Source organism: Paenibacillus sabinae T27 (assembly GCF_000612505.1).
GTDB classification, from domain to species: domain Bacteria; phylum Bacillota; class Bacilli; order Paenibacillales; family Paenibacillaceae; genus Paenibacillus_AQ; species Paenibacillus_AQ sabinae.
Genome location: NZ_CP004078.1, coordinates 4,850,344 through 4,908,014, shown reverse-complemented (window position 1 = coordinate 4,908,014; position 57,671 = coordinate 4,850,344). Strand labels below are relative to the sequence as shown.

General features: G+C 51.2%; 56 protein-coding genes (2 of these 56 only partly in view). All 56 read left to right on the top strand.

Translation table 11 applies throughout. The annotated features are described in order from the left end of the window. Positions 1-116, top strand: the final stretch of a protein-coding gene (locus tag PSAB_RS22665; RefSeq protein WP_025336842.1) for a serine hydroxymethyltransferase. Its footprint begins 1,132 nt before the window's first position; the window shows 116 of its 1,248 coding nt (coding positions 1,133-1,248); its start codon lies off the left edge, out of view; its stop codon occupies positions 114-116. A 417-nt stretch (positions 117-533) separates the two neighbouring features. Then, entirely contained in the window at positions 534-1,163 is a 630-nt protein-coding gene (gene upp, locus PSAB_RS22660; protein WP_025336841.1) for a uracil phosphoribosyltransferase, read from the top strand. Between the two features lie 33 nt (positions 1,164-1,196). Then, positions 1,197-2,378: a non-hydrolyzing UDP-N-acetylglucosamine 2-epimerase gene (wecB, locus tag PSAB_RS22655; protein WP_025336840.1), complete on the top strand. Its 1,182-nt coding sequence runs from the start codon at positions 1,197-1,199 to the stop codon at positions 2,376-2,378. Between the two features lie 204 nt (positions 2,379-2,582). Continuing rightward, positions 2,583-2,798, top strand: coding sequence for an AtpZ/AtpI family protein (locus PSAB_RS22650; protein WP_226991737.1), 216 nt, complete (start codon positions 2,583-2,585; stop codon positions 2,796-2,798). Continuing rightward, the gene (locus tag PSAB_RS22645; RefSeq protein ID WP_025336838.1) at positions 2,791-3,165 is read left to right on the top strand and encodes an ATP synthase subunit I; all 375 of its coding nucleotides are present in this window, start codon (positions 2,791-2,793) and stop codon (positions 3,163-3,165) included. The genes PSAB_RS22650 and PSAB_RS22645 overlap by 8 nt, the downstream gene beginning before the upstream one ends. A gap of 31 nt (positions 3,166-3,196) precedes the next feature. After that, positions 3,197-4,015 carry a F0F1 ATP synthase subunit A gene (atpB, locus tag PSAB_RS22640; RefSeq protein WP_025336837.1) on the top strand — a complete coding sequence of 273 codons (819 nt, stop codon included), beginning with the start codon at positions 3,197-3,199 and terminating at the stop codon, positions 4,013-4,015. An 86-nt stretch (positions 4,016-4,101) separates the two neighbouring features. Further along, positions 4,102-4,326, top strand: a complete 225-nt coding sequence (gene atpE / locus PSAB_RS22635; protein WP_025336836.1) for a F0F1 ATP synthase subunit C — start codon at positions 4,102-4,104, stop codon at positions 4,324-4,326. 116 nt (positions 4,327-4,442) lie between these two features. Then, complete coding sequence (gene atpF, locus PSAB_RS22630) at positions 4,443-4,931, top strand: F0F1 ATP synthase subunit B (protein ID WP_025336835.1); 489 nt, start codon at positions 4,443-4,445, stop codon at positions 4,929-4,931. Beyond that, positions 4,928-5,479, top strand: coding sequence for a F0F1 ATP synthase subunit delta (locus tag PSAB_RS22625; protein ID WP_025336834.1), 552 nt, complete (start codon positions 4,928-4,930; stop codon positions 5,477-5,479). The genes atpF and PSAB_RS22625 overlap by 4 nt, the downstream gene beginning before the upstream one ends. 12 nt (positions 5,480-5,491) lie before the next feature. Beyond that, positions 5,492-7,003 (top strand): F0F1 ATP synthase subunit alpha, encoded by a 1,512-nt coding sequence (gene atpA / locus PSAB_RS22620; RefSeq protein WP_025336833.1) that lies wholly within the window; start codon positions 5,492-5,494, stop codon positions 7,001-7,003. Positions 7,004-7,128: 125 nt separating this feature from the next. Beyond that, positions 7,129-8,007 (top strand): ATP synthase F1 subunit gamma, encoded by an 879-nt coding sequence (gene atpG, locus PSAB_RS22615; protein WP_025336832.1) that lies wholly within the window; start codon positions 7,129-7,131, stop codon positions 8,005-8,007. Between the two features lie 247 nt (positions 8,008-8,254). After that, positions 8,255-9,655, top strand: coding sequence for a F0F1 ATP synthase subunit beta (gene atpD, locus PSAB_RS22610; protein WP_025336831.1), 1,401 nt, complete (start codon positions 8,255-8,257; stop codon positions 9,653-9,655). A gap of 26 nt (positions 9,656-9,681) precedes the next feature. Continuing rightward, positions 9,682-10,098: a F0F1 ATP synthase subunit epsilon gene (locus tag PSAB_RS22605; protein ID WP_025336830.1), complete on the top strand. Its 417-nt coding sequence runs from the start codon at positions 9,682-9,684 to the stop codon at positions 10,096-10,098. 285 nt (positions 10,099-10,383) lie between these two features. Continuing rightward, positions 10,384-10,629 (top strand): DUF1146 family protein, encoded by a 246-nt coding sequence (locus PSAB_RS22600; RefSeq protein ID WP_144240572.1) that lies wholly within the window; start codon positions 10,384-10,386, stop codon positions 10,627-10,629. A gap of 235 nt (positions 10,630-10,864) precedes the next feature. After that, on the top strand, positions 10,865-12,238 hold the full coding sequence (murA, locus tag PSAB_RS22595; protein ID WP_025336828.1) for a UDP-N-acetylglucosamine 1-carboxyvinyltransferase: 1,374 nt from the start codon (positions 10,865-10,867) through the stop codon (positions 12,236-12,238). A gap of 219 nt (positions 12,239-12,457) precedes the next feature. Beyond that, positions 12,458-13,642 carry a stage II sporulation protein D gene (gene spoIID, locus PSAB_RS22590; RefSeq protein ID WP_025336827.1) on the top strand — a complete coding sequence of 395 codons (1,185 nt, stop codon included), beginning with the start codon at positions 12,458-12,460 and terminating at the stop codon, positions 13,640-13,642. A 60-nt stretch (positions 13,643-13,702) separates the two neighbouring features. Continuing rightward, a complete protein-coding gene (locus tag PSAB_RS22585; protein WP_025336826.1) occupies positions 13,703-14,443 on the top strand; it encodes a M23 family metallopeptidase in 741 nt (246 codons plus the stop codon). Between the two features lie 224 nt (positions 14,444-14,667). Beyond that, entirely contained in the window at positions 14,668-14,955 is a 288-nt protein-coding gene (gene spoIIID / locus PSAB_RS22580) for a sporulation transcriptional regulator SpoIIID (protein WP_025336825.1), read from the top strand. 129 nt (positions 14,956-15,084) lie between these two features. Further along, complete coding sequence (mreB, locus tag PSAB_RS22575) at positions 15,085-16,083, top strand: rod shape-determining protein MreB (RefSeq protein ID WP_025336824.1); 999 nt, start codon at positions 15,085-15,087, stop codon at positions 16,081-16,083. Positions 16,084-16,188: 105 nt separating this feature from the next. Then, positions 16,189-17,064 (top strand): flagellar hook-basal body protein, encoded by an 876-nt coding sequence (locus tag PSAB_RS22570; protein ID WP_025336823.1) that lies wholly within the window; start codon positions 16,189-16,191, stop codon positions 17,062-17,064. A gap of 14 nt (positions 17,065-17,078) precedes the next feature. Continuing rightward, the gene (locus tag PSAB_RS22565) at positions 17,079-17,900 is read left to right on the top strand and encodes a flagellar hook-basal body protein (protein WP_025336822.1); all 822 of its coding nucleotides are present in this window, start codon (positions 17,079-17,081) and stop codon (positions 17,898-17,900) included. A gap of 8 nt (positions 17,901-17,908) precedes the next feature. Next, positions 17,909-18,148: a DNA-directed RNA polymerase subunit beta gene (locus PSAB_RS22560; protein WP_051529808.1), complete on the top strand. Its 240-nt coding sequence runs from the start codon at positions 17,909-17,911 to the stop codon at positions 18,146-18,148. Positions 18,149-18,433: 285 nt separating this feature from the next. After that, positions 18,434-18,856: a 3-hydroxyacyl-ACP dehydratase FabZ gene (gene fabZ, locus PSAB_RS22555; protein WP_025336820.1), complete on the top strand. Its 423-nt coding sequence runs from the start codon at positions 18,434-18,436 to the stop codon at positions 18,854-18,856. A gap of 28 nt (positions 18,857-18,884) precedes the next feature. Continuing rightward, positions 18,885-20,609: a phospho-sugar mutase gene (locus PSAB_RS22550; RefSeq protein ID WP_025336819.1), complete on the top strand. Its 1,725-nt coding sequence runs from the start codon at positions 18,885-18,887 to the stop codon at positions 20,607-20,609. Between the two features lie 180 nt (positions 20,610-20,789). Further along, entirely contained in the window at positions 20,790-22,856 is a 2,067-nt protein-coding gene (locus PSAB_RS22545) for a DUF5693 family protein (protein ID WP_025336818.1), read from the top strand. Further along, a complete protein-coding gene (gene csaB, locus PSAB_RS22540; protein WP_025336817.1) occupies positions 22,832-24,001 on the top strand; it encodes a polysaccharide pyruvyl transferase CsaB in 1,170 nt (389 codons plus the stop codon). The genes PSAB_RS22545 and csaB overlap by 25 nt, the downstream gene beginning before the upstream one ends. Before the next feature lie 63 nt (positions 24,002-24,064). Next, positions 24,065-24,757 (top strand): WecB/TagA/CpsF family glycosyltransferase, encoded by a 693-nt coding sequence (locus PSAB_RS22535; RefSeq protein ID WP_084266675.1) that lies wholly within the window; start codon positions 24,065-24,067, stop codon positions 24,755-24,757. Positions 24,758-24,879: 122 nt separating this feature from the next. Then, positions 24,880-26,007 (top strand): glycosyltransferase family 4 protein, encoded by a 1,128-nt coding sequence (locus tag PSAB_RS22530; RefSeq protein ID WP_025336815.1) that lies wholly within the window; start codon positions 24,880-24,882, stop codon positions 26,005-26,007. Positions 26,008-26,202: 195 nt separating this feature from the next. Next, positions 26,203-29,901 carry an S-layer homology domain-containing protein gene (locus PSAB_RS22525; protein WP_025336814.1) on the top strand — a complete coding sequence of 1,233 codons (3,699 nt, stop codon included), beginning with the start codon at positions 26,203-26,205 and terminating at the stop codon, positions 29,899-29,901. A gap of 172 nt (positions 29,902-30,073) precedes the next feature. Further along, on the top strand, positions 30,074-30,415 hold the full coding sequence (locus tag PSAB_RS22520) for a hypothetical protein (RefSeq protein ID WP_025336813.1): 342 nt from the start codon (positions 30,074-30,076) through the stop codon (positions 30,413-30,415). Positions 30,416-30,843: 428 nt separating this feature from the next. Beyond that, positions 30,844-33,705: an Ig-like domain-containing domain gene (locus PSAB_RS24795; protein ID WP_025336812.1), complete on the top strand. Its 2,862-nt coding sequence runs from the start codon at positions 30,844-30,846 to the stop codon at positions 33,703-33,705. A 77-nt stretch (positions 33,706-33,782) separates the two neighbouring features. After that, positions 33,783-34,349, top strand: coding sequence for a hypothetical protein (locus tag PSAB_RS22510; RefSeq protein ID WP_025336811.1), 567 nt, complete (start codon positions 33,783-33,785; stop codon positions 34,347-34,349). Positions 34,350-34,561: 212 nt separating this feature from the next. Then, positions 34,562-34,834 carry an alpha/beta-type small acid-soluble spore protein gene (locus PSAB_RS22505; protein ID WP_025336810.1) on the top strand — a complete coding sequence of 91 codons (273 nt, stop codon included), beginning with the start codon at positions 34,562-34,564 and terminating at the stop codon, positions 34,832-34,834. Between the two features lie 220 nt (positions 34,835-35,054). Continuing rightward, the gene (gene metK, locus PSAB_RS22500) at positions 35,055-36,257 is read left to right on the top strand and encodes a methionine adenosyltransferase (protein ID WP_025336809.1); all 1,203 of its coding nucleotides are present in this window, start codon (positions 35,055-35,057) and stop codon (positions 36,255-36,257) included. Positions 36,258-36,483: 226 nt separating this feature from the next. Next, complete coding sequence (locus tag PSAB_RS22495; protein ID WP_038596232.1) at positions 36,484-39,216, top strand: stalk domain-containing protein; 2,733 nt, start codon at positions 36,484-36,486, stop codon at positions 39,214-39,216. 56 nt (positions 39,217-39,272) lie between these two features. After that, entirely contained in the window at positions 39,273-40,433 is a 1,161-nt protein-coding gene (locus tag PSAB_RS22490; protein WP_025336807.1) for a sensor histidine kinase, read from the top strand. A 4-nt stretch (positions 40,434-40,437) separates the two neighbouring features. After that, positions 40,438-41,160 (top strand): response regulator transcription factor, encoded by a 723-nt coding sequence (locus tag PSAB_RS22485; protein ID WP_025336806.1) that lies wholly within the window; start codon positions 40,438-40,440, stop codon positions 41,158-41,160. A gap of 96 nt (positions 41,161-41,256) precedes the next feature. Continuing rightward, positions 41,257-41,721 (top strand): hypothetical protein, encoded by a 465-nt coding sequence (locus PSAB_RS24790; RefSeq protein WP_025336805.1) that lies wholly within the window; start codon positions 41,257-41,259, stop codon positions 41,719-41,721. Positions 41,722-41,837: 116 nt separating this feature from the next. Beyond that, positions 41,838-43,868: a helicase-related protein gene (locus tag PSAB_RS22475; RefSeq protein WP_025336804.1), complete on the top strand. Its 2,031-nt coding sequence runs from the start codon at positions 41,838-41,840 to the stop codon at positions 43,866-43,868. Then, positions 43,865-44,875 (top strand): ComF family protein, encoded by a 1,011-nt coding sequence (locus PSAB_RS24785; RefSeq protein WP_025336803.1) that lies wholly within the window; start codon positions 43,865-43,867, stop codon positions 44,873-44,875. Before PSAB_RS22475 ends, PSAB_RS24785 begins: the two co-directional genes overlap by 4 nt. A 116-nt stretch (positions 44,876-44,991) precedes the next feature. Further along, a complete protein-coding gene (locus tag PSAB_RS22460) occupies positions 44,992-45,402 on the top strand; it encodes a TIGR03826 family flagellar region protein (protein WP_025336802.1) in 411 nt (136 codons plus the stop codon). 104 nt (positions 45,403-45,506) lie between these two features. Next, the gene (gene flgM, locus PSAB_RS22455) at positions 45,507-45,794 is read left to right on the top strand and encodes a flagellar biosynthesis anti-sigma factor FlgM (RefSeq protein WP_025336801.1); all 288 of its coding nucleotides are present in this window, start codon (positions 45,507-45,509) and stop codon (positions 45,792-45,794) included. Between the two features lie 12 nt (positions 45,795-45,806). Continuing rightward, positions 45,807-46,307: a flagellar protein FlgN gene (locus PSAB_RS22450; RefSeq protein ID WP_025336800.1), complete on the top strand. Its 501-nt coding sequence runs from the start codon at positions 45,807-45,809 to the stop codon at positions 46,305-46,307. Positions 46,308-46,394: 87 nt separating this feature from the next. Continuing rightward, positions 46,395-47,999: a flagellar hook-associated protein FlgK gene (gene flgK / locus PSAB_RS22445; protein ID WP_025336799.1), complete on the top strand. Its 1,605-nt coding sequence runs from the start codon at positions 46,395-46,397 to the stop codon at positions 47,997-47,999. An 18-nt stretch (positions 48,000-48,017) separates the two neighbouring features. After that, entirely contained in the window at positions 48,018-48,938 is a 921-nt protein-coding gene (gene flgL, locus PSAB_RS22440; protein WP_025336798.1) for a flagellar hook-associated protein FlgL, read from the top strand. Between the two features lie 17 nt (positions 48,939-48,955). Next, positions 48,956-49,519, top strand: coding sequence for a DUF6470 family protein (locus PSAB_RS22435; RefSeq protein ID WP_025336797.1), 564 nt, complete (start codon positions 48,956-48,958; stop codon positions 49,517-49,519). Positions 49,520-49,601: 82 nt separating this feature from the next. Continuing rightward, entirely contained in the window at positions 49,602-50,048 is a 447-nt protein-coding gene (gene fliW / locus PSAB_RS22430; protein ID WP_025336796.1) for a flagellar assembly protein FliW, read from the top strand. Beyond that, a complete protein-coding gene (gene csrA, locus PSAB_RS22425; protein WP_025336795.1) occupies positions 50,042-50,272 on the top strand; it encodes a carbon storage regulator CsrA in 231 nt (76 codons plus the stop codon). The genes fliW and csrA overlap by 7 nt, the downstream gene beginning before the upstream one ends. Positions 50,273-50,415: 143 nt before the next feature. Continuing rightward, entirely contained in the window at positions 50,416-51,882 is a 1,467-nt protein-coding gene (locus PSAB_RS22420; protein ID WP_025336794.1) for a flagellin N-terminal helical domain-containing protein, read from the top strand. A 458-nt stretch (positions 51,883-52,340) separates the two neighbouring features. Beyond that, positions 52,341-52,730 (top strand): flagellar protein FlaG, encoded by a 390-nt coding sequence (locus PSAB_RS22415; RefSeq protein WP_025336793.1) that lies wholly within the window; start codon positions 52,341-52,343, stop codon positions 52,728-52,730. Between the two features lie 17 nt (positions 52,731-52,747). Next, positions 52,748-54,250, top strand: coding sequence for a flagellar filament capping protein FliD (fliD, locus tag PSAB_RS22410; protein WP_025336792.1), 1,503 nt, complete (start codon positions 52,748-52,750; stop codon positions 54,248-54,250). Positions 54,251-54,281: 31 nt separating this feature from the next. Continuing rightward, positions 54,282-54,671, top strand: a complete 390-nt coding sequence (gene fliS / locus PSAB_RS22405; RefSeq protein ID WP_025336791.1) for a flagellar export chaperone FliS — start codon at positions 54,282-54,284, stop codon at positions 54,669-54,671. Then, positions 54,664-55,005, top strand: a complete 342-nt coding sequence (gene fliT / locus PSAB_RS22400) for a flagellar protein FliT (RefSeq protein WP_025336790.1) — start codon at positions 54,664-54,666, stop codon at positions 55,003-55,005. Before fliS ends, fliT begins: the two co-directional genes overlap by 8 nt. A gap of 222 nt (positions 55,006-55,227) precedes the next feature. Further along, positions 55,228-55,425, top strand: coding sequence for a cold shock domain-containing protein (locus PSAB_RS22395; RefSeq protein WP_025336789.1), 198 nt, complete (start codon positions 55,228-55,230; stop codon positions 55,423-55,425). A gap of 282 nt (positions 55,426-55,707) precedes the next feature. Next, a complete protein-coding gene (gene hpf, locus PSAB_RS22390; RefSeq protein WP_025336788.1) occupies positions 55,708-56,259 on the top strand; it encodes a ribosome hibernation-promoting factor, HPF/YfiA family in 552 nt (183 codons plus the stop codon). Between the two features lie 292 nt (positions 56,260-56,551). Further along, positions 56,552-57,671, top strand: partial view of a preprotein translocase subunit SecA gene (secA, locus tag PSAB_RS22385; RefSeq protein WP_025336787.1) — the beginning only. It continues 1,388 nt past the right edge of the window; 1,120 of the gene's 2,508 nt are visible here — the first part of the coding sequence; the start codon lies at positions 56,552-56,554; its stop codon lies off the right edge, out of view.

Here is a 57,671-nt window from a genome sequence, read left to right as displayed (position 1 = left end):
GGCTTATCGCCGCCGTTCTCAAGAATCCGAAGGACGAAGCGACACTGAAAGACGCCGCCAGCCGGGTTGCCGCGCTGACTGAGCGCTTCCCTATCTACCCTGAACTGAAATATTAATCGCTGCTAAATGGGGCATGCCCTATCGCCCCTAGCGTTACATTTAAAGCCTCTGCATGTCCGTCTGATCGGCTGCGGGGGCTTTTTGATACTACCATAATTATGTCTGTAAACGGATGCAGAACCAAAAAGGATGACGTATCCAAGTCTTCTTAACAGAACGTTCACAGGAATGCGCTGTTAAAGGAATGAAAATTGCAGAAAAGTGTGCAGAAAGTTCATGCAACTTTCAAGAAAAATCATGAAAAAAGTGTGAAAAGTAGGACGATCAGCGAACCCGGCTTCTTCATCCCGGCCTGCCGCCCTCCCTAGGTGAAATGCGCATCCAGTGATGATATAATATACAGGATTTAGCCGCGAAAGGGGCAGCCCCGCCTCGGCTTGCACAAGACTTACAACTACCGGAGGGACAAGCGAATGGGAAAATTGGTGATTTGCGATCATCCATTGATCCAGCACAAACTGACTTTTATACGCGATGTGCGGACTAATACGAAGGAATTTAGAGAACATGTAGACGAAGTGGCTACTCTGATGGCCTATGAAATTACGCGGGACATCCCATTAGAAACGATTACGGTGCAGACCCCGGTCGCCGAAACGCAGGGCAAGGTCATTTCCGGCAGAATGCTGGGACTTATTCCGATCCTGCGGGCGGGTCTGGGAATGCTGGAAGGCGTCCTGAAGCTGCTCCCTGCAGCGAAGGTGGGCCATGTTGGCCTGTTCCGCGACCCGGAGACGCTCCAGCCCGTCGAATATTATATCAAGCTGCCTACCGATGTGCAGCAGCGTGAGCTGATTGTCATCGATCCGATGCTGGCTACCGGCGGCTCCGCGATCGCAGCTATTACTTCGCTCAAGAACCGCGGGTGCACCCAGATCAAAATGATGAATCTGATCGCCGCTCCCGAAGGCGTTGCTGCTGTCCAGGAAGCCCATCCGGATGTTGACATTTATGTTGCCGCGCTTGACGACCATCTGAACGATCACGGCTACATCGTGCCGGGCCTTGGCGACGCCGGCGATCGGCTGTACGGAACGAAGTGAATACCCGAAGCGGGAGAAGAAAGGAAATGGATCATGTCCAAGATTAAAGTAATGACGATTTTCGGCGTCCGTCCCGAGGCGATTAAGATGGCTCCGCTGGTGCTTGAGCTTCAAAAGCATCCCGAGCATATCGAGTCGCTCGTTTGTGTGACGGCCCAGCACCGTCAGCTGCTCGATCAGGTGCTTGAAGTATTTAACATTGTCCCCGACTACGATTTGGATGTCATGAAGGACCGGCAGACGCTGAACGAAATTACGATCCGGGTTCTTCAAGGACTGGAGCCTGTGCTGCGGGAGGCGAAGCCTGATCTTGTACTGGTGCACGGCGACACGCTGACCACGTTTTTGGCAAGCTACGCATCCTTTTTACAGCAAATTCAGGTTGGGCATGTGGAAGCGGGCCTGCGCACCTGGAACAAGCTGTCCCCTTATCCGGAGGAGATGAACCGTCAGCTGACCGGTGTGCTCGCCGATCTGCACTTCGCTCCAACCGACTGGTCGGCAGGGAATTTGAGACATGAAAACAAAAAAGAATCAAGTGTTTATATCACAGGCAATACGGTAACCGATGTGTTTCAATATACCGTACAGCCGGGCTACCGGCATCCGGTACTGGACTGGGCTTCAGGAAAAAGACTTATTTTGATGACGGCGCACCGCAGGGAATCCCAAGGCGAACCGCACCGTCATATTTTCCGTGCCGTCAAAAGAATTGCTGATGAATTCGAAGATGTCGCCATCTGCTATCCCGTGCATCCGAGTCCCGCGGTTAAGGAACCGGCGTACGAGATTTTGGGCGATCATCCCCGAATCAAGCTGATCGATCCGCTGGATGTCGTGGACTTGCATAATTTTTATCCGCATACCCACTTGATTTTGACCGATTCCGGCGGCTTGCAGGAAGAAGCTCCGTCTTTTGGAGTCCCTGTTCTCGTGCTGCGCGACACTACGGAGCGCCCGGAAGGCATCGAGGCGGGAACGCTCGAATTGGTGGGTACGGACGAGGAGAAGGTGTATCAACGGACACATGCTTTGTTGACTGATCAGGATCTCTATCAGTCCATGAGCCGGGCCGCCAACCCGTATGGAGATGGTAAAGCATCCGGACGAATTGTCAGTGCGATTTTGCACCATTTTGGAATAAATGAAGAGCGTCCGGAACAGTTTCACAGAATGTTCACAAATGATTCGGGAGTCTCCGAAGTCAAACCGTGAAAGAGTTTTAAATAGCATACAGTAAAACTGTACGGTTTATATGGTTTTGGAATGTTTTGCTGTGATTATTTTCATATTTTCAGCGATTTTTAGCGCTGTCGCGTTAGTTTGACAAACTCTTGTAACATTCAGTAAAATGAATTGGAATTCCAAGGGTGGGGTACTATGAAACAGCCTGAACAACCGAATAATGGAGAACGAAACTTGGGCAAATCGCTACAGGCCATGGGTCTTGTCAGTGCGATAGGAATTGATCTCGCCGGCTGTACCTTGGGAGGTTATTTTCTGGGCAACTGGCTGGGAGGCAAATGGGGGAATCCGGGACTTTGGATCGGTGTAGGCGTTCTCTTCGGCATGTTATCAGGTGCGGCAAGTATAATCGCTGTTATTAAGAGGGTGATGAAGGAGAGCGATGAATGACACACTCAGGCTGAACAGGCTGCTGTTTGCCGTAATTATGGCGATAATAGCGGTTTGTCTTGTCATCGCGGAGCTGATGCCTCTTCACCGTGCGGTTTATTATGGAGTAATACTCGGCGCCGCCGTCAGCTGTTTGAACGTGATGCATGCAGGTTACAGGGTGCTCCGCGTTACCCGGAATGTGACGGAAGGACGCAAGGGCTCGGGTTTTGGATTTGGCGTGAGAATTGCAAGCTCCATCTTGGCGATCATGCTTGCTTTGAAGTTTCCTGATACTTTCAACGAAATCGCGGTCTGCGCAAGTTTGGTGATTGGCCAATTCCTGCTTTTTATCATAAGCTTCGTTCTTGTGTTAAAGAATGAATGAACCTTGCTGCTGAGAAAGGGGTGATTAAAACATGCATGAATCGCCGATTATTCATTTGGCGGGACTAGATATCGACCTGTCCATTGTACTGATGCTGGTTGTGACCTGTGCGATTGTATTCCTTATCGCCCGTCTGGCTACCCGCAATTTGTCGGTAGAAAACCCCGGCAAAATGCAAAATTTTCTGGAATGGGTGGTCGAGTTCGTTCAGGGCCTGATCTCAAGTACCATGGATCTTAAGAAGGGCAAGCCTTTCCTGTCCCTTGGTATGACGCTGATTATGTTTATCTTCGTCGGCAATATGCTCGGACTTCCGTTTGGTATTGTGACGGAGTATCACGATGCGAGCAAGGCCCATATTTTCGGCCATGAGCTTGTGACCGTAACGGAGAAGCTACATACAGAAGAGGCTGCACACCCTGGAGAAGAAGCGGAAGTTGGAGTGGCTTGGTGGAAATCTCCGACGGCCGACCCGGCGGTTGCTTTGGGACTGGCCGGTTTGATTTTCGTAATGGTTCACTTCCTGGGGCTTACCCGGAATACGAAGGGCTACCTGAAACACTATTTTCAACCGTTCTGGTTCTTCTTCCCCATCAACCTTATTGAGCAGTTCTCCAAGCTGCTCACGCACGGCATGCGTCTATTCGGTAATATTTTTGCCGGTGAAGTGCTGATTTCGGTGCTGGTACAGCTCGGATCTTCGGGGCCAATCGGAACCGTCGCTTCTATTCCGTTCCTTGTGATCTGGCAGGGCTTCAGTATATTTGTCGGCTCTATCCAGGCTTTCGTCTTTACGATTTTGACATTCGTGTACATTTCTCAAGCAATCGACACCCACGAAGAGCATTAATTCCGGGCTGGGCGCACTATTTGCACCCGGTTCTGAAATAAATCAAAAACTACAACAATTACAGATCTCTAAGGAGGATTTTTCAAATGGGAGTTTTGGCATTTGTGGCTGCTGCAATTGCAGTGGGTCTTGGCGCGCTGGGCGCTGGTATCGGTAACGGTCTGATTTTCAGTAAAACAATTGAAGGGATCGCCCGTCAACCCGAAGCGAAATCCACTCTGCAAACAACTGCTTTTATCGGGGTAGGTCTGGTAGAGGCCCTGCCGATCATCGGCGTTGTCTTGGCGTTCATTTTCTTCGGCCGAGCATAATTTAGATTGCACATTAATTGGCGGGGAAGGCCATGGCCCTCCGCGCTTTCTTTTTGGGCAAGAGCCTTGTCTATAGTATTTCGATTAACGAAGTTACCGGAAAGGAGTGACCCTAATTGAGTTTTTCAATTCCATCCCTCGTCCTGGCGCTGATCGCTTTTCTAATCTTGTATTTTCTGCTTAACAAATACGCTTTCGGCCCCTTGTTCTCCGTAATGGAGAAACGGCGCGAGCTTGTATTGCAGCAAATTAATGAAGCTTCGCAGACGCGCGAGCAGGCGGTCGCTTACGTAGAGGAACAGAAGCAGGCTCTCCAGGATGCCCGCAAGGAAGCTTACGATATTATCGAGCAGTCCAGACAGACGAGCAGCAAGCAAACCGAACAACTGCTTGAACAAGCCAAGGCGGAAGCTACCCGAATCAAGGATGAAGCTCTCCGTGACATTCAAAGCGAGAAGAACAAGGCCGTCGAGGCGCTGCGCAGCGAGCTCGGTTCGGCTTCCGTAAAAATCGCATCCAAGCTGCTTGAGAAGGAAGTCAGCTCGGACGCCGCGCAGGAGGAACTCGTTGATCAATACCTCAAAGAGGTTGGGGGCAGATCATGAGTCAGGATACGGTAGTCGCCAAAAGATACGCGAAGGCATTGTTCGAGGTGGCCTTTGAAGAGAAGAAGACGCTGGAAGTGGAAGAAGAGCTGAAAGCTCTGGTTTCCGCGCTGGCTTCCGATACGGATCTTCAAAGATTCATCAGCACTCCGAAGATTTCGGGGGAAGACAAGCTCGCGGTGCTCAAAAACACGCTGAGTGGCAAGCTCTCAACGCTTGTAATCAACACGCTTGAACTTCTCGTGGAGCGCGGCAGAATGAGCATTCTTTCGGACCTTCTGGACAGCTACATCAAGATCGAAGGCGAGAGCCTTGGATTGGCCGACGCTACCGTCTACTCCACTTACAAGCTGGACGAACGGGAAATGAAGACTGTCGCCGAAGAGTTCGGAACCTTATCCGGCCGGAAAATCCGGGCTACCAATGTAGTCGACAAAAGCTTGCTTGGCGGACTTAAAGTGGTCATCGGCGATACGCTGTACGACGGCAGTCTGGCCGGTAAGCTTGAACGTCTGGAAAAATCCTTTAACGATAAGCATAGAAGATAGGGGTGAGCTAGTTTGAGCATCAGACCTGAAGAAATCAGCACTTTGATTAAAAGTCAAATCGAACAATATAAATCCGATATTGAAGTAGCCGAAATCGGAACCGTCATTCAAGTCGGCGACGGGATCGCCCGCGTGTACGGTCTGGAAAATGCGATGGCAGGCGAGCTGCTCGAATTCTCCAACGGCGTCGTAGGTATGGCGCTCAATCTGGAGGAAAGCAACGTCGGTGTCGTTATCCTCGGTGAATATACGGAAATCCGCGAAGGCGATCAAGTCAAACGCACGGGCCGCATCATGCAGGTTCCCGTCGGCGAAGCGCTGCTCGGCCGTGTCGTTAACCCGCTTGGCCAGCCTCTGGACGGCAAGGGTCCGATCGAAACGACGGAATTCCGTCCGGTTGAGAACAACGCTCCAGGCGTTATCGAGCGTAAATCGGTACACGAACCGATGCAGACAGGTCTCAAGGCGATTGACTCCATGGTACCGATCGGCCGCGGACAGCGCGAGCTGATTATCGGCGACCGTCAAACCGGTAAAACGGCTATCGCCATCGACGCCATCATTAACCAAAAGGGCAACGGTATGAAGTGTATCTACGTTGCCATCGGACAAAAGCAATCCACGGTTGCGCAGGTCGTTGAAACGCTTCGCCGCCACGGCGCGCTGGAGTACACGATCGTCGTTACCGCTTCGGCTTCCGAGCCGTCCCCGCTGCTCTACATCGCTCCGTACGCGGGCTGCGCAATGGGCGAATACTTCATGTACAAGGGCGAGCACGTTCTGGTCATCTATGACGACCTGTCGAAACAGGCGGCCGCTTACCGCGAGCTGTCCCTGCTGCTCCGCCGTCCTCCGGGCCGCGAAGCATTCCCTGGTGACGTATTCTATCTGCATTCCCGTCTGCTGGAACGCGCTGCGAAGCTCAGCGACGAACTTGGCGGCGGTTCGTTGACCGCTCTGCCATTCATCGAGACTCAGGCTTCCGACGTATCGGCATACATCCCGACGAACGTTATTTCGATCACCGACGGCCAGATCTTCCTGGAGTCCGACCTGTTCTACTCCGGACAGCGTCCGGCGATCAACGTCGGTATCTCCGTATCCCGCGTAGGCGGATCGGCGCAGATCAAAGCGATGAAGAAGGTTGCCGGCTCGCTCCGTCTGGATCTTGCCCAATACCGCGAGCTGCAGGCGTTTGCCCAGTTCGGCTCCGACCTGGACAAATCGACTCAGGCCCGTCTGAACCGCGGCGCGCGGATGATGGAAATCCTGAAACAGGGTGTAGGCCAGCCGCTTTCCGTCGAGCATCAGGTTATCAGCTTGTACACAGCGGTCAAAGGATATCTGGATGATATCCCGGTTAAGGATGTCAGACGCTTTGAAAAAGAATTCCTTTCCTATATAGACAGCAACGCGTCTGAAGTTGCCGCATCCATTACGGAAACGAAGGATCTGACGGCTGATAATGAAACGGCGCTGAAGGCTGCTATCGAGAAGTTCAAAAAAGGTTTTGCCGCCAGCTAAGAACTGGACTGGCGCAATCGATAAGGTAACGGGAGTATTGAAGCAAGCTTTGGTCTAGGCCAAAGCTTGCAGATATGCTTACGAAGATAGCTTTGGCTTCGCCAAAGCTTTAAGGTGGTGAAATCATGGCAAGAAGCATGCGTGATATTAAACGTCAAATCAAAAGCGTTCAGAACACCAGACAAATCACCAAAGCGATGGAAATGGTCGCCGCCTCCAAGCTGAGAAAGGCGCAGGAGAAAGCGGAAGCGGCCCGTCCATACTCGCAGAAGCTGAAAGAAGTCGTGTCGAATATCGCTGCCGGTACCACAGGAATCCAGCACCCCATGCTGGTGAGCCGTCCCGTCAAGAGAACCGGATATATCATCATCACTTCGGACCGCGGCCTGGCCGGAGGGTACAATGCCAATATTTTGCGGAAAGTGACAACCCTTATCCAGGAGCGTCATAAGTCCCAGGATGAATACGGCTTGTTTGTCATCGGCCGCAAAGGCCGCGATTTCCTGCGCCGGCGCAATTATCCGATCGTCGAGGAAGTGACCGAGCTTTCCGACACCCCGTCTTTCTCCGACATTAAGTCGATCGCCTATGCCGCGGTAGGACAATTCGAAGAAGGCGTGTTCGATGAGATCTATATCTGCTATAACGTGTTCGTCAATCCGATCAGCCAAATTCCGACGGTGGAGCGTCTTCTTCCGATGGATGGAGTCGGCAAGAAGGAAGAAACTCAAGGTCATGAGCTTAAAGCGGGCTATGAATACGAACCGTCGCCGGAAGGCGTGCTTGAAGTTCTGCTGCCCAAGTATGCGGAGACCTTGATTTACAGCGCTATCCTCGACGGCAAAGCCAGCGAGCTCGGCGCCAAGATGACGGCAATGGGCAGTGCGACCAAGAATGCCTCGAAAATGATCGGTAACCTGACGCTTACGTACAACCGTGCCCGTCAGGCGGCTATTACTCAGGAAATTACCGAGATCGTAGCGGGTGCAAACGCCCAAAGCTAATATATGAGAACAGGTAAGCTTCCTGGCTTGAATGGATTTGCCGGGCGCTTAAACAGGTCTTCTATTTCGAAGAGTAAGGAACGATGCCTTGGAACAAGGCGCGGACGTTTCTTCTTGAAATATCAGAAAGGATAAGCTTCGCGCTTATCCTTAACCTGATATTTTTACGAGAAACGATGCCTTCCTCTTCCAGAGGACGGCGAAGCCGTTTCTTCTTAGGTAACAGTTTTCAAGGAGGGAAACATAGATGAACGTAGGACGCGTAGTTAGCATTATGGGTCCGGTTGTCGATATTGAATTTGAACGCGGCCAACTGCCCGAGATCTTCAATGCCATCAAGATCGCAGCCAGCCCGGAGCAAGGACGTAAGAACGAGCTGACACTGGAAGTATCCAATCATCTGGGCGACAATCTGGTACGCTGTATTGCCATGTCCTCCACGGACGGACTGGTTCGCGGTCTGGATGCTGCCGATCAGGGAGCCCCGATTTCGGTTCCCGTCGGTGATGTTACACTCGGCCGGGTATTCAACGTGCTGGGAAATACGATCGATAACGGCGAGGAGATCGGCGAATCGCAGAAGAACCCGATTCACCGTCTGGCTCCGACATTCGACGAGCTGTCGACACAGGCGGAAATTCTGGAGACCGGAATCAAGGTTATCGACCTGCTTGCACCTTATGCCAAAGGCGGTAAAATCGGCTTGTTCGGCGGTGCGGGCGTAGGTAAAACGGTAACGATCCAGGAATTGATCAACAACATCGCGCAGGAGCACGGCGGTATCTCGGTATTTGCGGGCGTAGGTGAACGTACCCGTGAAGGTAATGACCTTTACCACGAAATGACCGACTCCGGCGTTATCAAGAAGACAGCGATGGTGTTCGGGCAAATGAACGAACCACCGGGCGCGCGTCTGCGCGTTGCGCTGACAGGTCTGACGATGGCGGAATATTTCCGCGATGTGGAAGGCCGCGACACGCTGCTGTTTATCGACAACATTTTCCGCTTCACGCAAGCGGGCTCCGAGGTATCCGCATTGCTGGGCCGCATGCCTTCCGCAGTAGGTTACCAGCCGACGCTGGCAACAGAAATGGGCCAATTGCAGGAACGGATCACTTCCACCAAAAAAGGCTCCGTTACTTCCATCCAGGCAATCTACGTTCCAGCGGACGATTACACCGACCCCGCTCCGGCAACGGCGTTCGCCCACTTGGACGCAACGACGAACCTGGAGCGTAAAATCTCCGAGAAAGGGATCTTCCCGGCGGTGGACCCGCTGGCATCCAGTTCCCGGATTCTGGCTCCTGATGTCGTTGGCGAGGAGCATTACAATGTGGCTCAGGGCGTTAAGCAATTGCTGCAGCGCTATACCGAGCTTCAGGATATTATCGCCATCCTCGGTATGGATGAGCTGAGCGAGGAAGATAAGCTGATCGTGGCCCGTGCCCGTAAGGTAGAGCGCTTCTTGTCGCAGCCTTTCCATGTGGCGGAGCAGTTTACCGGTTTCAAAGGTGCATATGTACCGATCAAGGAAACCGTCCGCAGCTTCAAGGAGATTCTGGAAGGCAAGCATGACGATCTTCCGGAAGCGGCGTTCCTATACGTAGGCACAATTGAGGAAGCTGTAGAAAAGGCGAAGACGTTGTAACCTGAAGCTTTGAGGAGGAATTCGAAGTGAACACCTTTTTGTTGGAAATTGTCACGCCGGATCACCTCGTATTTGCCAAGCAGGTTAACAGCTTGACCGTACGTGGGATAGAAGGCGATCTGGGCATTTTGCCGGGACATGTTCCGCTTGTAACTCCGCTTCAGGTTGCACCGATGACCATCAAATCGGACGCCGGTGTGACAACGGTCGCCGTTCACGGCGGCTTTATTGAAGTGCACAAGGATAAAGTGACCGTGCTGGCGGAAAGCGCCGAGCTGCCGAGCGATATCGATCTTGAACGTGCTGAGGCAGCCAAGGAACGGGCGCAGCGGCGCTTGCAGTCCCGCGGCAAGCAGGACGACATCGATCACCGCCGCGCCGAGCTCGCGCTGCAGCGTGCGGTTACGCGGATTAAAGTGTCCGCCGGAAAAGGACAAAAATAAATGAAAATGCAGTCTGGCCATATGCCGGGCTGCTTTTTTTATGCTCTGAAATTTTTGAGTCTTATAGAGTTTTTGGTGAACAGAATGTAATTTTTAGGCTGCTAAATCTGTAACAAAAGATGTCATTTTGTAACTTCTGAAAGGACATTGGGTCTGATAGCGTTTACCTGGAGGATTTGAGTTAAAAAAATGTAAAAGTACTGGATTCTTTTCCATTACGCAAGTATGATATAAGAGTCGATTTCCGAGCAAGTCTAGGTTTGGGGGGTTAGGATGGGGAACATCATGATAAACGAATTAACCGGCTCTCTGGGGATCAGCGGGCTGATGTCAATGGTTGTATCGCTGCTGTGTGTGGCATTATCCTGGTGGGCCCTGCAGAACCTAAAGCTTGATTTGATCATAAGATATCCCAAGAGCCCGCAAGGGCGGCTGCTTCATTTGCTGCTGGCTATTGTATTGGGACATTTTGTGGCGGGCTTCCTGCTCGATTACCTGGGCTACAGTGTCCAAATACGTCATATGTTTTAATTGCGGACGGTCCGGTTATTAATGTCATAGCCGGTTTCGCCAAAAAACGCCGCATAATTACATTTTTTTTGTAAAAACTTAAATCAAGAAGTGTCCCACGCAAGACCGGGGCCAAGCAGCGGAAATCGAAGCCTTATTAAATTGATTTTTAACTAAATTGATTACTCAAACAAGCAAGGATATGGAGAATGACACGAATGTCAGAGAAAATAATGGACGCGGAGGGAACCGAAAGATGAGTAAATTTATCGTCCGCGGTGGCAAAAGATTGACCGGAAGCGTGAAAGTAAGCGGCGCTAAAAATTCCGTACTACCGATCATAGCCGCCTCTCTATTGGCTGAAGAAGGAGAAAGCGTCATTGTCGACGCGCCTCCTCTAGATGATGTAATTACGATCAGCAAGGTACTGGAATCTCTGGGGGCGGGAGTTACATATCAAAACGATATCATCCAGGTGGATGCCCGAAACCTATCCACTTCTGAAGCGCCCTATGAGTGGGTACGCAAAATGCGGGCTTCTTTTTTGGTGATGGGACCTCTTTTGTCCCGATTGGGCCGTGCGCGCATTTCTCTTCCCGGCGGCTGCGCGATCGGTACGCGTCCAATTGACCAGCATCTGAAAGGGTTTGAAGCCCTTGGAGCCGAGATCAGTCTCGGTCAGGGCTATATCGAAGCGAAGAGCACCGGCCGTCTGCGCGGAGCCAAGATTTATCTCGACGTGGCCAGCGTCGGCGCAACCGAGAATATTATGATGGCCGCCGCTTTGGCGGAAGGCGTGACAACGATCGAGAATGCGGCGAAGGAACCGGAGATTGTCGATTTGGCCAACTACCTGAACAGCATGGGCGCCGTCGTTCGCGGCGCGGGCACCGGCATGATTCGGATTGAAGGCGTAGAACGCCTGCACGGTGTAAGACATCATGTTATTCCCGACCGGGTCGAAGCGGGAACTTATATGGTGGCTGCGGCGATTACCGGCGGCGACGTGTACGTGGAAGGCGCGATTGCCGATCATCTCGGTCCGGTTATCGCCAAGATGGAAGAAATGGGCGTAACCATTATTCCCGGCGACAACGGCGTCCGCGTCATTAGCGACAAGCCGCTGAAGGCTGTCGATGTGAAGACTTTGCCTTATCCGGGCTTTCCGACGGATATGCAGTCGCAGATGATGGCGCTGCTGCTTCGTTCGGAAGGAACGAGCGTCATTACGGAGACGGTATTTGAGAACCGCTTCATGCATGTGGACGAATTCCAGCTGATGAATGCGGAAATCAAGATCGAAGGGCGCTCCGCCATCATTACCGGAGATGCCCGTCTGGTCGGAGCGAAGGTATGCGCAACGGACCTGCGTGCGGGGGCGGCGCTGATTCTGGCCGGTCTGGTCGCAGAGGGAACGACGGAAGTGAGCGGCACGCATCATATCGACCGCGGCTATGTACATCTGGCGGAGAAGCTGTCCGGCCTGGGCGCAGACATTTGGCGCGTCTCACTGGAAGAAAGTCCAGCTGAAGCCGCTGCAGAAGAAAAGCTCAAACCCGAAACTTCCAAGGGTGCTACCGAGGAAGCAAAGCCCCTGTTCAAGGTTCAGGTTCAACCGAGCTGGGTTTAAATCTCAGGGTCCGTTTCATAACCGGGAGGTCTGCCATAACCATATGGCGGGCCTCTTTCTTTTTGAGAAAAGCTGCCGGGTCACTATTGAAGCTAGTTAAGGCCGCAGGGCGGTCCTTACCGGCTCCAACTCTTTCTTCTCTCGAATCCTGTCGTTCTATCAATTGTCTGAGACTCATATGATGTAGTACGAGGCTATTCAGGAAGGGAGAAGAAAGAGATGAAAGATTTCCGCCTCTGGCGCCGCAAGCCGGCGCGGTGGAGACCCGCCCGCCGGAGTCGCAGGCTTCCGGCCGGTGGCTGGTCCAGGCGGCTGTTACCCGCCGCCTGGCTGGCAGCGCCGCTGCTGGCGGCGCTGCTGCTGCCGCTGGTGGTCGTGCAGCTGCGGCACGACCCGCCCGCGCCGCCTCCCGCGCCGCAGCCCTCCGGCGCGCCCGCGGCGCGGGAACCGGCTGCGGCGGAAGCCCCGCAGCCGAAGGTGTCCGTGTATTTGTCGCGTACCCGACAAATCGAGACCCTGCCGCTGGAGGACTACGTCACCGGCGTGATCGCGGCCGAGATGCCGGCCGGCTTTGAGCTCGAAGCGCTCAAAGCGCAGTCCATCGCGGCCCGCACCTTTATCGTCCGCCGCCTGCGGGCGGGCGACCGAAGTGGGGTTCCCGCTGCCGGAGCGGATGTGACCGACACCGTAAGCCATCAGGCTTACGTCTCGTCCGCCGTGCTGCAGCGGGACTGGGCGAAGGCCGGCCGAGGGGCCGACCTGGCCAAGCTCCGCCGCGCGGTTCGCGAGACGCGCGGCATCGTGATGACGTACGGAGGGGAGCCGATTACGGCATCTTTTTTTGCCTCTAGTGGAGGGTATACAGAGAATTCGGAGGATTACTGGAAAGCCGCTGTGCCTTATCTGCGGAGCGTGGCAAGCCCTTGGGACCGGGAAGTGAATCCGCAGCTTCAGTCTACCGCCACCTTCACTTTCTCCGAGCTGAGAGCGAAGCTGGGCTTAGGCGGAATCGCACCCCAGGGTGCGCAGAGAGTATTGGCCTCATCCGCAGGCGCGTCGGGGCGGTTCGAACCGCTCTCCATGGATCGGACTGCCGCAGGGCTGCCGCAGCTGGAGGTGCTGTCGCTTACCGCAGGCCACCGGATTAAAGAGATTTCGATTGACGGACAGGTGTTTACGGGACGCGAGGTGCGGGAGCGGCTTGGGCTTCGTTCCAGCCAGTTCACTTGGACGATCAAGAAGGGGCAGATCGCCATTACGACCTACGGCAACGGTCACGGCGTCGGTATGAGCCAGTGGGGAGCGAACGGGATGGCGAAGGAGGGCGCGACGGCGACGCAAATTCTCAAACACTATTACAGCGGAATATCGTTTACGCAAGTCTCAACTCTTTTGAAAAAATAAAGTGAAAGAAACGTATAAAAGCGAACCGCCCGGTAACAATGGTTACTGAGGTGATAGCAAATGAATGAACAAAACAAAAACAAACCATCCCATGAAGAATCTCTCAAAACCAATCAGGGAGAAACCAGCAGCCAGCCTTCTTCGTGGAACAGATTGTTCTCCAAACGTTGGGTGTTTCCGGCAGTCTACACAGCGGCAGCGGCAATTATACTAACCTTGGTGTGGGTCTATCAGGATGCCGGCCATAAGCCGCTTTCGACAGACACCGCCGCCGTCGTAACCAAAGATGTGGGGGCTTCCGGCGATACAACCGCCGATGCCGGCAAGGATCCGAATGCGCTCGAAGTGACCGCTTCTGCGGAAAGCCTGGCTTGGCCGGTGGCCAACCCGAGCGACGTGGACGTCGTCAAGCCGTATTATGACGAGAACGGCACCGAAGAGAATCATATCGAGGCTATGGTGCAAAACGGCGATACCTTTACGCCCAACACCGGCATCGATCTGGCCCGCGAAGACAACAAGACTTTTGACGTCAAATCCGCTATCAGCGGCGAAGTGACCCGGGTCGAGGATGTGCCTACCCTCGGTACGGTAGTCGAAGTGACTCAAGGCAATCTGAAGACCGTTTACCAAAGTCTCGGAGAAGCCAAAGTGAAGCAGGGCGACCAGGTGAAGCAGGGCGATACGCTAGCCGCAGCCGGACGCAATGAGATCGAGAAGAATCTGGGAAATCACCTGCATTTTGAGGTGTATCAGGACGGCAAGGTCGTCAATCCTTCGGACCTTCTTCCGCAAAAGTAAGCCAGATGAAAACCTGAAAGTCACGGCAGGGGGACACTCGTCCTCCTGCTTTTTCGTGTTTCGTCTCCCGGTATAGGCGCATAGTCCCCGCTTTCTAGGGCTATTTTACGGTTGTCCAGCAAATAAAATGAGCCTGCCCCGGCTTGTCATCCCGTTAAAGCGCGAATATATAGGCCCGCCCCTCATATAATGTACCAAACTATCCACAGTTGGGAGGCGGGAGCGTGCACGATTACATCAAGGAACGCACCATCAAAATCGGACGCTGCATCGTGGAAACCAGGCATACGGTCCGGACCATAGCCAAAGAATTCGGCGTTTCCAAAAGCACGGTGCATAAAGATTTGACCGAGCGGTTGCCGGAAATCAATCCTGATCTGGCCGATCAGGTGAAGAACATTCTTGAATACCACAAATCCATCCGTCATCTCCGGGGGGGCGAGGCCACCAAAATCAAATACAAGAAAAACACGGGGAAAAAACGGGAGGTGGCCGTTGCGGCGCAGCCGTAATATTATCGGATTTTTAAAGTGATTTTCAGACAGAATCCATTGAATTCCCCCCCTAAAGTATGGTAATTTAAAATTTGGCACTAACTCATTTTTCTTAGTCTAAAATAATACTTTGGGGGCTCTTTCATTATGCTTAGCAAGGACATCGGAATCGATCTCGGCACAGCTAATGTGCTTATTCATGTTAAAGGAAAAGGAGTCGTTCTGGATGAGCCTTCCGTGGTCACGCTTGAAAGCGACACGAAGAAGGTCCTTGCGGTGGGAGAGCAGGCGCGCCGTATGGTCGGCCGTACACCAGGCAATATCTCGACGATTCGTCCGCTCCGGGATGGCGTCATCGCCGATTTTGAAATTACGGAAACGATGCTGAAGTATTTCATCGACCGCGTTGGAGGCCGCACCTGGTATTCTCGTCCCCGCATCTTGATCTGCGCCCCTACGAATATTACGTCTGTTGAGCAGAAATCGATCCGGGAAGCGGCCGAGCGCAGCGGGGCGAAGGAAGTCTTCATGGAAGAAGAACCCAAAGCCGCGGCGATCGGAGCGGGCATGGATATTTATCAACCGAGCGGAAATATGGTCGTCGACATCGGCGGCGGAACGACGGATGTAGCCGTATTATCGATGGGCGACGTCGTTACCGCCTCCTCCATTAAAGTTGCGGGGGACAAGTTCGACGAATCCATTTTAAAATATATCAAGCAAAAGTATAAGCTGCTCATCGGTGAGCGGACGGCGGAAGACATCAAGCTTGCGATCGGCAACGTGCGTCCCGGCGGCACGCAGGCGGAAATGGATATCCGCGGCCGCGATATGGTGACCGGGCTTCCCCAGACTTTGACGATTACGTCGGCAGAGGTGCAGGAGGCGCTTTGGGACCCGGTATCGTCCATTGTGGTTGCGGCGAAGACGGTGCTGGAACGGACCCCTCCGGAGCTGTCGGCCGATATCATTGACCGCGGCGTCGTGCTGACTGGCGGAGGTGCGCTGCTGACCGGAATTACCGAGCTGCTCTCCGAAGAGCTGCACGTGCCGGTTTGGGTAGCGGAAGACCCGATGCACTGCGTTGTGAAGGGAACGGGCATTTTGCTGGATCATTTGGATAAGGTTGTTAAGAAAAAGTTTTAATCAGCCGATATATAAGGTATCGGTATACACGGAATAGGGTTCAGGTATAGGTTTATCAATTGGAATTCGGGCTTTTGCGGTTCTTAGGAAGGGGAAACGCCTTTTATGATAAGAGGGTTATATACGGCGGCGGCCGGCATGGTGACACAGCAGCGCAGACACGATACGGCTACGCAAAATATAGCCAATCTGAATACGACGGGGTACAAGCAGGTCGAAAGCGTCAGCCATTCCTTCCCGGAAGTGCTGATCTCCTCTATGGAGCGCGGAACGATGAAGCCGATCGGCAGAATGAACACGGGCGTGTTCGCCGAGCAGTCCATATCCAAGTATCTGCAAGGCGATTTGATTGAGAGCGGCAAGACCACGGATTTTGCGCTGTCTGCCGATCTGCGTCTGACCGATCCGGCCACGGGAGGGAATATCGTTTTTGACGGCTCCGGCAAATATATCAGCAATCAAGGCGAAACGATTTACCAGCCGCAGGCTTTTTTTACGGTTCAAGATAACGATGGAAACACGTTCTTTACGCGAAACGGCAGCTTTAACGTAAGTCCGGCGGGTGAACTGCTGAGTTCCGGTGGGTACAAGGTGCTTGGTACGAATGGTCAACCGGTGATACTGAGTGGTACGGAGGGCGACCTGAAGGTGGACGGGGAAGGCAATCTTCTTGATGCCTCGACCGGCGCTCCATCCGGCGCTCGCCTCGGAATCAGTATCGTTACCAGGCCGCAGGAACTGGTGCGTGACGGAAATGGTGTCTTTCACGTCGACGATGCTGCAGCTGCGGGAGTGCGTTATGCGAATGCGGGAGATAATATGCAGGTCCGCCAAGGATACATTGAAGGCTCCAATGTTGATGCAACACAGGCAGCTGTGGATCTGAACGCGGCTTTCCGGGCATACGAAGCGAACCAGAAGGTTATCCAGTTCTACGACAGCAGCCTGCAAAAGGCCGTCAACGATGTCGGCAGAGTATAGGAGGTTAAGGATCGATGAACAATTCCACGATTGGCGCGGCCGTCTCCATGGGCGCCCTTCAGCAGCGGCTCGATCTTATCGCCGATAATATCGCCAACGTCAATACGGCAGGCTATAAGAGCAAGGAAGGTAATTTTGAAGATGTGCTGACCCGGGTTCAGCAGCAGTCGAAGGAGTACGAGCTGGCGGGACGTACCATGCCGCTCGGCTTTGATCTCGGCTTCGGGATGCGGATACCCCGGATCACCATGAGCTGGGAGCAGGGAGCGCTGAAGGAAACCGGCAATCCCAGCGACTTGGCGCTTCAAGGAAACGGCTTGTTCGCCGTTCAAGTGGACGGCGAAACGACGTATACCCGTCAGGGGGATTTCCATTTTACGCCCGATAATACCAATCCGGCCAATATGATGCTGGTGGACAATACGGGCAATCCGGTGCTGAACACCCAGGGGAATCCGCTAACGGTTCAAGCGGGGACAAGCGTGGCCTTTGACGAGGCAGGCAATGTATGGATGAAGCGTAACGAGAACGATCCGCCGGCTTTAGCAGGTCGTCTGATGCTGGTCGAACCAAAGAATAGCGAGGTATTGCAAGCGGTGGACGGAGGAAGGTTTGTCCTTGCGGGCGGCGTGACGGCGGGACAAGCTTTCGTGCAACGAAGACCCGGTGAGCAGGCTGGAGTGGCCGTTCGGTCGGGCTGGATTGAACAGTCCAATGTGGATCTGAACAAAGAAATGACGGAAATGCTGCAGATTCAGCGCACGTATCAGCTTGCCGCCAAAGCCCTTTCCTCCGGAGACCAAATGCTTGGTCTGGCAAATAATATGCGCGGGTAGGTGAAGGAATGAGCCGTCTGAAAGAAGATCGTTTGAAACAAGAACAGCAGACCGAAGAGAATGCGCCGATCAGGCGCAAACGATCGAAATGGACAATCATTCAATGGTTTCTGATTCCTTTGCTGCTGGTGCTATCCCTGGGCGGCGGTCTGACAGCTGGTTACGTCGTCCTCGGCCATAAGGAATGGAGTGATGTGTTCCAATGGAGCACCTGGAAGCATGTATACGATCTGGTGTTTGCTCCGTAAAGACCAGGATAATGCACTCTCTTGTACACTTGTACAAGGGAGTTTTCTTTTTTATACTGGAAAATGTATAATGATTGGGGGCTTTGGAGATCAAAAAGGGCCCCTCTCCGCTTATCCAGCGGGAGAAGCCCCTTATCTCAACCTCCACTTCTGCAGCTGGTGAAGGATAAGTATAGTTCTTGCCAAAGGGAGCTTTATTTATGCATGCCGGCGGGAATAAGAGGCCTTTACCAAAGAGAGGCTGTTTTCAAAGCCCTTCTCTCGAACCGGAAGGAGCAAGGTTACATGTTGGATGTCAATCAAATTCAGGAAATTATCCCCCATCGTCCCCCTTTTCTGCTGGTGGACAAAATCATCGAAATTGAAATGGGGAAACGGGCTGTAGGCATTAAGAATGTCACGGTGAATGAGCCCTTTTTTACAGGGCACTTTCCAGGCTACCCCGTTATGCCCGGCGTGCTGATTACGGAGGCTCTCGCGCAGGTTGGGGCAGTAGCGATCCTGGGCGTGGAAGCCAACCGCGGCAAAATCGGCTTTTTGGCGGGTCTGGACGGTTTCCGTTTCCGCGGACAGGTAGTGCCGGGGGATACCCTGAAGCTCGAAGTGGAAATTACGCGTCTTAAAGGAAGTATCGGCAAAGGGAAAGCAGTTGCCAAAGTGGAAGACAAAGTTGTGGCCGAAGGCGAAATTATGTTTGCGCTGAATTAAATCATACCTGAAGAAGGAGAGATTTTTTATGACCCAATTGAGTCCAAAAGCTGCAGAAACCCTGGAACGCTGGCTGCAAGATCCATCGATTGACGAGACCACCAAGCAGGAGCTTCGGGCGCTGGAAAATGATCCGCAGGAACTGGAAGAACGTTTCTACCGGGATTTGGAATTCGGAACAGGCGGCTTGCGCGGCGTGATCGGCGCAGGAAGCAACCGGATGAACCGCTATACGATAGCAAGAGCAACTCAAGGTTTCGCCAATTTTATATTGGAGCAGCATAAAGGCGAGGGCCGTCCATCTGTAGTTATTGCTCATGACTCCCGCCGCTTCTCCCCAGAGTTCGCGCTGGAAACCGCGCTGGTTCTGGCAGGCAACGGAATCGAAGCTTATTTGTATCCTTCTCTTCGTTCCACACCGCAGCTGTCCTTCAGCGTGCGCCATCTGGAAGCTACAGGCGGGGTCGTCATTACGGCGAGTCATAATCCTCCGGAATACAACGGGTATAAAGTATATAATGCTCAAGGTGGTCAGCTTGTACCGGATGAAGCCGAGAAGGTGATATCCTACATATTCCAGATCGATTCCTTTAACGCCGTGAAGCGCGCCGTGAAGGAAGAGGCTGAAGCTGCCGGACTTCTTCATTGGCTGGGCGAGAAGGAAGACGAAGCCTACACCGATACCGTTGCGGCGGTCAGTGTTGGCAAGTCGGACATTGCCGGCGGTCTCGGAAGCAAATTCAAAATCGTATATACGCCGCTGCATGGAACGGGCAATCTTCCGGTGCGCAGTGTACTGAAGAAGATTGGCTTTACCGACGTGGTTATAGTGCCGGAGCAGGAACAGCCGGATTCCGAATTCTCCACGGTGAAATCGCCTAACCCGGAGGAGCGGGAAGCCTTTACGCTGGCGATCAAGCTGGGCGAGGAGCTTGGGGCCGACCTGCTTATCGGAACTGACCCGGACGCGGACCGGATGGGCGCCGTCGTGCGCGACCCGGAAGGGAAATTCGTTGTTCTGTCCGGCAACCAGTCCGGCGCGCTGATGATCCACTACTATTTGAGCCGGCTGCAAGAGCTGGGCAAGCTGCCTAGCAATGGCGCGGTAGTCAAGACGATCGTAACGAGCGAAATGGGCGCCGCGGTTGCCAGTCATTATGGGGCAACGGTGTTTAACACGCTGACGGGCTTCAAGTACATCGGTGAAAAAATGACGCAGTTTGAAACGTCGGGCGAATACACATATCTGTTCGGATATGAGGAAAGCTATGGATATCTTGCAGGCAACTATGCCCGCGATAAGGATGCAATTCTGGCCTCCATGCTGATCGCGGAAGCGGGAGCCTACTACAAAGCGCAAGGGAAGACCCTTTACGACGTGCTGCAGGAGCTCTATGAGCAGTTCGGCTATTTTCTCGAAAGCCTGGAATCCCGCACGCTCAAGGGCAAGGACGGGGTCGCCCAAATCCAGGGCATCATGAGCGATTGGCGGCAGAACCCGCCTAGAGAGATCGCGGGTATTGGCGTAAACGAGGTGCAGGATTACTCTCTCGGGCTGAATGGACTTCCGAAGGAGAATGTGCTGAAATATCTGCTTGCCGACGGCTCCTGGTTCTGCCTGCGGCCTTCAGGCACTGAGCCCAAGATTAAAGTATACTTCGCCGTGCGCGGCGAGTCGCTTGAGGATGCCAAATCGAAGGTTGCCGCTCTCACCGGGGAAGTCATGGGACGAGTAGACGGCTTGAGTAAATAATAAGGAATCATTTGAATCTCTTTTACGGGAAACGGGTGCCGCTCTTCGATATGAAGGGCGAAGCCGTTTCTTTTTTCGGGGACCCCGTAAAGTACATGAGCAGGCTTCGAAGCCAAGTCCTTACTTTGTGGGGTTGTCTTCTGTATAGAGATTCGTTTATGGAAAGAGGAGGAGCTTTTGGTGCAGCACAAATGGCAGCGTTGGAACCTGAATTCCCGGAAATGGCTGTGGATCGTGGTTGTAATTGGCCTGATTGGAGCTTTGCCGGTGGTCTATGACCGTTTACAGACTGAGAAATCATCCAAGACGGTGGAAATTGTATTCGATTATCGGGATCTCGTGGACGCCGCGAGCTACCGTGCGAACCCGCAGGACTACATATCCCGGCAGTTGGACCGGCTTAAAGAAGCCGGCGTACAGAGCATGGCTGTATATGAAAGCACACTTGAGGATTACCGCAAAGCCCGTCGTGTCATGTATTGGGGTGCGCAGGATATCGCCAACTTGACGGATGGCGTCATTCCGGAGAACGAGAATTATACGTATGTGCTTTTTACAAGCAAAGACAATGCCGATGCGCTTGCGCCGACGATTCGGGATACGTTTGACAATCTTGGAACTCCGGTGAAGGATTGGAATTTTCGCGGCCAGCCGGGCCTGATTATTGAAACGCCGGTCGAGGATGCGCTGTTAAAACCGATGGCGCCGGACGAGTCAACGCTCATAACTCTGCATGATAAGGGATTCCATATCGTTCCCCGACTTGTGGACTCCCTTCCTTATAATGAAGAAGCGATGAATCGCCTGATTGAACGGTTTAAAAGCCTTGGAGTCAAGAGAATCCTGTTCGAAGGCGATTCGGTCAAAGGGTTTAATGACAATGAGGACAAGCAGAGCATTGCTTCCTTTGCGGAGCTGTTGAAACAGAATGGCATCGGCATAGCGACCATCGAGAATCTTAAAGAGCAGCAAAAAGGGTTCAACAAGCTTGCCTATTTGCTCGATTACAATGTGACCCGGTTGTATTCACTGAGCGAGAACGATTCGACGCTGAAGCCGGATGTTATCGCCGACCGTTTTGCGCTCGCGACCAAGGACCGCAATATCCGCATGCTGTACTTGAACACCGCCCCTACAAGAAATACCGCCAAGGCGCAGATTGAAGATTCGGTGGACAATTTGGTGACCAGTCTGAGCGAGCAGGGTGGAGCGATCGACAAGATCGAGGCCAACGGTTTTACGCTGGGACAAGCTACCGCTTTCGAGGTTGTGGACTCGCCGTTCCAACGTTATTTCAAGCTGGTCGCTGTTATTGGAGCCGTAGCGATGGTGTCGCTGATGATCTCTTATTTCATCCCGTGGCTGACGCTTTTGGCCTGGGCATTCGGATTGGTCGGAAGCGCGGGGCTGCTGCTTGTGAAACCTGTGCTGTTTGAACAAGCGCTCGCTCTTGCGGTTGCCATCAGCGCTCCGACCGTTGCGACGGTGCTGGCCGTTCGCAAAATCAACCGATCCGGTCCCCAGTTGGCCGTTCAGGGATCGACAACGGTGCGGGAAGGACATTCCGGGGCCGTGCACGGAATCATGAATCCGCAGCGGCGCTTGGTTCAAAGCCTTGTATTATACGTAAAGACAGCCGTAATCTCACTCAGTGCGGTTCCTTTCGTTATCGCCCTGCTGAATAATATTACTTACAGCCTGGTGCTGAACCAGTTCAGGGGAGTCAGTCTGCTGCATATCGCTCCGATCGGGCTTGTGGCCATTTATGTGCTCTTGTACCGGGGCGAGTTCGCCCTGAATAAAACGGGCAAGCTGTTAAGAACGCCGGTCACGCTGGCGATGGTTATTGCCGCTGGGGTGCTCGGGATAATAGGCTTGTATTATTTGAGCCGTACCGGGAACAGCGGAACCGCCAGTTCCTACGAGCTGGCCTTCCGGAACTTTATGGAAAATAGCTTCGGCGTGAGACCGCGCAGCAAGGAGTTTTTGCTCGCCCATCCTGTGTTTATTCTTGGCTCTTTTCTGGCCCTTAAATACCGGAACGCCGCTTATCTAATGATTGTTGCCGTAATCGGTCAGCTCTCCATGGTGGATACGTTCGCGCATATTCATTCGCCTGTTCTGATTTCGCTTGTCCGCGGTCTGCTTGGACTAGGCCTGGGGCTTATCATTGGCGTGATCGCGGTAATCGTATGGCAAATTGCGGAAGGATGTTTGAAACGATGGCTGCCCCAGCTCAAAAAATAGTGCTCTCCGGTTACTACGGCTTCCGCAACAGCGGAGATGAAGCGGTGCTTCAATCGATCCTGATCGCTTTGAAGCGTCAATCCGAAGCGGCGGGGATATCGATTGAACCGGTTGTATTGTCCATCGATCCGGAATGGACTTCCGCCACTTACGGCGTCGAGGCGGTGCACCGCATGAAGCTGGCAGAGGTTCGCCGGGCTATAGGTGAAAGCTCGGGTCTGATCAGCGGCGGAGGAAGCCTGCTGCAGGATGTGACCAGCGGTAAATCGATTCCGTATTATCTCGGCGTTATCAAGCTCGCCCAATGGATGGGCAAACCGACCTTCATCTATGCCCAGGGAATCGGGCCGGTCGAGCGGAAGTTGTTCCATCCAATGATCAAATCGGTATTCCGCAAATGCGCCTACGTGTCCGTGCGTGACGAACAATCCAGGAAACTGCTAGTGTCCATGGGCCTTCGGCAGACCGATGTGCAGGTGGTGCCCGATCCCGTCATGGGTCTGACGCTGCCGGAAGAAATGGCTCCCGGACGCGCAATTAAGGGACAGCCTGTGGCGGATTCCGGCGGCGATACCGGCTTGGAGAGACCGGATCTCCCGATCATCGGTGTCTCCGTCCGTTACTGGGAGAAGGACCAGCGGGAGCTGGATGCCATCGCGGAAGGTTTGCGGCAGGTCTGCCGCACCCTTCCGGTGCATCTGCGGTTTCTGCCGTTCCATCTTCCTTCCGATACGGAGGCGTCGAAATACTGTATGGACAAGCTTGGCGATATCGCTGATAACGGCAGCGCCGTCAGCCTAAGCGAAGAAGCCGACCATCCGCAGACCATGCTGCGCGAAGTCGGGGCATGCAGCGTGCTGCTTGGCATGCGGCTGCACAGCCTCATTTATGCCGCCGGACGGCGCGTGCCGCTGGTCGGGATATCGTACGATCCCAAGATCGATCATTTTTTAAGCCGGATCGACAGCCGTCCCGTCGGCACAACGGCTTCCTTGGACAGTGAAATCCTCGCCGGTGAGATTGTTACGCTTCTGAAGGACGGCGCGGCTTGGCGGGAACAGCGGGAGACGCGGATTGACGCTTTAATCCATGAGGCGGAAGCTCCCGCCCGGCGAATTGTTGAATATCTAAGCCATAAAGGGTGATCTATAGTGAAAGACGCAGGCGCAGTGCCTACGGTAACGATTTTTGGTATACCTGTTTCCAAAATGGATATGAAGGAAACCCTCTCCTATTTAATTGAAGCCATTCAGTCCAGGGCGCCGCACCAGGTGATCACGGCGAACCCGATCATGGTTATGGCCGCCTTGGACAATCCGGCTTATAAGGAGATCATGGTATCCGCGGAACTGGTAGTTCCCGACGGCACAGGAGTGGTGTGGGCGGCCGAACGCGGCGGCAATCCCGTCAAGGAAAGGGTGCCCGGTTACGATTTGCTACATGAATTGATGAAAGAGGGAGAACACTATCACTGGAGAGTCTATCTGCTTGGATCGACCCCCGAAGTGATTCGCGAGACGGCAAGCAGGTTACAAATGCAATATCCCGGAGTGACCATCGCCGGTTTTCGCGACGGATTTTTCGGTCCGGCGGAGGATGATGAAGTCGTCGCGACGATCGTAGAGGCGAAACCGGATCTTTTGTTTGTCGCGCGGGGCGCCGATACTCAGGAGCCCTGGATCGCGAAGCATAAATCGCGGCTGGGCATTCCGGTCATGATGGGGGTCGGCGGAAGCTTTGACGTCATTTCCGGCAAAACGAAACGGGCGCCTCTGGCATTCCAAAAACTTCGTCTGGAGTGGTTTTACCGCCTTCTCAAAGAACCGACCCGTTACAAAAGAATGCTTGCGCTGCCGAAATTCGCAGTAAAAGTGATGCGGGAAAAAGATAGCGTCACATAATACGGATAAAACGCGGATTTTTATCGATTATTTATCGAAAATCGCCTGAAAACGGAATTGGAATTTGTTTTTGGAACGGAGTATAATTCAATGCGGTAGAGAAATGGGGGTTGACTAGACCAATGTTAATCATATACATCGCCGGATTTATCGTATGCATGGGACTTGCACTATGCTTGACGCCGCTTGTCAAGAAATTCGCTCTTGCCATTGGCGCCACGGATGTGCCGAATGCCCGCAAAGTGCACACGAGAATTATGCCGCGCCTTGGAGGCCTGGGTATTTTTCTGGCGTTTGTGTTAGGACTGCTTGCCATATCGCCGTTTGTTCCTTACGAGTTCTCCACGCGGGATGTTAATTTCATCAAGGCGCTGCTTAGCGGCGGCGGTCTTATTGTGCTGCTTGGTAGTCTTGACGACAAGTTTGAGTTATCGGCCAAAGTGAAGCTGCTCGGTCAAATTGTCGCAGCCTGCATCGTCGTGTTTGGCTTTAATATTACCGTGGACTTTGTGAATATTCCTTTCAACAATACCTATTCTTCGCTTGAGAGCTGGATCGCTATTCCGCTTACGATCTTCTGGATTGTCGGCGTCACGAACGCCGTTAATTTGATCGACGGATTGGACGGGCTGGCCGCAGGCGTTTCGGGTATCGCTATTGCTACAGTTGCGACGATGGCCTTCTTGATGGGCAATGTGATGGTTGCCATGATCTGTCTGCTGCTTCTCGGCAGCATCGTGGGTTTTCTCTTCTTCAATTTCCATCCGGCCAAAATCTTTATGGGCGACGCAGGTTCTCTGTTCCTCGGTTTCTGCCTGGCCATGCTGGCACTGCTCGGATTCAAACAGATCGCCGTCGTTTCCTTTATTACGCCGCTGCTTATTATTGGTGTGCCGCTGTCGGACACGTTCTTCGCGATCGTACGCCGCAAGCTGCAGAAGAAACCGATCTTTGCACCGGACAAGGGCCATCTGCATCATTGCCTTCGCGAGCTGGGTTTCAGTCACCGTCAGACGGTGCTTATCATTTACGGCATTGCCGGCTTCTTCGGAATCCTGGCTGTTATCCAGTCCTCATCCGCTTTGTATGAAGCGAACTGGGTTACATTCGTAGTCATCTGTGTGATGCTCTTCTTCCTGCAGATCGGCGCCGAGATTATCGGTTTGGTTGGACAAACCAAGAAGCCGCTGCTGAGTTTCCTTTCCCGGGTATTTTTGAAAGTAAGCGCGGAGAAAGGCTCAAAATCCTGATATATATAATGAAGCGTCTTTATCGGACTCATATCTTTCCTGAAACCTCATTCATTCGAATGGGGTTTTTTATTGTTCTGCTAAAATTGCTAATTAATAGATTAAGCTTAGCCGATAAAATAAAAGAGGATGGATTAAGCACGGAAGATGTTGCGTCCTAGACCCAAACCAAAATAGCAGTAGGAGGTTTCATACGTGAAAAACAGATTCAAGTCGATAGGCAGTTTCATTATGGCGGCCGTAATCCTGCTGTCGACTCTTTCGGCATCGGGAGCGGCGTATGCCGCGACAGGGCAATATTTTACCTTTACCAAATTCAGTACGGACCAGAACTCACCGACGACTGTTAATACGAGTACGGTGGATGTTGAGGGTTCGTTCAATGGAGTATCCGCCGACAGCATGTATTATGAAGTGGTTAGCATTGTGGATTCGAAAGAAATTCCCGGTTCCAGCGGCGCGGATGTCAAACCGCTCATCAGCAATGAGAAGTTTTTTAAGTTTCCGAATGTCAAACTGGCTCAGGGTCTTAACAAGGTGACGGTCTACGGAACCAAAAGCGACGGAAGTTTGGCAAGCAGCGAGGCTTTCGTTAATTTCTCGAATGTCCCAGCTATTTACAATATCCAACTGGTGGACGGCACGCCGCTCTCTGAAAGCATCCCCACACTGGTTAATACGGCAGGGCTGACTCTCACCCTTGAAGCTCCAAACGCTTCTGAAGTAATGATTAACAGCACCAGAATGTACAGCGGTGGCAGCGCGACATTTGTCATTGCTGATTTCCCATTGGTCGCCGGATTGAACAAACTTACCTTTGTGGCGACAACAGACGGCGGAACACGCACATATTCCATCTCCCGCGAGGTCGTGTATGCGCCTGTAGGCTCCGGCACGCCCCATAATACCAAAATAGGTTCAACTATCGTAGACAACAGCGGTGTCACGTCCAATACTACAACTGGCGAATTAAAAGGAAAATTGTCGGGCTCCATTACCTTTAAGACATCCGATGATTCCAGTACACCCAAATTAACCACTTTTACTTATCAAGTCAAGAAGACCTTGGACGGATCGGTCGTTGACGGCGGTGACGGGACGGCTACCATAATCTCCACCTCAGTTTCTTCGAACAATGATTACATTACATTTAATTATGCAGCCGATTCGGCCGCACCTATTTCTCTAACCGATAACGGCGTTTATACCATAAGCTTTTACAGCACCGTTACCGGTAATGTATTAAGCTATGACGGAAAGTCTATTACACCGGTGACGTTCACCTTCCATAACGATCAGACCGCTTATATTACGGATGTGGAGCAGGTTTACAGTCCGAGTGTAATCGATACGACCAATAAAATTGTATCGTATTCGTCTTCCGGCGAATTCAGTGGCAATACATCCTTGTTCGAGCTTCCGCTATGGCTGGTGGTTAAGACCAGTGACGCGGCCGCTGCTTCCCGGCTATCCATTACTACCCTACAGAACGGGACAGCCAACATCGCTCAGTTCAGCAAAGAAGAATTCAAAACGATAGACGGCTATAAAGTGTACAAAATCACGGGACTGCCTAATGGAGAGCAAGTGCTAAAGGTTACGCTCTCGAGTCCCGATAGCCCCCCAAAGGAAATTGATTCACGAACTTATACGCTGAATTATATCTCGGCTCCGTATATTGAGCTGACCAACCTATATAACAACAAAATGTTTACAAACGCTGAGGATTTCACTTCAATTACGGGACGCTTGGTTAATTTTACATCTGTAGAAAAGCCTTCCGTATCTATCTCAATTAACGGGACGACAGTCGCTCCGGTGTATGATACAGCATCACCTTTCAATTTCACTTATACGATACAAGCAAACTCTCCAAAGCTTGTCACCGGTCCGAACAGAATTGTCGTAACGGGCAAGGCGAATGGAGTGCCGGTATCTACTAACGTAACGGTCTATCTGTTCCCGGATGATCTACCGGTATTAAGAAATGTCGTTCCATTGCCGATAGGGGAACTGTCCGATCCAAACCATTTATTCGTAGAGACGGACGCTCTCCAGTTCACGACCAATCAGACGGAAGCGGATATCAAGTTCTATGCGGCTAAAGCCAAGGAAATTGTCATTGTGGTCGATGGGGTGCAGAGTGTAACCGCTAAATGGAACGGCTCTGCATGGACGACCGAGGCCGGTTCGGGGGTAGGCTCCAAGGTACTGATTCCTCCTACTAATTCCACCATGGATCCAAGCGGGGAATTTACTCTTCAGAAGCAGGAGCTGCCAAAGACGGGACTGCGTACAATCGTCATTACGGCAAGACTTGATACCTCGACGGTAACGCAGTCGCTGTTGATTACTCGTGAGATTCCGCCTTACTCCATTCTGTCGCCCAAGCTGCCGAATGAGAGCGTCATTAAACAAAATTTCGTAAACGTTAGTATTCTGGCGGAAGGAGCCTCTGGTATCCTTATTGGCAAAACGCCGATGGTTAAGGACCCCAAAGTGGACATTTTCAGACTGGAAGTCAAGGGTCTGAAAAAAGGGAAGAATACGATCAAATTCACGATCACATCGGGCACCACCAAAACAAACGGCTCGTTTGATATCACCTATTCCGATGAAGTGCTGCAGGGCGCGCAGTTGAAGACGACCCTGACTTCTGCCGGCAAGCTGACGGCGTTCCAGAACTCGGTTGTGCTGAATTTCCCGAAAGGAACCATGCTGCGAGATGCCACGCCGACCCCGGGATCGACCAACACTCGTCAAATCAATCTGTTCAACGATCAATATATCCTGCTTGGCATTGCGGACAAACAGGATGGTCGCACCATCAAGCAGTATAATCAGGTTGGGGAATGGGATAATGCGAAGGGCGTTTATCTGGATGGAGACATTAAAGAAATAGATGCGAAGAATTTGGCCACGACTTATCTAACAACCGGAATGCTTCACTACGGTTATGCCTCCAACCTGTATTGGATCGACGCCGGTTATTTTGTCCAAGGTAAGCCGATTAACGATTATTCCACGATTTCCGCATCCGATCCTTACAAGACCAACAATGAATTTTTCTCGGGCCATGTGGGTAAATGGATGGAGCCCACCCAGCAGGGAACGATCACCTTGAAGTATGATCCAAATATCGTAAATGCGGTCAACACGAGCCTGTCAGTTTGGAAGAATGTCGATAGTACGTGGTATAACATGGGCGGCATTGTCAACACCGGCAGCAAAACGATAACCGCGACATTCGACGGATTTGGATATTATACAGTGGTGGCTCTTCGCTACAGCTATGATGACATAGTTTCGCATCCTTACGCACGGAACGAGCTTGAAACCATGCTGGCCAAAGGAATCATGAAGACAAAGGATGCCAATGAATTCGGCGTTTACGAGAACATGACACGCGGCGAATTTGCAACCATGCTCGTAAAGATTATGGGCATATCGCTAGATTACGATCCTAATAATCTGACGTTCTCTGATGTCGTGAAATACAGTGACTATCATTGGGATTACCGTTACATTGAAACAGCTGTACGAAAGGGTTTGGTGAAAGGAACGGCACCTCGCGTCTTCTCGCCGAACCGTGCTCTTTCCAGAGAAGACGCAGCCGTTATGATTGCTAGAGCCATGAACCTTAAGCTGGGAACGATCGAAAAGGATCTCACTACGCTACAGAAGCTGTTTACGGATACAGGCTCAATTGTCTCATCTTATTCAGTGCCTTCCATTCTCGCTGTTTATAAAGCGGGGATTATTTCCGGAATTGAAAACAAGCTTGTCGCTGGACAGAAGAAGATCACCTACCGGTTTGACCCGCAGGCCAAATTCACCCGGGCTGACGCGGCGGTTATGGCTCAGCGCATGATGATTAAGATGAAGAAATTATAAACAGCCATTTTTTGAGTCAGGATGAAGTGAAGGAAGCCTCTGCTCCCCGGCATTGGGAGAGGGGCTTCTGTTATGCAGTTTCCAATTACAATTCTTTGAAATGTGGCGTACTTTACGTTACAATGACGTAAGAAGGTGAAAGTACACATTCAAGCAAGAAGGAGAACGCTAGATGAAACCGATTTTATCCAAAGCCCAGATTGATTACATGAAAGCCAAAAACAAGTTTGAGAATACAGCTAAAGTAATGGAAAAGGAAATTGCGGCAAAACGCGCGCTGCAGGAAATCACCCAGGAAGTTATGGAGGAGCTTGTTCAAGCAACCGGATTTCATGATGCATACAATGATCTGGTGGTTGCGGAAAACGCACTGATTGACTGGTCCCATTCTACGATCAAGCATGAGAAAAGCTACCGCGATAATCGTGAGGCAATCGACGCTTTATATAATAACGTGAACTCCAGCCCTGAGAAGCGGCAGGAACTGATCCAGCTCTCCATGAAAATCAGATAACAATACTAATATAAGGGCGCCGGATTCGGTGCTCTTTTTATTTTGCGGAAATAGCGTGATATACTGTTTTTCGCAGCTCTCCTAGTTAACAATAGTTTGTATTACATACAAGTGATTCATCTAATGGAAAAACAGCACAAAAATATATTTTCAGATTTTTTTTGAGTGAACCGCAACTTTTATGAAACTCCTGCGTTAAAGATGTAGAGTCATTACAACAGCGGATCATTAGTTGAATGGCTGTAAAGCTAGCTGACCACTTGGAAAAATTAGCTTTACGTGACTTAAGGCACATTGTATAATACTAAGGTAGATTTAGGAATCTAGTATTATTTTGCCTTGAATTTATTTACCAGTTTCTGTGATACCCGTCACAGACATCATTTATACTTAACATGCTCAACTCGGGAAAGGGGGTGCATCAGCTAATGAGTGACATGAGCTACCCAACTAAACAAGATTCTCAGTTCATGAATGTTCAAGGAGGAGAAAAAAAGGTTATGAAGAAAATTTTGTCCGTAGCACTGTCTACAGCAATGGCATTCTCGATGTTTGCCTCTGTAGCATTTGGTGAAACAGCAACAACTCCGCAACAAAAATTCGACGCTCTGGCAGCGAAAGGCATCCTGAACGGATACCCGGACGGCCAAGCTCATCTGGAAAAAGATCTGACTCGCGCAGAATTCGCGAAGATCGTAACCAAACTGTTCAACCTGACTGAAGTGAAGAACAAACTGTCTTACAAAGACAAAGGTTACAACGCGAAGAACTGGGCAGTTCCTTACATCGAAGCTGTTACTGCAGCTAACCTGATGCAAGGTAAAGATACTGTTAAAGGTATCTTTGACTATAACGGTAAAGTAACAGTTGAAGAAGTGGCAACAGTTCTGTTCCGCGCTCTGAAACTGGAAGCTCCAGCAACTACCAACAACAGCGCTTCGGTATGGGCTAAAGGTTATGCTCAAGCTGTAATCGACAAAGGTCTGGTAGCAGCTAGCACGAACTTCAAAGCTAACGCTTCCCGTTCCCTGGTAGTTGAAACTGCATATGCAGTAAGCACTCTGACCGCTCTGCCAACTGTAGCATCCGCAGAAGCACTGAGCCCAACTAGCGTGCTGGTGACTTTCTCCGATAAAGCAACAACTACAGTTACCCTGACAACTCCTCTGGTTGCAGGTGTTGAAACAACAATCAACTTCAAGTATAACGACCACGACTACACAGCTAAAGTAACGCTGGCTGCTCCGAAAGTAGTTTCCGTAACTGCTCCGAACAGCAAGCAGCTGGTTGTGAAGTTCAACCGTTCGATCGACTCCAGCACGATCGCTGAAACGAAGAGTGACGTAACTACTCTGGTAGACGGTGTGGTTGCAGTTACTTACCTGGGCGATGCAGCCAAGGTTAATGTGAACGACGCTAACGTTGTACTGGGCGCCGAAGGTACCGAAGCTACCATTACGTTTGCTGGCAGCGAATTCCTGAAGGGTAACTATGCAGTTGCGACAACCGACGCCATCAAGACCACTGCGGGAGAGAAAGTTTCTGCTTTCACACAGCTGCTTACAGTGAGCGACACAACAGCTCCGACGATTGTTTCGGTATCAGCAGTTGCAAGAACGACAACGAATAAAGTAACTCTCAAGCTGAGCGAACCGGTTAACGCGCTTACGGCAAGAGTTTATGTAAATGGCACTTCGTTCGTGCCTGCAGCAGGCAACACGCTTAATGAGCTTGTTGTTACCAGCGGAACGCTGGAAGCTGGAAAAACGTATGATGTTTCCGTTCTTAATCTGGCTGACTATGCCGGTAACGTGATTAATCCGAATCCAACAAAGACAAGCGTAACGGTTGTATCCGACACCGCAGCTCCGTCGATTGCAAGCGTTACGGTAGCGGGCGAGAATACACTGAAGGTTGTATTCAGCAAGGACATGGATGCCAACACGCTGAATGGCAACATCAAATTCCTGAACGCCGACGGCGAGAACAAGGGCGCATTTGGAGTATCCAAGGTTGACGGTAAGACTTATACCCTGACTGCTCCGGTATCTCCAAGCTCGGCGACCCTTAGTGGCACGGTTACATTCAACACAAGCATCCGTGACTATTTGGGTAATCCGCTGGCTGCCGCTTATTCTCAGGCTGTAACCTTTACGAAGGATACGGTAGCACCAACGGTCACCAGTGTTTCTTATGGTTCCGATGGACTGGTAGTGAAGTTCTCCGAGAATGTTGAAATTCCGAAGAACAGCAGCTTCACTATCATTAATGAAGCCAACGGAACAGTTGCAGCAACTCCGGATGTGAATGCAGCTACATCTGCAACCGTTGCTACTTACACGATTTCTGATGCTACGGTTACATTCAAGAATGTATCCTTGGGTAACGGTACTTACAGCCTGCGTCTGCCTTCCGGCCTTGTAACGGATACTTCGGTTTTGAAGAACAAACTGGCTGCATCGGTTACTGCCTTTACAATTGCAGCAACAACAACAACTGATACCAACAAACCGGGGGCAGATACGTTCCGGAATGTGGTTCAAGTTGGTACAGACCAAAGAGTAACATTTAATGTGTACGACGATAAAGGTCTTGATCTTGTAACAGTAAGAGATTTGAACAACTACACATTGGGAGGCAAGGCGATTCCAGCCGGATCGTACCTGACTCTGACCTTGGCTGCTGGTGAAACTTCTTCGACTCCGAAGACAGCAACAGTTAATATCTTCGTTCCTTCTGCGGCGGTTTCCGCTTCCGGCAAACAGGAACTGTTGATTTCTAACATTAAGGATGCGGCTGGAAACGTGGTTCTTCCGGTTGTAACCTCTGTCGACGGATTTGTAGATGGCGTCGCTCCTACCTTGGCTTCCGGTGTAGTATCCTCGGATATTACAACGAACCTGGTTCTGACCTTCTCCGAGCCTGTATCTGTATTGAGCCTGAACACTAATGATCTCACTGTGACAGTGAACGGCGTCGAGATTGCTCCGTCTGTAATCACTCCTTTGGCTCCGGTTGGTGGATTTGCTTCCAAGTTCACAGTTAGCGTTAATGTAAGCAAAGGTCAATACGGCGGCGCAGACGTCCTTTATGTTGAGAAAGACGGTAAGTCTGGCGCTACTGCATACAACGAAATCGTTGCCTACACTGGTGATGATGCGGGTACATTGAACTTCGCTGCCGCTTATGTAACTTCGATCACCGTTAAGGTGAACGATGATGCAACGGTTATCGATGCTTCTGTCAAGGAGAACAAAATCACTACTGGCACGACCATTACTGTAAAATAATTAGCTTCCTAACCGAAGCAAGAATAGCCTCTTCGGAGGCTATTCTTTTTTTATACCTACATTAGAAGGAGGCCCGAATGAAGCCATTATGGAAAATAACGTTTGCCGCAGTATTGCTGGCAAGCGGTGTTTGGGCAGGTTCAATTATAAGTAATACAGCTCAAGGAGCTGATGTGGGAAATCAGCCGGGAACGGCCGATGACCCGGTAGTAACCAAGAGTTACGTGGATCAACAGATCCAAAAAGCCCTTCAGGGTGTTACCGTTCCGTCTCCGGCAGCCACCAAACCGCCAGTCCCAACCTCAACCCCGGCCACTGCAGCCCCGACTGCCACAGCCACTGCTTCGCCGGCTCCTGCTTCGGGAGGCGGAACTGCCAGTGTTATTGTTGATGTGAAGCCTGGACAAACTTTAATCGCCGCCGCCGGAGCTGAGTTCATTGTTAGAGCAGGCAAAGCCGTCATTTATTCTCAGGACGCCAACGGTGTAGCCGATCTGACAGACGGTTTGGATTTGACAAATGGTCAGTCAGCGCCCACCAACCATCTATTATCTTTTCCAAGGGATGGACGCGGAATTACCGTACAAGACGGCCAAACTCTTGGATTGGTTGTTATGGTTCGGGGCGGGTATACATTAAAGTAATCGTCCCGTAACCTTCGTTTAGCGGGTCTCAAAAGGGTACCCTTCAATGTTTTCTTAGTTTTGGCTAATTGGCTTGGTTTTATACGTATAACCTGTTATTTAGCAATGCTGCAGTCCTTAACCAGAACCAACAAACATTACAGCGACTGCAAGAAAGATAGGCTGCGCACAATAATCCTGTAACTTATACAACAATTACAGGAGGTGCAGTTATGGCACGTAATAATCGCAAGATTGTTCCGGAAAGCCGGGAAATGCTGAAGCAGATGCAGTACGAAATTGCAACCGAATTTGGTCTTTATGGCCCCATTTCCGGTGCTGGAGCGGATACGGAGTTCGCTTCGGAACTGGGAATGTTGGGCGGTGTTTCCGCGGCATCCCGAACCCCTTATCTCGGACATTTAACATCCCGGGATAACGGTTCGGTTGGCGGCGAAATTACGAAGCGGCTCGTGAAGCAGGCTGAGCAAGCCCTTTTCTCATAGAGCGTATCGGTGACAACAGGCTTGCACCCAAGGGCATTGATTGACACTGCTACGCAAATAAGTTAATATGACATTTGAGGAAAACCGACCTTTTCCATTTGGAAAAGGTTGATTTTTTTGACGGGTTAAGTTGTGCACTTATATGAATTTTTATGCAAAAAAAGATTGAATATGGCGACTGCCCGAGCAGTTTCTACCTATTATATAGGAGGTTGAGTTTATGCCTGTTAAAGGACGTCATTTGTTTACTTCCGAGTCCGTTACCGAGGGACATCCGGATAAAATTTGCGATCAAATTTCCGATGCGGTTCTGGATGCGTTTCTTGCGAACGATCCTTATGCGCGCGTAGCCTGTGAGGTCTCGGTTGCTACCGGTCTTGTTCTCGTTATTGGAGAGATCAGCACGAAGTCGGAGTATGTCGATATCCCGGCTATCGTACGTAATACTGTCAAGGAAATCGGATATGTACGGGCCAAGTACGGCTTTGACTATAATACCTGTGCTGTGCTGACTTCGCTTAACGAGCAGTCCGCAGATATTGCACAAGGGGTTAATGCGGCGCTTGAGAATCGCGACCCTGCTCAGGTTTCGGAAGAAACGGCCAATATTGGCGCAGGCGATCAGGGATTAATGTTCGGCTTCGCAACCAACGAAACGCCTGAGCTGATGCCTCTTCCGATCGCTCTGTCTCACCGAATCGCCCGCCGGTTGTCCGAAGTCCGCAAGGATGGAACTTTAAATTATTTGAGACCGGATGGAAAAACGCAAGTTACGATCGAATATCAGGATGACAAGCCTGTTCGTGTTGATACGATCGTTGTATCCACACAGCATGCCGAGGAAATTACACTGGAGCAAATCCAGAAGGATATTAAGGAGCATGTCATTTTGCCGGTGGTGCCGGAAGAACTCCTGGATAACGAGACAAAGTATTTTATCAATCCGACCGGACGTTTTGTTATTGGCGGACCTCAAGGGGATGCCGGTCTGACCGGACGTAAAATTATTGTCGACACGTATGGTGGCTATGCCCGCCATGGCGGGGGCGCTTTTTCCGGCAAGGATCCGACAAAGGTTGACCGTTCCGCTGCCTATGCTGCGCGTTATGTAGCGAAAAATCTGGTAGCCGCCGGACTTGCCGACAAGTGCGAAATTCAGCTGGCTTATGCGATTGGCGTAGCGAACCCGGTTTCCATTAACGTCGATACATACGGCACAGGCAAGGTCAGTGAGGAACAACTGGTTAAGCTGGTTCGTGACAATTTCGACCTTCGCCCGGCCGGAATAATTGCCATGCTGGATCTGCGCAGACCGATCTACAAGCAGACGGCTGCTTATGGTCATTTTGGACGCACTGATCTCGATCTTCCTTGGGAACGTGTGGATAAAGCGGGATTGCTCAGAGAGCAAGCTGGTCTGTAATTTTGCTAAGCGGGATGGATTTCATCTTGCAAAACATCTAAGAAAAGGCCTTTTGTATGGACAAGTCATTTGAGCTGTCTGTATGCAAAAGGCCTTTTTTATGCCCGAAATGGAGGTTGAAATATTTTTTGGTGTCAATTTCGTAACTTTTTCGGTAAAACTTAGTCTATTAATTATGTAAGGGGAACGCGGTGGGGGAATATTTGAGATGGGAGAGTTACTTTGAATGAATAGCAGTTGTTCATCGAACCAGACTAGAAATGATAAACCAGGGAGCTATAAAAAAACTATCGCCGCCAAATGGGTAGCTGCTTCGCTCGCAGGCGTGTTGTGGATCATGCCGGTCATTGGCAGCGAACCGATGCAGTTCCGGCAGGGCTTCTCGTCAATTGCAGAGGCCGCTTCCTCTTTTACAGCAACCAAAGTGAGTGAAGAAATCATTACATCGGGTGCAACGAAGCTGAAATACAAATATACCGTAACCCGCTCGGGCAGCAAAGCCACCGGCCTTGCAGATGTTATCCGCGTGGATCTGAACAATCCTTACGTCTCTATAGACGTCATGACTGGCAAGAATGGTAAGCTGACCACGCGCCAGAGCACGGGCGGAATGGCCAAAGAGACGGGTGCGGTAGCGGCGGTAAATGGAGATTATTTCAATACCGGAGGTGAAGGTGCGCCGATCGGCGGTGAAGTATCGGGGGGAACTCTGGTATCGACCCCGTCTCAGTTGAATGGACTTTATGCTTTTGCCCTGACGACGGACAGAAAACCGATTATCGATCAATTCTCTTTCGAGGGCATGGTAACGGCTGCTGACGGTTCGCAGCTTGCACTGGCGGGAATCAACAAGGGGGCATACAATCCGGAAGGCGGAGCTTCGACTTACAGTCATGTCAATGCGGCGTATATTTATACGGATGCTTGGACGGCGCTGGAACGGCCGAAAAACAGCTCTACCTCCCCGACCGAGGTACTGGTCGAAAATGGAATCATTACGCAAATTTCAAGCCGAAATACCGCTCTGCCGATAGCGGTGCCGGCGGGCGCCTATATTCTGCGGACGCATGGAACGGCTGCACAGTTCGTCGCCGATCATTTGCAGGTCGGACAGCCTCTGACAGTGGCCTGCTCGCTTCGCGCAGCAACAACAGGGGAAACCATTGATCCGGCAAATCTGCAGATGATGATCGGCGGGCACACGATTCTGGTGGATCAAGGGAAGGCGGCGGCATTCTCCCGTTCCGTCAGCAGCATCGGCGGCTACCGGGCACGAACGGCCCTTGGGTATTCCCAGGACGGACGCTACGCTTACATTATCGCGGTGGAGAAGAATGACAGCAGCTCGGGGATGTCCCTCTCCGAATTGCAATCCTTTATGACGAGCATCGGCGTATATAAAGGACTTAACCTGGATGGCGGCGGTTCAACGACAATGGTCGACCGGCCGCTGGCCGAAACCGAAACAATCCTCTCGTTCGATACGGAATACGGCACGGAGCAGCGCAGCATTGTTAACGGGGTTGGTGTCTATTCCAATGCGCCGCAGGGAGAAGTGAAAGGAATCAAGATCAGCGGCAGCAGCGTCCTGCTCATCGGTCAGAAGACATCTTATACGCTGAAAGGCTACGATACGTATTACAACCCGATTGACGTCGCCTCCGGGAACCCCTCCTGGAAATCCAGCAGCGGCAGCGTAAGCGTGAGCGGAGGTGAAGCGACGGCGGTAAAGCCGGGAACAGCCGCTTTGACCGCGACCAGCGGATCGGTAAGCGCCTCAACGACAGTTACCGTGCTTGGCGGAGACAATTTGACCCGTTTGACGGCGGGAACGGTTAACGGTCCGTTGAAGGCCGGGACCTCGATTCCGGTGCCACTTACCGCAGTTGCCAAAAACGGCGCTTCCATCAGCGTGCCGGATTCTGCAGTGAAATGGGAGTTTGTCGGCTTCAAGGGAAGCGTACAGGGCGGCAAGCTGACCGTGAATTCGGTAAATGCGGGAGTGATGACGGGTTATGCTATTGCGCGTTACGACGGGTTCAGCACGGCAATTGTGCTGACGACAGCCGCAGCAACCCCGTGGGAGGATTTTGAAAATGTCGCTTATCCGATCGCTTTTACTACTAATAATCCGGCTGTTCTAGGAACGGCTTCGATTACAGCGGGCAGTGAAGACCACGCCGGGTCGAAGGTTCTGAACCTCAGCTATGATATGACCGCGGGTACGGGCAAGATGTATGCTTACGCCCAATTCAACGGGACTGCTGGCAAATCGCTTCCGGCGGCAGCGACCTCGATGTCGCTTGATGTGATGGGTGATAAGAGCCTGAACTGGCTGCGCGCCGAATTTACGGATGCCGGAGGAGCGACGGTCTATGTAGATCTTGCCAAAACCATCGACTGGACCGGATGGAAGAAGCTTGATATTGACCTGTCAGGCTCAGGAATGAAATTCCCGGCAGCGCTGAAGCGGTTGTATGTCGTGAATGTCGAGGAAGGACAGGATGAACGCGCCAAGACGGGCACCGTGGCCTTTGACAATATTTCCTTCACCATGCCTTCGCTATCCAGCGAGGCGGGATTGCCTACGGGAACGGCGTCCATGACGATCGGCCAGAAGGCGCTAACGGTCAACGGAACGAAGAAAGCTATTGACTCGGCGCCACTGGTGCAAAATGGAACAACCTATGTGCCGATACGCTATGTGTTGGACGCCTTTGGCGGCAGCGCATCCTGGGACCCGGTCACCCGGAAGATTATGGTGCTCCGCGGCTCCAAAGCGCTGGACCTTACGGTAAACAAGAAGGAATTTGTTCTAAATGGCGTACGTCAAAGCGCAGAAGTAGCGCCTTTACTCCTACAAGGAAGGACTTTAGTCCCGCTTCGTCTAGTCTCCGAGCAGCTTGGACTCACCGTAAAATGGGAACAGGAAACGAAGACCGTAACGATCGAATCATGATATGTTAATATAAAGGCGTGCCTTAATATGATTCGATAGAAATGGGGCCATTGTCCGTGGAATTCCAACCCGATGCCATTGACCGCGTAATCAAGAATACGATTGACGTAATGGAAGACAGCAAGTATCAGATTTTTGAGATTTTGCAAGCGGCCCGCGAGGAGCTTGCAAATCTCAACAATGAACTGCAGCAGGTTCGGCAGGAGACGGATGAAATGCTGCAGAAGGTAGACAAGCTGGAGGTCGATTACCGCCGGTCACGTATCCGGTTAACGGAGGTCAGCCGCGATTTCGTTCGTTATACAGAACAAGATATTCGGATTGCCTACGAGAAGGCGACGGAGCTGCAGCTTGAGCTTATGATGAGCAGGGAAAGGGAAGCTTACCTCAGGAACCGGCGAGACGAGCTGCAGAAGCGGGTCCGGAGCGTCGAGAACTCGGTGGAGCGGGCGGAATCGATCGGCTCGCAAATGAGTGTGGTCTTGAAGTATTTGTCCGGAGAACTGGGACATGTAACGCGGATTGTCGAATCGGCCAAGAACCGTCAGATCATCGGGCTCAAAATTATTTTGGCCCAGGAAGAGGAGCGCAAGCGGATTGCCCGCGAAATCCATGACGGCCCTGCTCAAATGCTGGCCAACCTGGTGCTCCGAACAGAAATTGTGGAAAGAATGCTCGTGAAGCAGGAAATTGGACTGGTCCAGAACGAAATAGTAGATCTGAAAGGACAGGTACGTTCCAGTCTCGAGGAAATGCGGAAGGTTATTTTCAACCTGCGTCCGATGGCTTTGGATGATTTGGGATTAATTCCCACGCTGCGCAAGTATGTTCATGATTATGAGGAGAAGAATAAAATCCGAACCTCTTTTGAAACCAGAGGCAAGGAGCACCGCCTGTCGTCAGCTATGGAAGCAGCCGTGTACCGGCTCATTCAAGAGGCGCTGTCCAATGTGGCAAAGCATGCTTGTGCCAGCTACGTTTTGGTGGAAATTACATATCAGGCACAGTTGATCAAAATTGTTGTGAGGGATAATGGAATAGGCTTCAATGTGCAGAAAATGAAAAAAGAGCAGATTGACAGAGAAAGCTTCGGTCTGGTCGGGATGCGTGAACGCGTGGAACTGCTGGAAGGAAGAATGGAAATTGAATCTGCCGAAAATGAAGGAACCGCAATCATTATCCATATTCCAACGAACGTGGACAAGGGAAAGGAGTAGTGTAATGGAGAACCAAAACCCCGGCAAGACACCCATTAAAGTGCTTTTGGCTGACGATCATCAGCTGTTCAGAGAAGGACTCAAGCGTATTTTGAATATGGAGGAAGACATCGAGGTCATAGGCGAATGCGGTGACGGCATACAGGTGCTTGAGTTCGTCAACCAGAATAAACCGGACATCGTGCTGATGGATATCAATATGCCGGTCGAGAACGGCGTGGAGGCGACGGAAAAGCTGAGGGAAATGTTCCCCGACGTTAAAGTGATTATTTTGTCCATCCATGATGATGAAAGCTACGTATTCGAAACGCTGCGCAAGGGCGCCAACGGTTATCTGCTGAAGGATATGGAGGCCGAGTCGCTGATCAATGCGATCCGTTCGGTATGCGAGGGGCATGCCTTTATCCATCCTAAAGTGACGGGCAAGCTGATTAACCAGCTTCGACGGATGACTTATCTGAACGAAGCGGGCGCGATTGCCGAAACCTCGGTGAAGGAAGCGGGAGTCAAATTTGTGGCGGGCGACAACAATCCGCTGACGCGCCGCGAAGCCGAAGTGCTGCGCCTGATGGCCGAAGGAAAGAGCAACAAGATGATCGGCGAATATTTGTTTATCAGCGAAAAGACGGTCAAAAACCATGTCAGCAGCATTTTGCAAAAAATGGAGGTCGACGACCGCACCCAAGCGGTTATCAATTCGATCAAATACGGCTGGGTAACGCTGTAAAATAACCCCTAAGCTTACGGTACGCGAAAGTTCGCGCAAGTCACCTCTTCTCTTTTGCCGGCATATAGTGTTGGTATAAAGAGGAGGTGCATCTCCATGATGGCCCAGCTAATCTGGATCGGAGCTGTGTATGCATCTGCGGTAATGTGCGTTCATGCGCTTAAATTCCGCGACAAGATGAAAGCGTCAGGTGAAATGGAAAAATGGCTCCACTACATTCTGATTGCCCGCAATCATGAATCCGTGGTGGAGGGGGTGATCCGCGCGATGACGCTGCAGTCTTTTCTGACAGGGAAGCGGTTGCGGGTAACCTTTCTGGATGATGGCTCCAGCGATGGAACGCTGCGGATTGTCTCCGGGCTGCGGGACGGCGGATGTTCTCTGGATGTACGGATGGCGCACGGAACGGACGGTTATCTTCAAGCAGATCAGAAAGCGCAGTCACTGCGGAGAGATGAAGATACCGTGATTGACCTGCGGCAACCGGAGCATCCGATTCCGCTGCCGTTCATGCGGGCTGTAGGAAGCAGGGGATTTCAATCGAAACGCGGCAAGATGTAATCGTTGGCCGATTAAAGGATATAATACCATATCGGAGTTCTTGGTGAAGCACACTTTCCTAAAATAGGGGAGTGTGCTTTTTTGCGTGGATTCCTATAAAAAGAGGAGAGGTGCACATGAGGGCGGCAGTGTATACGGTAAAACAAAGCAAAGGCTGGGAGGCGTATCTCTCCATTGATCCAAGGGTGGATATCTTATGGTGGAAGGGAAGCTTGAGCCGGAAGGAAAGCGAGGTACCGCCTGCGGCTAGGGTGATTTTCCTCGGTGCTTCCCTGCCGCTGGGCTGGGCGGTAAAGCTGCATAGGAGCTTCACGTACCGGAAGGAGATGGAGCGGTGGAGCGAAGCGGCATGGACAAGCTATGCGCGGGAGGTTCTGAAAGCGGAACTGGATCAGGAGGAGGAGCTTCTGCGAGCTGGGGGCGATAGTCCGGGTGTTCCGGAAAAAGAGTCTGGGCAGACGGGTTCGGATCACCGGGATCTGCTCCCTCAGCACAAGCTGCTGGACTATACGGACTGGCTTGCCAAGGCGCTGCGGGGCCGTTCCCTCCTGGAGTCCGAAGTGGAAGCGCTGCTGACCGAGCGCCGCCCCGAGCTGCTGGGCTGCTGGCGGAGCGCGGCGCAGCTCGCGTATTTGCAGGGCCGCCTCCGCCTGGAGGCCGCTGTTGGGGCGGAGCTTGCGGGTGAAGCGGGACGTGTGGAGCGGGAAGGGACTGGGGCGACGGCTGGGCGAGCGGGCTGGGGAGTAAGGGCTGGGCGAGCGGGTGCCGGGCGTGTGAAACGCCCGGGGGGCGCACTGGCCCGGGCCGCATGGCTGCCGGCCCTGCGCGGCCGCCTTGCGCGGCGCTTCACCGCCGCGCCCGCACACCCGCGCTGCCTGCGCTGCGGCAGCGCCGCCACGGGCCGCACGGCCTGCGCCGCGTGCGGCCTGGCCGGCTGCGCCTACTGCGAGGCCTGCCTCGCGCTGGGGCGCAGCCGGACTTGCGCGCTGCTGCTGCGCGGCGCAGCGCTTCCGGCCGTGCGGGGCACGGCCGCTATGGACCCCGCCGGGCTGCGGCACCGGTGGGGGTTAAGCGCGGCGCAGGCGGAGGCCGCTGGCGCTGCGCTGGGGTTCCTCGCGGAGCCGCGCGCGGGCTCCGCGGCCGGGCACCCCGAGCGGTTCCTGCTCTGGGCGGTGACGGGAGCGGGAAAGACGGAGATGATTTTCCCGCTTCTTGAGGCCGTGCTCGCCGTAGGCGGGCGGGCGCTCGTGGCGACGCCGCGTCGCGACGTCGTGCTGGAGCTGGCGCCGCGGCTCGCCAAGGCGTTCCCGGCGGAGAGCATCGCCGTGCTGTATGGCGGCAGCAGGGACCGCTGGGCGGAGGGCCGGTTGGCCCTCGCGACTACGCACCAGCTGCTGCGGTTCTACCAGGGCTTCGACCTGGTCATTATCGATGAGCTGGACGCCTTTCCTTTCCACAACGATCCTATGCTCGCTTTTGCCGCTGAAGGAGCGTGCAAACCCGGAGGAGCGTTTATTTACTTGTCTGCTACGCCGCCTCAGACAATGCAGCGGGAGGTCCGCCGGGGAAGACTGAACCATGCGAGAGTGCCGGTCCGGTTCCACGGTTTTCCTCTTCCGGTGCCAAAGCATTTGAAAATGCCCTCAGTCGGCAACTGCCTGAAGCACGGACGGCTGCCGATTAAGCTGATCCAGACGCTCAAGCAGTCGCTTGGACGGGAGGCGCAAATTTTTCTGTTTGTCGCCAGGATTGTGCAGATCGACAGACTGCTTCCGCTTTTGCGCCGCGTTCTGCCCGGTACTGTCATCGAAGGCACCTCTTCGCAGGACCCCGGAAGAGTTGATAAGGTAGCCGCCTTCCGCCGCCGGGAAATATCCATACTCGTAACTACGACCATTCTGGAAAGAGGAGTCACCGTTCCGCGCAGCGACGTGTTCGTGCTGGATGCAGACGACCGGCTCTTTGACGAGGCCTCGCTCGTTCAGATGGCCGGACGGGCCGGCCGCTCGAAGGACGACCCGAAGGGCCGAGTCGTGTTTGCTTCCAGGCAGTGGAACCGCTCGCAGCGCGGCGCATGTGCGCAGATTCGGACAATGAACAAGATCGCCCACAAAAAAGGCTACCTGAACAAGGAGGTAGTTCAATGATGCGTGGAAGCTGGCTTAAGCGCGTTCATTCTCTCCTTGCCCCGGGACAGGATCATTGCCTGGCGTGCGGCAGGGAGGGAAAGCACTCGTCCCGGCTGCCCGGCATTTGCGAGTACTGCGCCGCTGCCGTTCCTTGGATTATTCGCCCCCGCTGCCCCAAATGCGGCCGGCATGTCGGCTGCCCCGACTGTGCGCGCGGAAACGATGCGTCCTCTCTGCTACGCAATAGGAGTGCGGTGGCTTACAGCAGCGAGATGCGTGAATGGCTCGGAAGGTATAAATATAGAGGAGATGAACGTTTCGCCGAAGTGCTTGGAGTCATGCTGGACCAGGCTTATAGTATGCTTAAAGCGGAAATGGAGACATTGGCGATTCCCGGGCGGGAAGGGGACATGGCTATGGCTGCGAAGGTCCAACCAGGACGAGTGGCAGCTGCAGTTGGGCAGTATTTCCGGGTTTTGCCTGAGGGGTGGAAGGTGCTGTTGTCACGGTTAAGCTTTCCGGCAGCATCTTCTCCGCATCCGCCGCTGCCCGTTTACGCTGCTCGGTCCGGCAATGCCCGCGGGTGGAAGGCGGATCTGCTTGTGCCTGTGCCCGTCAGCGGTGTCCGGCTCGCCGAGCGCGGCTTTAATCAGGCGGAAAGACAGGCCCGGTTCCTGTCGGCACGCCGTAATATTCCCGTAATGGAACTGGTGGTTCGGGCCCATCATACCGAAAAACAGAGCTTTAAGACCCGGGCGGAGCGGCTTGCCGATATGCGGCGCGCTTTTGTTCCGAGTCCGGTATGGACCAGTGAATTTGCGGAAAAGCTTTTATTTTCTGCCCGCTCCACCTCGGGAAATACCAGCCATTTCGCGGCTTGTTCACCTCCGTTAAAAATAATAATAGTTGATGATATCTATACGACAGGAAGCACCATCCGCGCTTGTGCGGACGTGCTTCAGAAGATGGTATCGTCCGCTGGACGCGAGGCCGAAGTTTACAGCCTGACCTGGGCCCGTTCGTAAGGGCAATCTTTTCTGCGGATGGGGAAGACATAGACGAAACGGGCACAATCATGTAATCTAGGAGCACAAGCAGTCTATGATGGATTATTTTTGAAAAGAAGGGGGGCTGCCCAATCATGAATATCGATAATTGTTCGCGGTGCGGCAAGATCTACGTCAAGAATGTGATGGAACTGTGCCAGTCCTGCATCAAGGAATTGGAGAAGCAATACGAGACTTGCGTGAATTACTTGCGGAAGAACAGGGGGGCCAATATTCAGGAGCTCTCTGATGCTACCGACATCCCGATCAAGGAAATCACCCGCTTTATCCGGGAGGGGCGAATTTCCATCGCCAATGCGCCGAATATCATGTATCCTTGCGAGGTATGCGGAACGCTGATTCGGGAAGGCCATATGTGCGACAACTGCCGCGGCAGACTGACCAAAGATTTAATGACTGCCTCGAAAGAAAGCGCCGCTGCGGAAGCTTCGAGCAAAGGCTCCAAGGGTGCTTACAAGGCGGTAGACAAGCTGCGCGGCCAATAATTTATACAAAAAATACGCTTTCAGGTATAAAGTATGTTTCAATCAAGGCCGATAAACTTAGTAAAGATTATCGGCCTTTTTATAATCGAAAGAAGGTGTTAATTGTGAAGATCAACGAAAGCGGACGAATTAATCCGATTAATCCTTACCAACGGAATGCGGAATCACAAAGGCAGGAACAGATGAAAAAAAACACACCCAAAGACGAGGTAACTATTTCCACGGAAGCCATGAAGCTTTTGGAAGCGCAGAACAGCGGTAAAGCCGACAACGAACGCGCCCAAAGAATCCAAAGCCTGAAGCAGCAGGTCTCCGCCGGTACTTATCAAGTAGACGCATCCAAGCTCGCCGAGAAACTCGCCCCCTTTTTTAAGCAATCCTCCGAGAATTAGGTGAATCCATCCATGTCATTAACAACATTGATCGAACTGCTGGAGCGGCTGGACGAGAACCATGTGCAGATGCTTGATCTGGCCGCTGCCAAGAAACAGGCTATTATGGACAACGATATTGATAGTCTGGTTGATATCATGAGCCGGGAGTCCAAACTGACGAAGCTTAGCGCTCAGCTTGAAGAACAGCGTGAACAGAGCGTTTTCGCCTTTTTACAGGGAGTCGGCATTCGTTCCAATTTGAACTTGAATTTGACCGAGCTGTCCCGGCTTGTATTTGATCCCGAAGACAAAGCGCGGCTGCTGCATATCCAAGGTCAGCTGGCAGACACGTTGGACCGTTTGAAGAAGGCCAATGAGCTGAACCAGAGACTGATTGAGCAGACGCTTGCATTTATAGATTATTCTCTTGACTTGCTGGTTGGAAGACCGAATCAGGAGATTACGTATCAGCCTCCGTCGGGCCGACCCAGCTCTGTGAGCCGACCGGGTCTTTTTGACGCACGAGGTTAGCATTGACCGGTCATTCCGTCATTCCGAACGTTACAGAATTTATCGCAAGCTTGCTTGGATTAACGAGAACTCATAGGGGGAACAGAAGTGACATCAACCTTCCACTCAATTGAAACCGCCCGCCGAAGCCTCGTCACGCAGACGGCGGCGCTCAACACAACGGGACATAATATCGCAAATGCCAACACTGAAGGCTACACACGCCAATCTGTTAAAATGGCCGCTGCCAGACCGATTGAAGCTTACGGTTTCAGCAACTCCACTTCTCCGGGGCAGCTTGGCACAGGGGTGGAGTTTGGATCCATCGAGCGGATTCGGGAAACTTTTCTTGACGACCAGTTCCGCGGAGAGAATTCCTCGCTGGGCAGCTGGACCATTCAATCCGATACGCTGGACAAGCTGGAGTCGATTTTTAACGAGCCTTCGGAGACTGGAATCAGCACCGTATTGGATAACTTCTGGAAATCGTGGTCCGACCTCAGCAAGAATCCGGAAGACAGCACCGCACGCAAAATCGTTGTCCAGACCTCCCAGTCGATGGCGGACGCGCTTAATTATATGAGCAGACAGCTGGATAATCTGGATACCGATCTGGCGACCAATATCTCCGTTAAAGCTACTGAAATCAACGGCTATCTATCCTCGATTGCGGACCTTAATGAGTCCATATTCCGGATCGAGAGCATGGGTGACAAGGCTAACGATCTTCGAGACCAGCGCGACTTGATGACAGACAAGCTGTCCAAAATCATCAATATCAACGTGTCCCGAACCGACAGCGGCTACAATATTTCCCTTGGAGGCCAGCAGCTTGTTCAGGGGTTCGCGGCTTCGTCCGTATCCTCAGATTCGCTGGCCGAAGCCTATGGAGATGGCGTGACCGGCGATCTGAAATCCGGCGAAGTATACGGAATGATAGACTCCAGCAAGAGGTATGTGGCCGACTATAAGACCCAGCTTAACAACATGGCCAATACAATTGCTACAGGAGCGGTCGAGATTACGCTTCCAAAGGGCTCCGTAATGCCTGCGGGAACGATTTTGACCAACGATGCTTCGATTATTCAGGCGGATGGTACAACTGTGACTTTAGCCGCCGGTGACGCAATGCCGCCGGGAGCCACCCTGAATGCGGACGTCAAGACAACAGTGAATGGACTTAACGGGCTGCACCAACTAGGCTATACGCTGGACGGGAGCCTGAACCCAGGCAAACCGCTGTTTACCATAACCGGTGACGGCAGTACAATTACCGCGGGGAATATTACATTTAATCCTGAAATTGCCGCCAATACCGATCTGCTTGCCACATCTCTTCGTACGACCGGTACAGGAGCCTCGGAGAAAGTTGTTAAAGGAAATAATACGCTGGCATTATTGATTGCCAACCAGCATTCCGGAATATTTACTGCGCCGACTGGAATTAAGGGCACTCCCAACACTTTTTATAAAACTATGGTTGGACAGCTTGGTGTACAATCGCAAGAAGCGACCCGTCAGACGGAGAACTCCAACTATCTGGTGCAGCAGGTGGATGCTCGCCGCCAATCCGTGAGTGGTGTTTCTCTAGACGAAGAAATGTCCAATATGCTCGTGTTCCAGCATGCCTATAGCGCCGCCGCGCGTTTTATGACGACCTATGACGAAATGCTTGATAAACTCATTAATGCCACCGGCACCGTCGGCAGATAAGGAAGGAGGGGGCCTGATATGCTTAGAGTAACTTCCAATATGATGAACGCACAGCTGCTGCTCAATCTTAACCGCAATGCGCGTAACATGAATGATACCCAGCTTCAGCTGGCTACCGGTCGAAAGCTCAATAAGCCATCCGACGATCCCGTCGGGATCACTTACTCCCTTCGTTACCGTTCGGAGCTGTCAGCGAACTCGCAGTATCAGGAGAACGTGGACGATGCGATCTCATGGCTGGAGTTTAATGATACAGTTCTTATGCAGACCGGAGACGTTATTCAGCGGCTGCGGGAACTGTCGGTTCAGGGAGCGAACGGAACAAACTCTCAAGAGGCGCTTAATAGTATCAACGCCGAAGTGAAGCAATTGAAGGAGCAACTGATTGATATCGCAAACAGCCAATTTAAGGGCAAATACATTTTTAACGGCCAGCAGTATGATGTGCAGCCTTATCAATTCCCAACAGGACCCGATGGAACACTGGACACGTCTACCGCTTCCTCGATTGTAACGGATGACGGTTTGTTAAATTATGCGGTAGGAGACAGTGTGCAGCTGCCAATTAACATTACCGGAAATGAAGTGTTCGGCGGACAGGACGGCGATAATATTTTTGCGGTAATCGATAATATTTCGACTGCGCTGGTGTCCGGAGATACCTCGGAAGTATCCAGTCAGCTTGGAAATATCGACACTCGGTATAATAAACTTCTTGCTGTGCAGGCAGAGGTTGGCGCCAAATCAAACCGGATTGAGTTGATGAAGAACCGGCTCAGCGATTTGGAGGTCAATTTGACGGATCTTCAAGCCAAAACCGAGGACGGAGACTATGCTGAGCTGCTGACGCAATCCAAGATTCAGGAAAACATCTATAATGCCTCCCTGTCGGTCGGGGCCAAGATTATTCAAAATTCTCTGGTGGATTTCATTAGATAAACAGGAGGTGTTCATCCATGAAGGTGATGGTGCAAATCTCTCAGACACCGGCGCTGATCGGGATGGAGACAACACTGGGAAATCTGACCATCAGCCAGCCTCCCGCAGATTTGCAGATTACGACAACCCCGGGAGAATGGAATATCCACCAGCCGGCACCCGAGGTGACGATTGACCAATCCCGGGCTCGCGCGGCATACACTGGCGGAACTTATCGCGAGATGAGCCAGCGTATTTATTCCGGGGTGGAGCAGCTTTGGCTGCAGGGTATCGCCAAGAGAATGGAGCAGGGTGAACGGATGGCTAATTTCCATAAGCCCGGCAACTCGATCGGCGAAGTTTATGGAGAGGACTGGCATCCGGTATCTTATCCGGAAGTACGGGGCCCTGCCTCTTATGATAATGTAGATATTGATATCAAGGCGTCACCGGTACAGATCGAGTATCGTCGAGCCGAGGTTCACATCCAGGTGGAACAGCATAAACCGCAATTTCAATACACGCCGTCCAGTGTTGACATATACTTGCGGCAGAAGCCATCGTTGACCTTCACGCCGCAGGTGCTTGACGAGCAGGTTTAGGACTATAAGCTATAGATGGATTGTTAACAACCATCTATAGCTTTTTTCATAAGATTTTTAATGAAGAGGAGCGCTGAACATAATGATTATCGAAACCGCCGCTTTAGGTTCATTGGATATTCAAGAGGAGAAAATTTACTGTTTCCCGAAAGGCATCCCCGGCTTTGAACAGGAGACGGAATTTGCGATTATTGATTTGCAGGAAGGACCGTTTTCGTACCTGCAGTCGCTAAAGACGGCAAACCTTTCATTTCTGCTGACGGACCCCTTTGCTTTTTACCCTCAATATGAGTTTGAACTACCTGACACGGAAGCGGAGGAATTGGAAATAACGGATATGGTTGACGTACGCGCCATTGTTACGATCAGAGACACCGTGGAAGAATCCACGCTGAATCTGCTCGCTCCCGTTGTGCTTAATCCGGAGAAGCGGCTCGGCAAGCAGGTTGTGCTTCACCGCTCTCCCTATTTGACCAAGCAGCTTTTATGGACGGAAGGCCAATTCAAGGAGGGCGAGACATCATGCTAGTTCTTGCGCGCAAAAAAGGAGAATCGATCGTTATTCAGGACAATATCGAGATTACAATTCTCAGTGTGGAGGGAGACACCGTTAAAATCGGCATCACCGCTCCAAAGCATGTCGATATTTTTCGGCAGGAAGTCTATTTGTCAATCAAAGAGAGCAACAAGGAGTCCGCAGCTCCGGCGCCAAGCAGCCTGAATGCCCTCATTGACCGCCTCAAGTCAAAATAAATTCGAAAAAGAGAAAAATTACTATAAAGATTGCTTGCAAGCGGACGATATATATAGTAGGCACTGATTGGAGGGGCGGCCGACCTTAACAGCAGTGTTACCACAAGGATGTGGATCAACTATTTTCAGGGAGGAAAACTCAAATGATTATCAACCACAATATTGCGTCGCTGAACACGCAGCGTCAGCTGAACACCAACACTGTCAACCAAAGCAAGAACATTGAGAAGCTGTCTTCCGGTCTTCGCATCAACCGTGCCGGCGACGACGCAGCAGGCCTTGCAATCTCCGAGAAAATGCGCGGACAAATTCGTGGCTTGGACCAAGCTAGTCGTAACTCTCAGGATGCAATTTCTTTGGTGCAAACCGCAGAAGGTGCTTTGAATGAGTCCCATAGCATTCTGCAGCGTATGCGTGAATTGGCAGTTCAATCTGCTTCCGACACTAACACTACTGATGATCGGAAGAAAGTTCAACAAGAAGTTGACCAATTAGCAAAAGAGATTACTCGTATTTCAAATACAACTGAGTTTAACACACAGAACTTACTTGCCGGTGGATTAAATAATACTTACCAAATTGGTGCTAATGCAGGACAGAGCATTGGTCTTTCGATTAATTCAATGGATGCTTTTTCGTTGGGAGTAGCATCAAGCCAAAACGCTGTGGGAGCATTTGCTGCTGGAGCCACAACTTTGGCTGCAGGATCTATTGGCACTGAGGATCTTGGCCGTGGTTTATCTGCACAAACATATAATCTAGTTGTTACCCATAGTGCGGCTGCAACAGCCGAAACTGCAGATTCGGTAACTGGTGGTACTGCTATATCTGGTACTTACACGGGTGATCGTAATGAAACTGCGATGTTTAGAGTTACTGCTGCAACAGCAGGCGAAGTTACTGGTGTTGATCTGTCATTAGATGGTGGAACGACTTGGTCGTCCCAAACCGTTACAAACGGGGCTGGTTCTAGTACTGTTGCTTACAAAGGTACTACAGTTACCTTTACAGACGGTGGGGGTAATGCTGTTGGTCAATCAGCAACATATACACTTACTGCGCAAAAAGATACTATCCAACTTCAAGATGCGAGTGCAACTAACATTGGCAGCGCTGTGACAGTTTATCAAGACATGACTAGTGTTACGGTTGGGGATGCCGCTACAAGCCGTTCGATGACAATTCACAGCACTTCCTTAGGTGGTTTGACATCTGGTACAGCAACCCAGACTGTTTCTCAACAATCCTCCTCCAATGCAACATTTAATGCAGATGGTTCACTTTTGACTTCTGCAACAACAGTTGCTGGTGTTGATGTAAGTACACAAGCTTCTGCAAATACCGCAATTACTACTATTAACAATGCAATTGAGAAGGTATCAGCTGAGCGTTCCAAGCTCGGTGCATACCAGAATCGTCTTGAACACACAATCAATAACTTGAACACTTCCTCCGAGAACCTGACTGCATCCGAATCCCGTATTCGTGACGTAGACATGGCGAAGGAAATGAGTGAGCAAACCAAGAACTCCATCTTGGCACAAGCCGCTCAAGCGATGCTGGCTCAAGCAAACCAACAACCTCAAGGCGTTTTGCAGTTGCTCCGCTAATCTTAACGAACCACTAGAGACTCTAGATATTCTAGAGTCTCTTTCTTTTCAGCCGATCACAGGCAAGATGAAAGAATATATCATAGTATAAGATATATTAAGAATGCACACATGAATAATGCTAGAGTATGACGGGTTTCTCTTTGGGAATCCCTTTTTTTGTTCCAGTATGTCTGAAAAACGTGCGTTTTATATTTGAGTGAAAACTCAGATGCAAGAAGACCAGATCCACATAATTGGATGTCTGCGTATAGTGAAAATGTAATTTATAAGCTACCAATATAAAGCACCTGTCGGAATAAGCAAGAAGGGGACAGTGGGCCGAGGGGTCTTAATGAATAGTACTATTAAGCTTGAATATTTTTATTAAATGAATAGATTATTTGGTACCTATATATTAATTCCTTACAGTATTATCCGATAAATATAGTATAACTTTGTCACGGAGGTTACCATCTATGGATGTCCGCTTATCGAATACAGGAGGTTATAAAAATTCAATTCCGGATCATCGGATCAAGCCGAATTCCAAGTCATCGGGAGCGGACAGCTACACTATTGAGAGTGTTAATTCGACCAGAGAGTTGAAAAAACTAGAGAATCGAGGCGTCACCGTATCGCCAGGGGAAGAGCAGACCGTAAAGGCGCTTGAAAAAGTCTTAAAGGCTTTGGAAGGACCTGAGACAACATTTGAGGTCAGTATACACAAAGAAACTAAAGCTATCATGGTAAAAGTCCTCAATAAAGACACAGGCGAACTAATCAGAGAGATTCCTCCAGAGAAGACATTGGACCTCGTTGCCAATATGATGGAGATCGCGGGAATAATTGTAGACGAGAAAGTTTAGAGACAGGGGGAATAACGATGGCGACTCTTCGAGTCAGCGGTTTGGCTTCCGGTATAGATGTCGATAGTATTGTCAAGCAGATGATGACGGCCAAAAAAGTACCGCTGGATAAACTAACTCAGCAGAAGCAGGTTATGGAGTGGCAAAGAGACAACTACCGGGAGTTCAACAGCAAGTTTGTCGATTTTAAAACCAATAAACTCACTGCATACGATAAATCAAGTGCTATGAATACTCAAACCTCTGTTGTTACAGGGGATACAGGGGCGCTTAAAGCCGAAGCAACTGCGGATGCCAACGGCATAACCATGAATATCAAGGTGACTCAGATTGCCCAAGCAGCGACAGCTATAACTTCTGGCGCAACGATGGCAGCGAGCGGCCAGGCGAGACTAACCAGCAATTCTACGCTGGCTGACCTTCAGAAGCTTAACACTTCGGCTTCAGCCACAGGCAGTGTATATAAATTAACCGTGAATGGAAAATCAATTGATTTGCAGGAAAATTTGTCCATATCCGAGGCGGTTTCCAAGATAAATCAGACGGATGGTGCCAACGTCACAGCTAAGTTTGATGAAGTTACCGGAAAGCTTTCAATTTCATCCAAAACCTTTTCGACAAGCGGGACAGTGACTCTTAACTCCGGGGATTCCTTTCTAAAATTATTCGGTACAGGTACGATTACACAAACGGGATACCTACCTGCAACAATAGAAGTGAATAATGGATCGGATGCAATTTGGACCCCGCTTGAATTCCCCAGCAACAGCTTTAAACTTAACGGCGTGTCCTTTACATTACTGGATAAAACAACAACATCCGCCAAAGTAACCACCACTACCGATCCGACAAAGGCACTGGATAGTATTAAAAGCTTTGTGTCCGACTATAATACCTTGATGAGCGCATTAAATACGAAGGTTAACGAAGATCGATACACCGACTATACGCCTCTATCCGATGACCAGAAGAAAGAGATGACAGACACCCAGATTGAGGCTTGGGAGACCAAAGCCAAAAGCGGGCTGTTAAAAAACGATGACATTCTGAAGTCGACCCTTACTTCTATGCGGTCCGCTTTGACTGACAAGCTGGGGCAGCTAAGCGCGATAGGGGTTACGACAGGACAATACTATGAGAATGGTAAACTGTATATTGATGAAAACAAGTTGAAACAAGCTCTCACGGATAATCCGCAGCAGGTAACCGCGATTTTTCAAGGACCTTCAGGGAGCTCGACTACCGGGTTGTTCGACAAACTTTCTACCGGACTGACTAATTCGATTGAGAAATTATCGACAAAAGCCGGAACTTCCAAATATTCATCCGACATTACGATTGCCTTCAAATCCGATAGCGTAATGGGGAAAGAACTTACCGACTATACTAACCGTATTTCAAAACTTCAAGATCAAATGAATGATTACGAGGACAATCTTTACAAAAAGTTTACAGCCATGGAAACCGCGATCAGCAAGTATAACAGTCAATCCTCTAGCCTAACAAGCTATTTAAAATAATAAGCCAGACGACAAAAGAAAGGTGAACGCTATGATCACATCTCCTTACGATAAATACCGGCAGTCGGCCGTTCAGACCTCGAACCCGTCCCAGCTGCTGCTTATGTTGTTTGACGGAGCGATCCGGTTCGGTAAGAGTGCGATGGAGGGCATGGACGCCGCCGATTATGAGAAAGTCAATACCAACCTGGGAAAAACTCAAGCCATTGTCTCTGAACTCATGGCGACTCTGGATCAGTCCTATGAGGTATCCAATGGACTGTTTGCATTATATGAATATACCAATCATCTATTGGTTCAGGCCAATATCAAGAAGGTGAAGGAGCCGGTAGAAGAGGCTCTCGGCTACCTCCTCGAACTTCGCCAGGCCTTTGCCCAAGCAGCCAAGATGACGGTGGGCCAGGAAATTCAGCATGGATAGCTTGATTTCCCGGCTGGAACAGCTTACGGAGCATATCCTTTCTCGTCTGCCAGATGCTCCTTATGAAGAGCTCTCCGAATTTGTCGAGAAACGGCAGAATCTTGTCGATGATATCGGCAAACAGATTGTCGAAAATAATCAGTCTTTAACTGAGCCTCAGAAACTCGTCATTCGCAGCATTCTCGAACACGATGGGGCGATTGTGGCCCGTATGAATGCGCACCGCCTAGAAGCCCAGGATGGACTGCAACGCCGTAATCTGGCCAAGGCCCAGCGCAGCGCCTACGAAGCCGGCTATACCCCGGAGAGCATTTTAATGGACCGAAAAAAATAATTTCGCATAACTGTTTCAATCGGAGGAACACTTGGGTAATACTACTCATCTGTTCCTCTTTTGATTTATTATCGCGGTTGTTTCATTGTATAAATATTGGTATGGGAAATAATTGAAGGTAACCATTTTCTTTTCCAATTGACAACTAAGAACTCGCGGTGGTATAGTCAGAATTGTGAGCAAGACTCACGTTCATTTGATGATGAAGGGAATGTTCAAGCAATGGAAGGTAAAGTTAAATGGTTTAACGCAGAAAAAGGTTACGGTTTCATCGAGACTGCAGAAGGCGGCGACGTATTCGTTCACTTCTCCGCGATCCAAACCGAAGGTTTCAAAACTCTGGAAGAAGGACAGTCGGTTGAGTTTGATATCGTGGAAGGCGCACGCGGACCACAAGCAGCTAACGTAATCAAATTATAATCATCCGGCATAGCCGACCTACATATACGGTAGATGGTTAGCAATTGAGACAACGCTAGCGAAAGACCCTAGGGTATTCTGGGGTCTTTTTTTTATTGAATTTTTGGAGAAGTGCGCAAGTAAAATAGGACTTTAAGACAAGAACGGGCACTTGAAGGGGATTACCATAAATCCTTGTCATTTCAAGGCTTTTTTTGCATTTGAAAGCGCATTTACACAATTTTAAACTTTTTACATGGAGCTTACGTTTTGGTATAATGAAGGTGCAAAGGAGGAGTGCCCATGCAATTCAGCATTCGAGGTCAACAAATTGAAGTGACCGACGCTTTGAGAGAGTATGTTGATAAGAAGCTCAGCAGACTTGAGAAGTATTTCGATGCGCCCCCTACCCAGGAAGGCTTTGTAACGCTCAGTGTTATACGTGGTCTTCATACGGTGGAAGTAACGATCCCGCTGGCCGGCGTCACGCTTCGCGCGGAAGTTCGCAGCGATGATATGTATGCTTCGATCGATGGGGTAGTGGACAAGCTTGAGCGCCAAATCCGCAAGCACAAAACCAAACTCAACCGGAAATTCCGTCAGGAAGGAAGCTTGAAGACGCTATTTGTAGAAGGCGGATCTAGCGGTTCCGTCGCCGTGGAAGAACAGGATGAAGAATTGGAGGTTGTGCGCAACAAACGCTTCACATTAAAGCCGATGGACGTGGAGGAAGCGATCCTGCAAATGAATATGGTGGGACATAATTTCTTTGTATTTTCCAACATTGACACTTCCGAAGTAAGCGTTGTGTATAAACGAAATGACGGCAAATACGGATTGATTGAACAGGGTTGACCTGAATTGATCGGTAAGTAAGGCTGCCTCTTTTCGAGGGTATCCTTGGATAAGCTGAAATGTCATCTTTATGAAAAAAATCCCGAGCCCTTATTCGCATGAAGCGAATGGGGCTCTTGTGCGTATATATATGAAGGTATGTCCATACAGGTAACTTCTGCTTGTATTGCGGCATCCCTTACAAACTGTTACAATTTATGAAGCAGCGGAATCGATGAGGTTAAGCGGCCCTTTCAATTTTGTGAGGATGGGCTGAGGTTCCACCATCTGTGTTGCATGAAAGGGGTTAACCATGCTAGGACTTGTTAAAAAAATATTCGGCGACACGAATGAACGCGATGTCAAACGTCTGCTGAAGACGGTCGAAGTCATTAACGGGCTGGAGCCTGAATTCGAGGCGCTGTCCGATGAAGCATTGAGAGCCAAGACCGAGGAGTTCCGGGCCCGGATTGAAAAAGGCGAGACGGCGGATGAACTTCTGCCCGAAGCTTTCGCAACCGTGCGCGAGGCTTCGAAACGTACGCTGGGCATGCGGCATTTCGATGTGCAGCTCATCGGAGGGATGGCGCTGCATGAAGGCAGGATCGCCGAAATGAAGACAGGTGAAGGAAAGACGCTGGTCGGCACCCTGCCGGTATACTTGAACGCTCTCCTTGGAAAAGGCGTGCATGTCGTTACGGTCAATGATTACCTGGCCCAGCGCGACAGCGCCCAAATGGGACAAATATATAATTTCTTGGGCATGACGGTCGGGGTTAACCTGAACGGCATGGACCATGCCGATAAACAGAATGCTTATGCCTGCGATATTACGTATGGCACGAATAACGAATTTGGTTTTGACTATTTGCGCGATAATATGGTGCTCTACAAGGAGCAAATGGTGCAGCGCCCGCTCTTCTTTTGCATCATTGACGAAGTGGACTCCATCCTGATCGATGAAGCGCGGACGCCGCTCATTATTTCGGGACAAGCCGAGAAATCGACGGAGCTGTACTATGCCGCTGACCGTTTCGTGAAGAGATTGCAGCCGGAAGAGCACTACACGGTGGATATTAAGGTGAAATCCGTCGCTCTGACCGAAAAAGGTGTGGCGATTGCCGAGAAAGCTTTTGGCATAGAGAATCTGTACGACCACAGCCATGTTACGCTCAACCACCATATCGTCCAAGCCTTGAAGGCCAATGTCATTATGCGCCGGGATGTCGATTATGTGGTGACAGACGACGAAGTTGTCATCGTCGACGAATTTACGGGACGCCTGATGGCGGGACGCCGCTACAGCGACGGCCTGCACCAGGCGATCGAAGCGAAGGAAGAAATCCAGGTACAGAACGAGAGCATGACGCTCGCTACCATTACGTTCCAGAACTACTTCCGCATGTACCGCAAGCTGGCCGGCATGACCGGTA

Coding starts and splice junctions, on each gene's coding strand:
- PSAB_RS22495 (WP_038596232.1), top strand. CDS start 36,484: ATGAATAGCAGTTGTTCATCGAACCAGACTAGAAATGATAAACCAGGG.
- PSAB_RS22420 (WP_025336794.1), top strand. CDS start 50,416: ATGATTATCAACCACAATATTGCGTCGCTGAACACGCAGCGTCAGCTG.
- PSAB_RS22565 (WP_025336822.1), top strand. CDS start 17,079: ATGAACAATTCCACGATTGGCGCGGCCGTCTCCATGGGCGCCCTTCAG.
- atpE (WP_025336836.1), top strand. CDS start 4,102: ATGGGAGTTTTGGCATTTGTGGCTGCTGCAATTGCAGTGGGTCTTGGC.
- PSAB_RS22485 (WP_025336806.1), top strand. CDS start 40,438: ATGGAGAACCAAAACCCCGGCAAGACACCCATTAAAGTGCTTTTGGCT.
- fabZ (WP_025336820.1), top strand. CDS start 18,434: ATGTTGGATGTCAATCAAATTCAGGAAATTATCCCCCATCGTCCCCCT.
- PSAB_RS22450 (WP_025336800.1), top strand. CDS start 45,807: ATGTCATTAACAACATTGATCGAACTGCTGGAGCGGCTGGACGAGAAC.
- PSAB_RS22505 (WP_025336810.1), top strand. CDS start 34,562: ATGGCACGTAATAATCGCAAGATTGTTCCGGAAAGCCGGGAAATGCTG.
- atpB (WP_025336837.1), top strand. CDS start 3,197: ATGCATGAATCGCCGATTATTCATTTGGCGGGACTAGATATCGACCTG.
- PSAB_RS24795 (WP_025336812.1), top strand. CDS start 30,844: ATGAGTGACATGAGCTACCCAACTAAACAAGATTCTCAGTTCATGAAT.
- fliT (WP_025336790.1), top strand. CDS start 54,664: ATGGATAGCTTGATTTCCCGGCTGGAACAGCTTACGGAGCATATCCTT.
- PSAB_RS22535 (WP_084266675.1), top strand. CDS start 24,065: ATGGATATGAAGGAAACCCTCTCCTATTTAATTGAAGCCATTCAGTCC.
- csaB (WP_025336817.1), top strand. CDS start 22,832: ATGGCTGCCCCAGCTCAAAAAATAGTGCTCTCCGGTTACTACGGCTTC.
- PSAB_RS24790 (WP_025336805.1), top strand. CDS start 41,257: ATGATGGCCCAGCTAATCTGGATCGGAGCTGTGTATGCATCTGCGGTA.
- PSAB_RS22550 (WP_025336819.1), top strand. CDS start 18,885: ATGACCCAATTGAGTCCAAAAGCTGCAGAAACCCTGGAACGCTGGCTG.
- PSAB_RS22600 (WP_144240572.1), top strand. CDS start 10,384: ATGATAAACGAATTAACCGGCTCTCTGGGGATCAGCGGGCTGATGTCA.
- fliS (WP_025336791.1), top strand. CDS start 54,282: ATGATCACATCTCCTTACGATAAATACCGGCAGTCGGCCGTTCAGACC.
- fliD (WP_025336792.1), top strand. CDS start 52,748: ATGGCGACTCTTCGAGTCAGCGGTTTGGCTTCCGGTATAGATGTCGAT.
- atpG (WP_025336832.1), top strand. CDS start 7,129: ATGGCAAGAAGCATGCGTGATATTAAACGTCAAATCAAAAGCGTTCAG.
- PSAB_RS22585 (WP_025336826.1), top strand. CDS start 13,703: ATGAATGAACAAAACAAAAACAAACCATCCCATGAAGAATCTCTCAAA.
- murA (WP_025336828.1), top strand. CDS start 10,865: ATGAGTAAATTTATCGTCCGCGGTGGCAAAAGATTGACCGGAAGCGTG.
- wecB (WP_025336840.1), top strand. CDS start 1,197: ATGTCCAAGATTAAAGTAATGACGATTTTCGGCGTCCGTCCCGAGGCG.
- PSAB_RS22510 (WP_025336811.1), top strand. CDS start 33,783: ATGAAGCCATTATGGAAAATAACGTTTGCCGCAGTATTGCTGGCAAGC.
- PSAB_RS24785 (WP_025336803.1), top strand. CDS start 43,865: ATGATGCGTGGAAGCTGGCTTAAGCGCGTTCATTCTCTCCTTGCCCCG.
- csrA (WP_025336795.1), top strand. CDS start 50,042: ATGCTAGTTCTTGCGCGCAAAAAAGGAGAATCGATCGTTATTCAGGAC.
- hpf (WP_025336788.1), top strand. CDS start 55,708: ATGCAATTCAGCATTCGAGGTCAACAAATTGAAGTGACCGACGCTTTG.
- PSAB_RS22475 (WP_025336804.1), top strand. CDS start 41,838: ATGAGGGCGGCAGTGTATACGGTAAAACAAAGCAAAGGCTGGGAGGCG.
- fliW (WP_025336796.1), top strand. CDS start 49,602: ATGATTATCGAAACCGCCGCTTTAGGTTCATTGGATATTCAAGAGGAG.
- flgL (WP_025336798.1), top strand. CDS start 48,018: ATGCTTAGAGTAACTTCCAATATGATGAACGCACAGCTGCTGCTCAAT.
- PSAB_RS22570 (WP_025336823.1), top strand. CDS start 16,189: ATGATAAGAGGGTTATATACGGCGGCGGCCGGCATGGTGACACAGCAG.
- PSAB_RS22645 (WP_025336838.1), top strand. CDS start 2,791: ATGAATGACACACTCAGGCTGAACAGGCTGCTGTTTGCCGTAATTATG.
- PSAB_RS22460 (WP_025336802.1), top strand. CDS start 44,992: ATGAATATCGATAATTGTTCGCGGTGCGGCAAGATCTACGTCAAGAAT.
- PSAB_RS22625 (WP_025336834.1), top strand. CDS start 4,928: ATGAGTCAGGATACGGTAGTCGCCAAAAGATACGCGAAGGCATTGTTC.
- PSAB_RS22560 (WP_051529808.1), top strand. CDS start 17,909: ATGAGCCGTCTGAAAGAAGATCGTTTGAAACAAGAACAGCAGACCGAA.
- PSAB_RS22435 (WP_025336797.1), top strand. CDS start 48,956: ATGAAGGTGATGGTGCAAATCTCTCAGACACCGGCGCTGATCGGGATG.
- PSAB_RS22415 (WP_025336793.1), top strand. CDS start 52,341: ATGGATGTCCGCTTATCGAATACAGGAGGTTATAAAAATTCAATTCCG.
- metK (WP_025336809.1), top strand. CDS start 35,055: ATGCCTGTTAAAGGACGTCATTTGTTTACTTCCGAGTCCGTTACCGAG.
- PSAB_RS22395 (WP_025336789.1), top strand. CDS start 55,228: ATGGAAGGTAAAGTTAAATGGTTTAACGCAGAAAAAGGTTACGGTTTC.
- PSAB_RS22520 (WP_025336813.1), top strand. CDS start 30,074: ATGAAACCGATTTTATCCAAAGCCCAGATTGATTACATGAAAGCCAAA.
- mreB (WP_025336824.1), top strand. CDS start 15,085: ATGCTTAGCAAGGACATCGGAATCGATCTCGGCACAGCTAATGTGCTT.
- upp (WP_025336841.1), top strand. CDS start 534: ATGGGAAAATTGGTGATTTGCGATCATCCATTGATCCAGCACAAACTG.
- PSAB_RS22530 (WP_025336815.1), top strand. CDS start 24,880: ATGTTAATCATATACATCGCCGGATTTATCGTATGCATGGGACTTGCA.
- atpD (WP_025336831.1), top strand. CDS start 8,255: ATGAACGTAGGACGCGTAGTTAGCATTATGGGTCCGGTTGTCGATATT.
- spoIID (WP_025336827.1), top strand. CDS start 12,458: ATGAAAGATTTCCGCCTCTGGCGCCGCAAGCCGGCGCGGTGGAGACCC.